The sequence below is a fragment of the Halalkalibacter okhensis genome, from assembly GCF_000787375.1.
Lineage (GTDB): Bacteria > Bacillota > Bacilli > Bacillales > Bacillaceae_D > Halalkalibacter > Halalkalibacter okhensis.
This window is the reverse complement of sequence record NZ_JRJU01000033.1, coordinates 1-45,757: the sequence shown is the minus strand read 5'-3', so window position 1 is coordinate 45,757 and position 45,757 is coordinate 1. Positions and strand designations below refer to the sequence as shown.

At 38.7% G+C, this 45,757-nt stretch carries 39 protein-coding genes and 3 pseudogenes; 40 read left to right on the top strand and 2 right to left on the bottom strand.

The window, feature by feature from the left end; all coding sequences use genetic code 11:
* The first annotated feature begins 292 nt into the window (after positions 1-292).
* The 38 genes and pseudogenes from dpaA to hfq all read left to right on the top strand — a co-directional run bounded on the left by dpaA (position 293) and on the right by hfq (position 43,182).
* Positions 293-1,177, top strand: a complete 885-nt coding sequence (dpaA, locus tag LQ50_RS18780) for a dipicolinic acid synthetase subunit A (RefSeq protein ID WP_034632212.1) — start codon at positions 293-295, stop codon at positions 1,175-1,177.
* A 14-nt stretch (positions 1,178-1,191) separates the two neighbouring features.
* Positions 1,192-1,785 carry a dipicolinate synthase subunit B gene (locus tag LQ50_RS18775; RefSeq protein WP_034632195.1) on the top strand — a complete coding sequence of 198 codons (594 nt, stop codon included), beginning with the start codon at positions 1,192-1,194 and terminating at the stop codon, positions 1,783-1,785.
* 153 nt (positions 1,786-1,938) lie between these two features.
* The gene (asd, locus tag LQ50_RS18770; RefSeq protein ID WP_034632193.1) at positions 1,939-2,979 is read left to right on the top strand and encodes an aspartate-semialdehyde dehydrogenase; all 1,041 of its coding nucleotides are present in this window, start codon (positions 1,939-1,941) and stop codon (positions 2,977-2,979) included.
* 16 nt (positions 2,980-2,995) lie between these two features.
* Positions 2,996-4,224: pseudogene (gene dapG / locus LQ50_RS18765) on the top strand (aspartate kinase).
* Positions 4,225-4,250: 26 nt separating this feature from the next.
* Complete coding sequence (dapA, locus tag LQ50_RS18760; protein WP_034632190.1) at positions 4,251-5,123, top strand: 4-hydroxy-tetrahydrodipicolinate synthase; 873 nt, start codon at positions 4,251-4,253, stop codon at positions 5,121-5,123.
* 307 nt (positions 5,124-5,430) lie between these two features.
* Entirely contained in the window at positions 5,431-7,098 is a 1,668-nt protein-coding gene (locus tag LQ50_RS18755; RefSeq protein ID WP_034632188.1) for a ribonuclease J, read from the top strand.
* 154 nt (positions 7,099-7,252) lie between these two features.
* Complete coding sequence (locus tag LQ50_RS18750; protein WP_052144858.1) at positions 7,253-8,002, top strand: ClpP family protease; 750 nt, start codon at positions 7,253-7,255, stop codon at positions 8,000-8,002.
* On the top strand, positions 7,999-8,220 hold the full coding sequence (locus tag LQ50_RS18745) for a YlzJ-like family protein (protein WP_034632187.1): 222 nt from the start codon (positions 7,999-8,001) through the stop codon (positions 8,218-8,220). The genes LQ50_RS18750 and LQ50_RS18745 overlap by 4 nt, the downstream gene beginning before the upstream one ends.
* A gap of 118 nt (positions 8,221-8,338) precedes the next feature.
* Positions 8,339-10,687 (top strand): FtsK/SpoIIIE family DNA translocase, encoded by a 2,349-nt coding sequence (locus tag LQ50_RS18740; protein WP_034632184.1) that lies wholly within the window; start codon positions 8,339-8,341, stop codon positions 10,685-10,687.
* 34 nt (positions 10,688-10,721) lie between these two features.
* Positions 10,722-11,441: a GntR family transcriptional regulator gene (locus LQ50_RS18735; RefSeq protein WP_034632208.1), complete on the top strand. Its 720-nt coding sequence runs from the start codon at positions 10,722-10,724 to the stop codon at positions 11,439-11,441.
* Positions 11,442-11,642: 201 nt separating this feature from the next.
* Positions 11,643-12,656 carry an LLM class flavin-dependent oxidoreductase gene (locus LQ50_RS18730; RefSeq protein ID WP_034632182.1) on the top strand — a complete coding sequence of 338 codons (1,014 nt, stop codon included), beginning with the start codon at positions 11,643-11,645 and terminating at the stop codon, positions 12,654-12,656.
* 139 nt (positions 12,657-12,795) lie between these two features.
* On the top strand, positions 12,796-14,079 hold the full coding sequence (gene yfmF / locus LQ50_RS18725) for an EF-P 5-aminopentanol modification-associated protein YfmF (RefSeq protein ID WP_373279222.1): 1,284 nt from the start codon (positions 12,796-12,798) through the stop codon (positions 14,077-14,079).
* The gene (gene yfmH, locus LQ50_RS18720; protein ID WP_034632178.1) at positions 14,076-15,371 is read left to right on the top strand and encodes an EF-P 5-aminopentanol modification-associated protein YfmH; all 1,296 of its coding nucleotides are present in this window, start codon (positions 14,076-14,078) and stop codon (positions 15,369-15,371) included. The genes yfmF and yfmH overlap by 4 nt, the downstream gene beginning before the upstream one ends.
* Position 15,372: 1 nt before the next feature.
* Complete coding sequence (ymfI, locus tag LQ50_RS18715; protein WP_034632205.1) at positions 15,373-16,101, top strand: elongation factor P 5-aminopentanone reductase; 729 nt, start codon at positions 15,373-15,375, stop codon at positions 16,099-16,101.
* A 123-nt stretch (positions 16,102-16,224) separates the two neighbouring features.
* Entirely contained in the window at positions 16,225-16,476 is a 252-nt protein-coding gene (locus LQ50_RS18710) for a DUF3243 domain-containing protein (RefSeq protein ID WP_034632176.1), read from the top strand.
* A gap of 254 nt (positions 16,477-16,730) precedes the next feature.
* Positions 16,731-17,504, top strand: coding sequence for a DUF3388 domain-containing protein (locus LQ50_RS18705; protein ID WP_034632173.1), 774 nt, complete (start codon positions 16,731-16,733; stop codon positions 17,502-17,504).
* A 10-nt stretch (positions 17,505-17,514) separates the two neighbouring features.
* Positions 17,515-18,420: a helix-turn-helix domain-containing protein gene (locus tag LQ50_RS18700; RefSeq protein ID WP_237563755.1), complete on the top strand. Its 906-nt coding sequence runs from the start codon at positions 17,515-17,517 to the stop codon at positions 18,418-18,420.
* Between the two features lie 204 nt (positions 18,421-18,624).
* Complete coding sequence (gene pgsA / locus LQ50_RS18695; protein WP_034632171.1) at positions 18,625-19,203, top strand: CDP-diacylglycerol--glycerol-3-phosphate 3-phosphatidyltransferase; 579 nt, start codon at positions 18,625-18,627, stop codon at positions 19,201-19,203.
* 16 nt (positions 19,204-19,219) lie between these two features.
* Positions 19,220-20,473: a competence/damage-inducible protein A gene (locus LQ50_RS18690; protein WP_034632168.1), complete on the top strand. Its 1,254-nt coding sequence runs from the start codon at positions 19,220-19,222 to the stop codon at positions 20,471-20,473.
* Positions 20,470-22,080: a DEAD/DEAH box helicase gene (locus LQ50_RS18685; protein WP_034632167.1), complete on the top strand. Its 1,611-nt coding sequence runs from the start codon at positions 20,470-20,472 to the stop codon at positions 22,078-22,080. The genes LQ50_RS18690 and LQ50_RS18685 overlap by 4 nt, the downstream gene beginning before the upstream one ends.
* A 241-nt stretch (positions 22,081-22,321) precedes the next feature.
* Positions 22,322-23,371 (top strand): recombinase RecA, encoded by a 1,050-nt coding sequence (gene recA, locus LQ50_RS18680; protein WP_034632166.1) that lies wholly within the window; start codon positions 22,322-22,324, stop codon positions 23,369-23,371.
* A 91-nt stretch (positions 23,372-23,462) separates the two neighbouring features.
* Entirely contained in the window at positions 23,463-24,452 is a 990-nt protein-coding gene (locus LQ50_RS18675) for a metallophosphoesterase (protein ID WP_034632163.1), read from the top strand.
* Positions 24,445-25,866 (top strand): AAA family ATPase, encoded by a 1,422-nt coding sequence (locus tag LQ50_RS24475; protein ID WP_052144856.1) that lies wholly within the window; start codon positions 24,445-24,447, stop codon positions 25,864-25,866. The genes LQ50_RS18675 and LQ50_RS24475 overlap by 8 nt, the downstream gene beginning before the upstream one ends.
* 23 nt (positions 25,867-25,889) lie before the next feature.
* Positions 25,890-26,138, top strand: coding sequence for a hypothetical protein (locus tag LQ50_RS18665; RefSeq protein ID WP_034632161.1), 249 nt, complete (start codon positions 25,890-25,892; stop codon positions 26,136-26,138).
* A complete protein-coding gene (locus tag LQ50_RS18660; protein WP_034632160.1) occupies positions 26,131-26,796 on the top strand; it encodes an AAA family ATPase in 666 nt (221 codons plus the stop codon). The genes LQ50_RS18665 and LQ50_RS18660 overlap by 8 nt, the downstream gene beginning before the upstream one ends.
* A gap of 165 nt (positions 26,797-26,961) precedes the next feature.
* Positions 26,962-28,524 (top strand): ribonuclease Y, encoded by a 1,563-nt coding sequence (rny, locus tag LQ50_RS18655; RefSeq protein WP_034632158.1) that lies wholly within the window; start codon positions 26,962-26,964, stop codon positions 28,522-28,524.
* Between the two features lie 86 nt (positions 28,525-28,610).
* Positions 28,611-29,405, top strand: coding sequence for a TIGR00282 family metallophosphoesterase (locus LQ50_RS18650; RefSeq protein WP_034632156.1), 795 nt, complete (start codon positions 28,611-28,613; stop codon positions 29,403-29,405).
* A gap of 171 nt (positions 29,406-29,576) precedes the next feature.
* A complete protein-coding gene (locus tag LQ50_RS18645; RefSeq protein ID WP_034632153.1) occupies positions 29,577-29,837 on the top strand; it encodes a stage V sporulation protein S in 261 nt (86 codons plus the stop codon).
* Between the two features lie 312 nt (positions 29,838-30,149).
* A complete protein-coding gene (locus LQ50_RS18640; RefSeq protein WP_034632152.1) occupies positions 30,150-31,913 on the top strand; it encodes a 2-oxoacid:acceptor oxidoreductase subunit alpha in 1,764 nt (587 codons plus the stop codon).
* On the top strand, positions 31,914-32,780 hold the full coding sequence (locus LQ50_RS18635) for a 2-oxoacid:ferredoxin oxidoreductase subunit beta (RefSeq protein WP_034632150.1): 867 nt from the start codon (positions 31,914-31,916) through the stop codon (positions 32,778-32,780). It abuts the gene before it with no gap.
* Positions 32,781-33,180: 400 nt separating this feature from the next.
* Positions 33,181-34,790 (top strand): annotated as a pseudogene (gene miaB, locus LQ50_RS18630) (tRNA (N6-isopentenyl adenosine(37)-C2)-methylthiotransferase MiaB).
* On the top strand, positions 34,790-35,218 hold the full coding sequence (locus tag LQ50_RS18625) for a YlbF/YmcA family competence regulator (protein WP_034632148.1): 429 nt from the start codon (positions 34,790-34,792) through the stop codon (positions 35,216-35,218). Before miaB ends, LQ50_RS18625 begins: the two are co-directional and overlap by 1 nt.
* Before the next feature lie 366 nt (positions 35,219-35,584).
* A complete protein-coding gene (locus LQ50_RS18620) occupies positions 35,585-36,148 on the top strand; it encodes an outer spore coat protein CotE (protein ID WP_034632146.1) in 564 nt (187 codons plus the stop codon).
* A gap of 136 nt (positions 36,149-36,284) precedes the next feature.
* Complete coding sequence (gene mutS, locus LQ50_RS18615) at positions 36,285-38,882, top strand: DNA mismatch repair protein MutS (protein ID WP_034632145.1); 2,598 nt, start codon at positions 36,285-36,287, stop codon at positions 38,880-38,882.
* Between the two features lie 20 nt (positions 38,883-38,902).
* Positions 38,903-40,810, top strand: a complete 1,908-nt coding sequence (mutL, locus tag LQ50_RS18610; RefSeq protein WP_034632143.1) for a DNA mismatch repair endonuclease MutL — start codon at positions 38,903-38,905, stop codon at positions 40,808-40,810.
* 340 nt (positions 40,811-41,150) lie between these two features.
* Positions 41,151-41,930: a class I SAM-dependent methyltransferase gene (locus LQ50_RS18605; RefSeq protein ID WP_034632142.1), complete on the top strand. Its 780-nt coding sequence runs from the start codon at positions 41,151-41,153 to the stop codon at positions 41,928-41,930.
* Between the two features lie 43 nt (positions 41,931-41,973).
* Positions 41,974-42,918 (top strand): tRNA (adenosine(37)-N6)-dimethylallyltransferase MiaA, encoded by a 945-nt coding sequence (gene miaA, locus LQ50_RS18600; RefSeq protein ID WP_034632140.1) that lies wholly within the window; start codon positions 41,974-41,976, stop codon positions 42,916-42,918.
* Positions 42,919-42,948: 30 nt separating this feature from the next.
* Complete coding sequence (gene hfq, locus LQ50_RS18595; RefSeq protein ID WP_034632138.1) at positions 42,949-43,182, top strand: RNA chaperone Hfq; 234 nt, start codon at positions 42,949-42,951, stop codon at positions 43,180-43,182.
* A 59-nt stretch (positions 43,183-43,241) separates the two neighbouring features.
* Here the strand turns inward: hfq and LQ50_RS18590 are convergent, their stop codons facing one another.
* Together LQ50_RS18590 and LQ50_RS18585 are read right to left on the bottom strand one after the other, a co-directional pair.
* Positions 43,242-44,234, bottom strand: coding sequence for a tyrosine-type recombinase/integrase (locus LQ50_RS18590; protein ID WP_034632136.1), 993 nt, complete (start codon positions 44,232-44,234; stop codon positions 43,242-43,244).
* Between the two features lie 64 nt (positions 44,235-44,298).
* On the bottom strand, positions 44,299-44,481 hold the full coding sequence (locus tag LQ50_RS18585) for a hypothetical protein (RefSeq protein WP_034632134.1): 183 nt from the start codon (positions 44,479-44,481) through the stop codon (positions 44,299-44,301).
* A 149-nt stretch (positions 44,482-44,630) separates the two neighbouring features.
* Between LQ50_RS18585 and LQ50_RS18580 the strand changes: the two genes are divergently transcribed.
* Together LQ50_RS18580 and LQ50_RS18575 are read left to right on the top strand one after the other, a co-directional pair.
* Complete coding sequence (locus tag LQ50_RS18580; protein WP_034632132.1) at positions 44,631-45,089, top strand: hypothetical protein; 459 nt, start codon at positions 44,631-44,633, stop codon at positions 45,087-45,089.
* Between the two features lie 63 nt (positions 45,090-45,152).
* Positions 45,153-45,757, top strand: a pseudogene (locus tag LQ50_RS18575) (MgtC/SapB family protein); the annotation flags it as partial.

The window sequence follows — 45,757 nt, the reverse complement described above, 5'->3', positions numbered from 1 at the left end:
ACAGCTTTTTCATTTAATGAAAAGGCTGTTTTTTTGATGATTGTCTTTTTAAAATGGTATTCACCTATTGAATAAACAGTACATATGCTATGGTGAATCGTTGCTGTTCATCCTTTGCCAGCAGGAACGGTGCATTTGGGAGGACACTTAAAAAGGGTTGTTTTCCTTTGTATGGTGCCCTCGCATTTGGTGTCGCTTCTGTAGGAGGTAATCGCATTATATGAGTAAAGCTTTCTTTTTTAAGCGACCTGCGATGATGAGATTCGCATGAATGAAAGGAGAACAAGAGCAGATGTTAACAGATAAGCATGTTGTCGTAATTGGAGGGGATGCACGACAATTGGAAATCATCAGGAAACTATCTACCCTAGATGCCAAAATTTCGATGGTAGGGTTTGATCAGTTAAATGATGGTTTTATTGGTGCATCGAAGCACACGTTGAAAGATATTGAATGGTCGACGGCTGATGCCATTTTATTACCAGTAAGCGGCACAAGTTCAGATGGGAAAATTGAAACAGTGTTTTCAAATGAGTCTCTTGCATTAAAGGTCGAACATATACAACAAACACCAGAACATTGCGTAATCTATTCAGGGATTAGCAATGATTACCTTGACAAATGCGTAAAAGACTCGAAGCGTTCATTAGTTAAGTTGATGGAACGTGATGATGTTGCAATCTACAATTCTATTCCTACAGCAGAAGGAACAGTGATGATGGCGATTCAACATACAGATATTACGATTCATCGTGCAAAAGTGGCTGTGTTAGGTTTAGGTCGAGTAGGCATGTCTGTAGCCAGGACTTTTAGTGCGTTAGGAGCAAATGTGAAAGTTGGTGCCAACGAATCACAACAGTTAGCTCGAATTACTGAAATGGGGTTAACTCCATTTCATACAGACCGTATGAAAGAAGAACTGAGAGATATTGACCTTTGTATTAATACAATACCAGCCCTTGTCATTACAGCAAACGTTTTAGCCGAAATGCCTCTTCATACGCTTATCATCGATTTAGCCTCCAAGCCAGGTGGGACTGATTTTCGTTATGCAGAAAAGCGGGGGATGAAGGCGCTCTTAGCTCCTGGGTTACCAGGGATTGTAGCACCAAAAACAGCTGGTCAAATCTTAGCTGACGTCCTAGCGGTGTTGTTAACGAGCGAAACGAAAAAGTAAAAGGGGGATGTATCATGTCATTAAAAGGGAAGCATATTGGATTTGGTATATCTGCATCACATTGTACGTACGAAGAGGTTATGCCTCAGATTGAAAAGTTAATTAAGCATGGTGCGAAGGTAACTCCTTTTGTCTCTGGGAATGTAAAAAGCACAGATACAAAATTCGGTACTAGTGCTTATTGGTTAAAACGCATCGAAGAAATAACAGAGGAAGAAATTGTCGATACGATCGTAAAAGCAGAGCCTTTTGGGCCGAAAACACCTTTAGATTGTATGGTGCTTGCTCCTATTACAGGGAATTCAACGAGTAAGCTTGCTAATGCGATGACAGATGGCCCGGTCTTAATGGGAGCAAAAGCGACATTACGTAGCGGAAATCCAGTAGTACTTGGAATCTCAACTAATGATGCGTTAGGTCTTAATGGAGTCAACATTATGAAATTAATGGCCACAAAAAACATTTATTTTATCCCATTTGGCCAGGATGATCCAGTTAAAAAGCCAAACTCGTTAGTGGCTAGAATGGAAGCATTAGTGGATACGGTTGAGTCTGCCATAGCTGGTAAGCAATATCAGCCTGTACTAGTAGAAAAATTCAGAGATTAAGCAATTCGCGTGGTTGCACAAATGAAATATTTCCCTTAAAGTTTAATAGAGAAATGCAACAGATACAAACTAAGCTGGATGTGCTATAATCATTCCATCTTAGTGAAAAAACTCTATTAAACATTGTAAGCAGATGAGGGGAGACGAACACAAATGTCAAATTATCATGTAGCTGTAGTGGGCGCAACAGGCGCAGTCGGGCAACAAATGTTAAAAACGTTAGAGGAAAGAGATTTTCCAATTGGTAGTTTAAAACTATTGTCTTCAAAACGTTCAGCGGGGAAAATAATCTCCTTTAAGGGGAAAGAATATACAGTAGAAGAAGCAACACCTGAAGCTTTTGAAGGAGTTCAGATTGCTTTGTTTTCTGCAGGAGGCTCTGTTTCAAAAGCGCTTGCACCTGAAGCGGTAAAACGTGGAGCAATCGTCGTTGACAACACAAGTGCATTTAGAATGGATTCAAATGTGCCACTTGTTGTTCCAGAAGTAAATGAGAAAGCTTTAACAAACCATAATGGTATCATTGCTAATCCAAATTGTTCTACGATTCAAATGGTAGTAGCTCTTGAGCCAATAAGAGAAAAATATGGTCTTAAAAAAGTAGTTGTTTCAACATATCAAGCTGTTTCTGGTGCAGGACTTGAAGCGATTGAAGAGATGAAACAACAAACAAAAGATATTTTAGAAGGAAATGAATTCACACCTGAAATTCTACCAGTAGGTGGGGACAAAAAGCATTATCAGATCGCATTTAATGCAATTCCACAGATTGATCTTTTCCAAGATAACGGGTATACGTTTGAAGAGATGAAAATGATTAATGAAACAAAAAAAATCATGGAAATGGCAGGACTTGAAGTAGCAGCTACTTGTGTACGTCTCCCAGTTGAGACTGGTCATTCTGAATCAGTTTATATTGAGACAGAAAAGGGTGGGGCAACAGTAGCTGAATTAAAAGAACTTCTTGCAACAGCTCCTGGAGTTACATTGCAAGATGACCCTGCAAATCAAGTATACCCACTAGCATCGGAATGTGTAGGCAAGAATGATGTGTTCGTTGGAAGAATCCGTCAAGATCTTGACCGTGATAATGGCTACCATATGTGGATTGTTTCAGATAACCTACTGAAAGGTGCAGCATGGAATTCAGTTCAAATCGCTGAAAGTCTCGTAAAATTAGATCTTTTATCGTAGTTAAAGTAGGTGTCATATGAAAATAATAGTTCAGAAATTTGGTGGTACGTCTGTACGAGATGACAAAAGTCGATCTATGGCAGCGAACCATGTAAAAAAAGCTGTTGAAGATGGATATAAAGTCATTGTCGTAGTATCAGCAATGGGTCGTGAAGGAGAACCTTACGCAACCGACACATTACTTGGTCTTATTAACCAAAAACATTACCTAAACGAGAACAAGATCTGCTTGTTTCTTGCGGAGAAGTTATTTCTTCCGTTGTGTTCACGGGTCTATTACAAAGCATGGATATTACAGCTACTGCACTTACTGGTGCTCAGGCGGGCTTTAGAACAAATAATGAATTCTCAAATGCAAAGATTGTCGATATGAAATGTGACGGTTTGAGAAAGCAATTTGAAACAAGTGATGTGGTAGTAGTAGCGGGCTTTCAAGGTCAGACATTTGATGGTCAAACGACGACACTTGGAAGAGGTGGTAGTGATACGTCAGCTACAGCGTTAGGTGCAGCTGTTCAAGCTGAATGGGTTGATATTTTTACAGATGTTGAAGGGGTTATGACAGCTGATCCAAGAATTGTGGAAGGCGCTAGGGCTCTTGATACGATGTCATATGAAGAAATTTGTAATATGGCATATCAAGGTGCGAAAGTCATTCATCCAAGAGCGGTTGAAGTAGCTATGCAAGCGAGGATTCCTATTCGGATTCGTTCCACTTATTCCAAAGGGCAAGGAACCCTTGTTACAGCTAAGATCGCTAAACCTACAACAGAAGTGAAAGACCGAGTGATTACCGGAATTGCGAATTTAGCCAACGTTGCTCAAATTAAGGTATTCGCAAAACAAGGGGAATATGATTTACAAGAGAAAGTATTTAAAGCAATGGCGACCGCAGAAATTAGTGTTGATTTTATCAATATCAATCTTCGAGGTGTCTGTTATACAGTTATGGAGGATGTAGCTGACAAAGCAATTGAAGTGTTGCATCAAATGGGTTATGAACCTGAAGTGACAAGAAATTGTGCAAAAGTGTCAGCTGTAGGAGCCGGAATGACCGGTGTCCCAGGTGTTACTGCCAAGATTGTAAGTGCATTGTCAAAGCAAAATATTCAAATACTTCAATCAGCTGATTCTCATACAACAATTTGGGTACTAGTTAAAGAAAAAGATATGGTTAAAGCAGTAAACGCACTTCATCATATGTTTCAACTCGAACAGTCAGGGCAACTAGAAGAACACTCTTAGAAAATTGAAACAAGGAGCTGAAGGTTATGCACTTTGGCCATATTGTTACTGCTATGGTAACCCCTTTTACCCAAAAAGGTTTAATAGATGTTGAGAAAACAAAGGATTTAATTGATTATCTGATTAACCATGGTACCGATGCCTTAGTGGTAGCAGGTACAACGGGAGAGTCTCCGACACTTTCAACAGATGAAAAGATAGAGCTCTTTAAAATCTGTGTGAAGCACGTTAATAACAGAATTCCTATTATTGCAGGAACAGGAAGCAACAATACGCAAGCTTCAATTGAATTAACAAGGAAGGCCCAAGACGTAGGTGTTGATGGCATCATGCTCGTCGCACCATATTATAATAAACCGTCTCAAGAGGGAATGTATGCTCACTTTAAAAAAATAGCTGAATCAACTGACCTTCCTGTAATGCTTTATAATGTTCCCGGGAGAACAGGCGTACAAATCGAGGCAGAAACGACCATCGCTTTATCTAAGATTCCTAATATCGTTTCTGTAAAGGAAGCAAGTGGAAATTTGGAACAAATGGCTGCGATTCTTTCTGCAGTCGATGAGGATTTTTCTCTCTACACGGGTGATGATGCGAACACGCTTCCAGCTATGGCTATTGGAGCACATGGCGTCGTTTCAGTAGCCGCTCATGTAATCGGTCGTGAGATGAAAGAAATGATAAACAACTTTCAAACTGGAAAAATGGAAGAGGCAGCTAAGAGCCATCGTGTGTTACTTCCTATAATGAAAGCTATGTTTTTAGCTCCTAACCCCACATGTGTAAAATACGCTCTGTCCTTGCAAGGGATTGAGGTTGGAGACGTTAGACTTCCGTTAATTCCTTTGAATCATGATCAAATAAGAGAAGTGAATAAAGTATTAAAGAAAAAGAGCTAATCCAAAAGGGTTAGCTTTTTTTGATATTTGTTGAATATGGAAGAATATGCCTCATCTGATTATGGATTCAAGTTTTTCTAACTATATAATGAGGTGCCGTGATATTCCAAGTTAGGAAGTTCAGTCTTGTTTTTCATTTCCTAATTAAGGTATACTAAATGTAATTGATTTGTTCGGGTTAGATTAGATCGTAATTACGATTATCTGTTATTTTAGCGAGTGATATCATCTACGCCAAGGATGAGAGACGGTATAAAAGCAAAAAACATTTCGGTTTTTTAGAGCATATATAGTAGGAGGAAGTCCATTGTCAAAAGAAAATATAGAAAAAGTACGTGTTTTTGCCTTAGGTGGAGTCGGTGAAATAGGCAAAAATATGTATGTTGTTGAAGTAGATGAAGACATCTTGGTCGTTGATGCGGGATTAATGTTTCCGGATGACGATATGTTAGGTGTTGATATTGTTATTCCAGATGTGTCATACCTTGTTGAAAATGCCGAGCGAGTGCAAGGGATCTTTTTAACACATGGTCATGAAGATCATATTGGAGGTTTGTCTTACGTTTTAAAGAAAATCAATGTTCCTGTCTATGGAACGAAATTAACCCTTGGCCTAGTTGAAGAAAAGTTAAAAGAAGCAGGAATCTTCCGTCATTGCACATTAAACCTAATTGATGCAAATTCCCGTTTAACAATTGGATCTACATCAGTGTCGTTTTTCCGTACAAATCATAGTATTCCTGATTCAGTTGGTATTTGTTTTGAAACACCACAAGGTGCAGTTGTTCATACAGGAGATTTTAAATTTGATCAAACGCCTGTAGATGGCAAGCATGCTGAAATTGGTAAGATGGCAGCAATAGGTGAACGAGGTGTGCTTTGTCTTCTGTCGGACAGTACGAATGCAGAGAGACCAGGAACAACGAAGTCAGAAATTGAAGTTGGACAAGGAATCGCTGAAGTTTTTGAAAAAACGGAAGGACGTATTATTGTAACCACTTTTGCTTCAAACGTCCATCGAATTCAACAAGTTATTCAAGCATCAATTAGAGCGAATAGAAAGCTTGCTGTTGTTGGGAAAAGTATGGTGAGAGTCATTACAATTGCGACGAAGTTAGGCTATATCGATGCACCAAAAGATCTGTTTATCGAAATAGACGAAATTGGAAAATACCGAGATGAGCAGCTTGCCATTTTAACAACAGGTAGTCAAGGTGAACCAATGTCAGCGTTAACAAGAATGGCTAAAGGGGCACATAGACAGATTACAATTACTGAAGAAGATACAGTCATTATCGCAGCATCTGCTATTCCTGGGAATGAGAAGTCAGTATCGGCCATTATCGATAAATTATATCGAATTGGTGCAGAGGTCGTTTATGGACAAGCGAAGGTTCATGCTTCCGGTCATGGAAGTCAAGAAGAATTAATGCTTATGCTTAATTTAATGAAGCCAAAGTATTTTGTTCCAATCCATGGTGAATTTAGAATGCAGCATGCCCACCGAGATCTTGCTCTAAAAACAGGAATGAAGTCAGAGAATATCTTTCTAGTTGACAAGGGAGAGGTTGTTGAATTCACGAATGCTCAAGCGAGAAAGACAGGAAAAGTACCTTCTGGAAATGTCTTAATTGATGGGTTAGGTGTTGGTGATGTTGGAAATATCGTCTTGCGAGATCGTCGTCTTCTTTCTAAAGATGGGATTTTAGTTGTAGTCGTTACGCTTAATAAAAAAACAGGTGAGTTCGTTTCAGGACCTAATATCATTTCTCGTGGGTTTGTGTATGTGCGTGAATCCGAAAAGTTGCTTGAAGATGCTAACGAATTAGTAGGTGCAATTTTGAAGAAATGTGTCAATGAGAATGTGAATGAATGGTCCTCTCTTAAAAGTAATGTAAGAGAAGGGTTAAGTCGTTTCTTATTTGAAAAAACAAAAAGACGACCAATGATATTACCAATTATAATGGAAGTTTAATACTTAAATGCTTATTAAGATGAATCCTATTGATTCATCTTTTTTGCTATTTAGATAAAGTGGATAAGAATCAAGAAAAACAAAATAATTTTGGATGATAAAGCCAGAACAAGATCATACTACACCTAGTAATCATATAAGGAGGGCTTTGTTGATGACGATGGAAAACCCAAATCTTGAACAGCAGCCAGCACCTGCAACACCACAGAAGGATCAAAAAAACTCAGGAATTATTGAGAAGATCCAAGAACTTGGCCAAACGAATGTACCTGATATGGGCCAATCTAATATTCATTGTATGACCGTAGTTGGGCAAATAGAGGGACATATGCAATTACCTCCTCAGAACAAAACGACTAAATATGAACACATTATTCCTCAGCTTGTCGCAATTGAACAAAATCCTAAAATTGAAGGCTTATTATTAATTCTTAATACAGTAGGTGGAGATGTTGAAGCCGGATTAGCGATTTCTGAAATGGTGGCATCTATGTCAAAACCGTCGGTAACACTTGTATTAGGCGGTGGCCACTCGATTGGGGTGCCGATTGCAGTGGCGGCTAATTACTCATTTATTGCGGAGACAGCTACGATGACGATTCATCCTGTGCGTCTGACCGGTCTTGTCATTGGTGTTCCTCAAACATTTGAATACTTAGATAAGATGCAAGAGCGTGTTATAAGTTTTGTAACAAAGAATTCTTCAATCAGTGAAGAGAAATTTAAAGAGTTAATGCTATCAAAAGGGAATCTTACTCGTGATATTGGTACAAATGTTGTTGGGACTGATGCAGTTCAATACGGGTTAATTAATGAAGTCGGAGGAATTGGTCAAGCACTGAAAAAGTTGAATGAATTAATAGAACAAGACAAGCCTGCGACGGGAGGAGATGTTGTTCAATGATTCTCTATACAATGATGCCACAAGAGATGATCTTTCCTGAAGATACACAAAATTACACGTCACAACAAGTCATCTCATGTGACGCTGGCCATTTAGTCGTTGAACAGATCAATCACAGCCAATACCGGGTTGTTCGCCTAATAAGTGGAAATGTCATGAATTATTTGGATGATAAATATGCACCTGGGGCGATCATTCAAGCAAAACCTCAACTTTAGCTCTGTAGCGAGTGTTTGTATTATGCTATAATTAATTTCATCCAAGCATGGTCGAAGCAGCCAATTTTGGCTGCTTCTTAATATTGTTGACTATTTATAGCGGTAAAGGGTGAAATGTATGGCAAGACGTAAGAAAAAAAGAAAAACCGAGTGGAAGTCACAGCTATCATTTGAATTAATTGGGCTCGGACTATTAGTCATTGCCGTCGTTACATTTGCACGACTGGGAAGTGTCGGGGAGACGTTTGTAAGACTTTTTCGTTTTTTCCTTGGTGAATGGTTTGTCGTGTTAGCAATCGGACTATTAGTCATCTCTCTTTATATCATGATAAAGCGTCAAAAACCAAAAATATGGTCAAGAAGGTTATCGGGAATTTATGTCATCATTCTTTCATTTGTATTGTTTAGTCATGTTGGCCTTTTTCATCAATTAAGTGGCAGGGAAGGCTTTGAAGATCAATCAGTTATTCGAAATACATGGAAATTATTTTGGATGGAAATGCAAGGCGAAACACCGCCAGCTGATTTAGGTGGTGGAATGATTGGTTCCCTTGCATTTGCTGTAAGTCACTTTTTATTCGCAGAAATGGGTACATATTTTCTCTGTTTTATTCTTTTTATTATTGGCTTTATTTTAATGACTGGAAAATCAGTTTCCGAGTTATTGGGAAAAGTTTTTAGAAGTTTCTACTTGTTTGTCGCTGATACATTTAGTAGCCTCTTCAGTGAGTTAAGACAATTACGTGAAAAAGCAAAAGAACGTATTCAAGAAGAAAGGGAAGTTAAACGAGAAAGAAAACAGAAAGCACTTGAGGAGGAGAAAAAGGACCAAGAAGGTGTAAAAGAGTCGAACCGGACTGGAGTACAAGAAGAGGAAGAAATAGAGCCAGAGATTGTTGATTTTACGCAAAAGGCTTACCGTAGGCCAAATCAAGAGAAACAGAAACAGCCAACTGTGTCATCAGAAACAAAGCAGGGAGATAAAACCGCAGAAGAAGAAGTTCAAGTGTCGCTTGTGACAGCTGAGGAGACGAATGAAGCTTATAAACTGCCTGATGTAGAAATGTTAAAGCTCCCGAACAATCCAAGTCAAACAAATGAAAAAAAACAATTAACAGCCAATGCTAGAAAATTGGAGCAGACTCTTGAAAGTTTTGGAGTAAAAGCACGTGTATCCAAGGTGCATTTAGGGCCAGCTGTAACAAAATATGAAGTAAACCCTAATGTTGGCGTTAAAGTTAGTAAAATCGTTAATTTGGCAGATGACTTAGCGTTAGCGCTTGCAGCTAAAGACATTAGAATTGAGGCTCCGATTCCAGGAAAGTCAGCAATTGGAATTGAAGTGCCAAACCATGAAGTGGCTATTGTTACGTTAAGAGAAGTACTTGATTCACCAGAGTCAACTTCTGAGAAAAATGTTCTAGCTGTAGGATTGGGTAGAGATATTTCTGGAGAACCTGTTCTTGCTCATTTAAATAAGATGCCCCATCTTCTTGTGGCAGGTGCAACAGGGAGCGGGAAGAGTGTTTGTATTAATGGGATTATTACGAGTATTTTACTTAAGGCTAAACCACATGAAGTAAAGCTGATGATGATCGATCCAAAAATGGTTGAGTTAACGGTATATAATGGGATTCCGCATTTGTTAACGCCGGTTGTAACTGAACCGAAAAAAGCATCTCAAGCCTTAAAAAAAGTCGTTGCTGAAATGGAGAGGCGCTATGATTTATTCTCGCATAGTGGAACAAGAAACATTGAGGGGTATAATGATCTTGTAGACCGACAAAATGAAGAAGGGGAGGCGAAGCAGCCAACCTTGCCGTACATCGTAGTTATTGTGGACGAGCTTGCTGACTTAATGATGGTTGCTTCCGGTGATGTGGAAGATTCAATTGCGAGGTTAGCGCAAATGGCTCGTGCTGCAGGAATTCATATGATCATTGCAACTCAGCGTCCTTCCGTTGATGTCATCACGGGGGTAATTAAAGCAAATATTCCTTCACGAATTGCATTTGGTGTATCGTCTCAAACCGATTCAAGGACCATTTTAGATTCTGGTGGAGCGGAGAAGCTTCTTGGTCGAGGTGATATGCTATACATGCCGGTAGGAGCAACGAAGCCAAAAAGAATTCAAGGGGCATTTCTGTCAGATGGTGAGGTAGAGGAAATTGTTGATTTTGTCATTTCCCAACAAAAAGCACAATATCAAGAAGAAATGACGCCAACTGAAGAGCAAGTCGTAACAGAAGAAGTAGCTGATGAGTTATATGAAGCAGCAGTGGATCTTATAACTGAAATGAATACAGCATCGGTTTCCATGCTCCAAAGAAGGTTCCGTATTGGTTATACAAGGGCGGCAAGACTTATAGACGAGATGGAAGTTCGAGGGATTGTTGGTCCGTATGAAGGAAGCAAACCACGTGAAGTGTTGATAGAGAAACCTAGAGAAGACGAGGCTTCGTCATAAAATGAGAAGGGGATCCGTAGAAGGGGTTGAGAATGTGATTAAAGCAGACCACAGACCATTATATTTACAAGTGATTGATCGCTTGAAAGAAGATATAGAGAAAAATGTATACGATGAAGGCCAGAAATTACCCTCAGAATTTGAACTTTCTAAATTGTTGGGAGTAAGTCGTGCTACGCTACGTGAAGCCTTACGATTATTAGAAGAAGAAGGGGTCGTTATTCGCAGACATGGTGTGGGAACGTTTGTCCATTCAAAACCTCTGTTTTCATCAGGAATCGAAGAATTGGATAGTGTTACAGATATGATTGTAAAAGCGAAGATGAAACCAGGAACGATTTTTTTGTCTTCAGCTGTTCAAGAAGCAACAGATGATGATCGGCGAAAGTTTATTAATGACGATTTAGAAGAAGTTATGGAGATAGAACGAGTGCGAACAGCGGATGATTCCCCTGTTGTGTACTGCTTAGATAGAATTCCAAACGAACTCTTAAAAAATCATTCCATTCATGAAACGAAATCGATCTTTCGGTATTTGGAAGACTTAGGAAAGACCATTACATATGCGATTACGTATATTGAACCAATTGGTTACCATGAACATGTATCTGAAATATTGGAATGTGAACCAGGTCATTCGTTATTGCTGCTAAAGCAAATGCACTATGATCAGTCTGAACAACCTTTATTGTATTCGCTAAATTATTTTAGAGCAGATAAGTTTAAGTTTCATGTTGTCAGAAAAAGAAGTTAATTAGTTGTAAATAGGAGCTGCCTAAAATAAAAGGCAGCTCCTATTATTTAAAAGGTATTTTAGACTAGACAAAAGATTTATGAAAATGATAACCCTTTCAAAAATGTAGGTTGAGTTAGTAGACAGGCGAAGGAAAGAAGAAGATAATTATATTAACAACTTTTACATAAAGAAGAGATTTTATGGGAGGAGTGTTTTATTTTGTTAAGGCTAAGTATTTTAGACCAATCCCCCGTTGCAAATGGGATCGATGCACGAACGGCTGTTAAGCAAACAGTCGAATTAGCGGAAATGGCTGAACAGTTGGGTTACCACCGCTTTTGGGTGTCGGAACACCATGATGCTAAAAGGGTAGCAGGATCAACACCTGAAGTACTGTTAGCTCATATTGGGGGAAGAACGAAGAAGATTCGAATTGGTTCAGGTGGGGTCATGCTTCCTCATTATAGTCCATACAAAGTAGCAGAAAATTTCAAAATGCTTGAGGCGCTTTATCCTAATCGTGTTGACCTTGGAATCGGTCGAGCAGCTGGTGGTAATCCAATTGCCACAATGGCTTTACAAGGAAGCTCAGCTCGGAAAAGAGATGCTTATCCTGACCAAATAGAAGAATTAAAAGGATATTTTACAGGACTTTCAAAAGATCATCACTATTATGGAATAACGGCAACTCCAATTGTGGACACTATGCCACAGCTATGGGTGCTAGGATCTAGTGGTGGGAGTGCGCAAATTGCGGCTGAAAAAGGGACAGCCTTTACATTCGCCCACTTTATAAATGGAGATGGAGGAGAAGAAGTCGTTAGGGCGTATCGAAAGCAATTTCGACCTTCTTCCTTTTACGGGGAGCCAGAGGCAAGTGTAGCTATTCATCTCATTTGTGCAGACAAGGACGAGGAAGCAAATAGAAGGGCTGCCAGTTTGGACCTGTCACTTCTGATGCTTCAAAAAGGTCAGCGCTCACTAGAAATACCAACGATTGAAGCGGCCGAAAGCTATCCCTATAATGCGGCTGATCTAGTCCAAGTAAGAGAAAATCGTAAACGAATGATTGTTGGTGGTCCAAATAAAGTAAAAGCAGAAGTGGAATCATTAGCTAAAAGATATGGAACAAATGAGGTAATGATTATTACAATTACACATGATTATAACCACCGTGTCCGGTCATTTGAGTTGTTAGCTGAATTGTTTCAATTGGTTGAGAGTAAAGGGTAAAACGTTAAGGTAAACAAGGTTATACCTGATGGATAAATGGGCAATAGTGATGATAAAGAATGGGATACTAATATCTGTGTAGTAAGAAAAAGACTCTAAGCATAACCTAAGCGTGATTGGTAAAAAGGAGATGATCGATTTGACTCAATTAGAGGAGCGTATTCATGAAGTAAAAGGCTTGACCGTGCATTCAATGAACACGAATAAATACAAGACCAATTCACTTATTCTCATGATGAAAGCGCCGTTGACCAAGGAAACAGTAGCGATGCGGGCGTTGTTGCCACATGTTTTGCAAAATGGCACGGCAAATAGTCCGTCAAGGAAACAGTTGCGTGAACGATTAGATGATATGTACGGGGCCATGCTTTCAACGGATGTTCAAAAGAAAGGGGAAGAACATGTCATTTCTATTCGTCTAGATGTGGCGAACGAACGCTATCTATCTGACACAACCCCATTATTTGATCATGCGATTTCCTTACTAGCAGAAGTAATCCTTCAACCACAACTAGAAGATGGTAGGTTTGTATCTTCGGTTGTAGAAAGCGAAAAACGTTCACTTAAACAAAGAATACAATCGGTTTACGATGATAAAATGCGTTATGCAAACGTTCGAGTAACGGAAGAAATGTGTAAAGGCGAGCCATTTGCACTGACGGCTTTTGGAACAGAAGATGAGGTAGACGCCATTACAGCAGGCTCTATTTATACCTATTATCAAGATGTTCTTAAAAATAATCAGTTTGATCTTTATATGGTTGGGGCTATTGAAGAGGAACAAGCGATTAAGAGTGTCACTGAAAAGTTTAGTGCGTTGCTAGAGCGTGATAAAAGCACATTTGAAACAACAGCTAGTCCTGAAGTAAAAGAGATTAATGTTGTAAATGATGAACAAGATGTAAAGCAAGGAAAGTTGCATATGGGTTTTCGAACATATACAACGTATGCTGATGACGACTATGTCGCCATGCAAGTATGTAATGGCCTCTATGGTGCCTTTTCTCATTCGAAACTCTTTATTAATGTACGTGAGAAAGAAAGTTTAGCTTATTACGCAGCATCAAGGTTTGAGAGTCACAAAGGGATTATGATGGTGATGTCGGGGATTGAGTTCGCTAAATATGACCGAGCTGTTGAAATTATTAAAGAACAATTTGAAGCAATGAAGCAAGGTGAGTTTACAGAGGCTGAAGTAGAACAAACAAAAGCGATGCTAAAAAATCAACTACTTGAAACGGCTGATGTGGCTAGAGGGCTTGTAGAATTGTCTTATCACCAAGTTGTAAGTGGCAAAAAACGTTCCATTGATGAATGGATGCATCAGATTGATCAAGTAACTAAAGAAGATATTGTTCGTGTCGCACAAAATGTAAAGCTTGATACGATCTATTTCTTAAAAGGCAAGGAGGAAAATCAATGAAGCCAGTTCAATTCCAACAAGTAGACGAAACTCTTTATCACGAAAAGCTAGATAACGGATTAGACGTCTATGTCTTGCCGAAAGCAGGTTTTAACAAAACGTTCGCGACATTCACAACAAAATATGGATCTATCGACCAAAAGTTTACTCCTTTAGGGAAAGAGGAGGCCATTACAGTTCCAGATGGAATTGCCCATTTTCTTGAACATAAAATGTTTGAAGACGAAGAAGGAGATGTATTCCAGGACTTTAGTAAGCAAGGGGCATCGGCAAATGCTTTTACGAGCTTTACACGGACAGCATACCTTTTCTCGAGTACAAATAATGTCGAGAAAAACTTAGAAACTTTACTGGATTTTGTTCAACATCCTTACTTTACAGAAGAAAGTGTGGAAAAGGAAAAAGGAATCATTAATCAAGAGATTACCATGTATGATGATAATCCAGATTGGCGAGCTTATTTTGGCGTGATTGAAAATATGTTCCACCATCATCCGGTAAAAATTGATATTGCTGGTACGATCAAGTCCATTTCCAATATTACCAAAGATTTACTATACACTTGTTATGAGACCTTTTATCACCCGGCAAATATGCTATTATTTATTATTGGCCCTGTTAATCCAGAGGAAATCATGGAACAGGTGAAAGCCAATCAAGCGAAAAAAGAATTTGCACCACCAAAAGAGATCCAGCGTTTCTTTGAAGAAGAACCAGATTCTGTCGCAAAAGAGAAAAATGTGATCACGATGCCAGTACAAACTCCAAAGTGCTTAGTAGGTTTTAAGGAAACAGGTGCAACACGCCAAGGTGATGATTTATTAAAGCGTGAACTTTCCTTGAATATTTTACTTGATTTGATGTTTGGCCAAAGCTCGGATAATTATCAGTCGCTTTTTGATGAAGGATTAATTGATGATTCCTTTTCATTTGATCATTCAGCAGAGGAAGGTTTTGGATTTACCATTATTGGTGGAGATACAAAATATCCTGATAAATTGGCTAATCGAATCAAACAAATGGTTGAAACGTTCAAGCAATCTAGTTTAACAGAAGAGCAAGTCAATCGGGCGATTAAAAAGAAAATTGGATCCTTTTTAAGGTCACTTAACTCGCCTGAATATATTGCGAATCAGTTTACGCGTTATAAGTTTAACGAAATGAATTTATTTGAAGTTGTTCCGATGCTTGAGAGCATTACGCCAAATGATCTTACAGAAGTATTACAAGAACATTTCCAATTTGACCGTTTCACGGTTTGTCAGGTAAAAGCAGAGGGGTTTAATGAATAACATGAAGGCTATATTAATTACTGGGGCATCAGGAGGAATTGGCGCTCAAATAGCAAGAGAGCTAGCATCTCCTGGCTGCTCTCTTTTTTTGCACTACAATCAAAATGAAACATCCGTTCAACGTATAGCTGCTGAGTGCGAGGAACTAGGAGCAGTCGTACAACTTATTCATGCTGATTTATCAAAAGATGATGGAGATGAGTGCTTGCTTGCCAATATCCCTAAAGACATTGCATTTCATACTGTTGTTCATAATGCTGGTTTAAGTCACTTTGGTTTATTTAGTGATGTGAAAAATGAAGAAATTTCGGAAATGTTAAACATTCATTTAGTGAATCCGATCAAAATTACTAGGAGTTTATTGCCAAACATGATTCAAGCTCGTCAAGGGAAAATTATTGTTATCTCCTCTATTTGGGGAGTAACCGGTGCATCGTGTGAGGTCATATATTCTGCTGCAAAAGGGGGGATCAATAGTTTTGTCAAAGGGTTGGCAAAAGAAGTGGCTCCAAGTCACATACAAGTAAATGCAATTGCTCCTGGGGCAATTGAAACAGAGATGCTCAAAAAAGAGGGCATTGAGCATCTAGAAGAGTTAAAAGAGGATATCCCTGCTCATACATTTGGAAAACCGGCTGATGTGGCCTATGCTGTGTCTTTTTTAAGTTCAAACAAGTCAGATTACATAAATGGACAAATTATATCTATTAATGGTGCGTGGTATTGTTAATACGTTTGGAAAAAAATGAATGTCAACAAGCTTGACCTCCTTAAAAAACATTTGAAGTGATGAATATTCTAATAAGAATGAGAAAAAATACTATCGAAGTACATTTTCAAGGAGGGTCTTAATATGTCTGTACTTGACAACTGGGAACAATGGAAAGATTTTTTAGGTAGCCGTTTGAATCAAGCGGAAACTGAAGGAATGAGTCAAAATGTTGTGTCGGATGTTGCTTATCAAGTTGGTGAGTATTTGGCGCAGCAAGTTGAGCCTAAAAACGAACAAGAGCGTGTTCTAGCAGAACTTTGGAATGTAGCAGATGAGCAAGAGCAGCACGCTATTGCGAACATGATGGTAAAACTTGTTCAAAACGAAGGCTAATTAATAATAGAACACACAACTGACGCCGCATTTTGCGGCGTTTTTTCATCCATCTGATGGGCAAGTATCGAATTCTTACATAATAAAAAGCAAATGATGCAAACTGACAATAGAAACTTTACCCATAATAACAAAGTCAAGAGACAATTATTTCCGACAAAGTTCTTTCAATTATTATTAAAATCAATTATCATGATAGATGAGATCTCAAATAGCCTCACATATGACTCAATTAGTACAAAAGGGTGAAGCAAATGGGTTTAAAAGAATGGTATTTAGAATATCAAATACATAAGAACAGACCGGGACTCCTTGGAGATATATCCTCTTTGCTTGGGATGTTGGCGATTAATATTGTCACGATAAACGGAGTAGACAACATGAGACGTGGGATGCTAATTCGAAGCTCTTCTGATGATCAAGTCGCTAGGTTTAAAGCTATTTTAGAAACAATCGAAGACATCTCAGTTATTAAAGTTAGAGAGCCTAGGCTGCGTGATCGACTTGCGATTCGTCATGGGCGTTATATTGAGCGTGATGCAGATGACAAAAAAACATTTCGATTTATTCGGAATGAGCTTGGACTTCTAGTTGATTTTATGGCTGAACAATTTAAGCGTGAAGGGCACTTCTTAGTTGGAATTCGCGGAATGCCACGTGTTGGAAAAACGGAATCCATTGTTGCTGCTAGTGTGTGTGCAAATAAAAGATGGGCTTTTATTTCATCTACTCTGTTAAGACAAACAGTCCGTAGTCAATTGGCTGATGATGAAATGAGTGAAGATCATATTTTTATTATTGATGGCATTGTGACAACCATGCGTTCAACTGAGAAGCATCGTACACTTGTTAGTGATATTATGAGGTTGCCTGCTGTGAAAGTGGTGGAGCATCCGGATATTTTTGTTCGTGAAACGGAATATGAATTGGAAGACTTTGATTGTATAATTGAACTTAGGAATGATGAGGGAGAAGAGATTACATACGAGGTAGTAGAATCAGGCTTTTCCTCTTTTGATATAAGTTAGAGGTAGGTAGGTGTTAGGATTGTCAGAATTAGGTCAGCATTTAAAGGAAGTGCGTGAAGAGAAGCAAATTTCATTAGATGACCTTCAACGTACCACGAAAATTCAAAAACGGTATTTGATTGCTATTGAAGAAGGTCGCTTTGATACATTACCTGGGATCTTTTATGCTAGAGCATTTGTTAAAACATATGCCGAAGCAATTGGACTCGACCCTGATCCATTGTTTGACCAGTATCGTCATGAGCTTCCTAATCCGCAACGTGAAGCTGTTACGCTTCCGTCACGGACTGAACGGAGTAAACCATCGTCCGTTCCAAAGAAACGAGCTAAAAAGGGGTCATTCCTATCCGCTTTGATTGCCATAGTTTTCATTGCCATTATAATAGTGGGAATTTGGTTAATGGCTCAAGGTGGCGGTACTGATGAGGATGGAGCGATTGCCCCTGATGATAGTGAGAATCTTGAAGCCGATTTTTCAGATGAAGTAGGTACTGCTCCTGAAGAAGAAGAAGATGAAGAAGTAGAAGAACAAGAAGTAGAAGAAACTCCAGTGGATGATGAAACGGAAGAAGAGGTAGAGTCTGAATCAGAAATGACGATTAGCTTTATTGAAAGCTCTGGCAATACTTCATTTTTTGAATTGGAAACTGGTCAACTGTCTGATGTTCGCATTGAAGTCACTGGTGAGAGGTCCTATATTGATGTGAAAAATGCTTTAGGAAAGACATTTTATACAGGTACACCAACAGAAGGAGACGTAATAACCCCTGAAGTTGAAGGGGAGGAACGAGTTATCTTTAATTTCGGTGCTTCTCAGTTTGTTGAACTGTATATTGATGATCAACTCTTGGAATTTCCTTTAGATATAACTCATCAAAAAATTGATATCACGGTCATATCTGAAGAGTCAGAGTAACACTTCGTTAATACAGAAAAAGGAGTTCGATTCATGTTGAATTGAGCTCCTTTCATTTCCGAACCAGACCTGTTAATTTGAAAAAGGTCTTTTTTTTATTTAGGAATAAGTTGGTTGCGTTTATTAATTTATAGGAACTATGGTACAATGGGTAATGGACTTTACTACATAAGTAATCACCGTTAGATGAAAGAAGGGAATTTTGTGAATTTACCAAATAAAATAACGATCTCTCGGATATTTCTAATCCCACTATTTATGATTTTTTTCTTAGTTCCTTTTTCAATTGGTGACATGTATCTTCTTGGCACGACCATCCCTGTTGCTCATTTTATTGGAGCGATTATTTTTATTATTGCTGCCGCAACGGATTGGTTGGACGGGTATTATGCTAGAAAATACCAACTTGTTACGAATTTAGGGAAATTTCTCGATCCACTTGCTGATAAGCTGTTAATTACTGCTGCTTTAATTGCCTTAGTTGAACTGCAGCTCTTACCGGCTTGGATCGCAATTGTCATTATCAGCCGCGAATTTGCTGTGACTGGTATTCGTTTAGTTGCGGCTGCTGATGGGGATGTTATTGCCGCAAGCCAACTTGGGAAGTTGAAAACTGTATCACAAATTGTTGCGATCTCTGCCCTCATGTTACATAACTGGCCGTTCCAAGCTATTTCACTGCCGTTTGATATGATCGCAATCTATGTAGCAACTTTTTTAACGATTGTTTCAGGAATTGAATATTTTCAAAAAAATCAACACATTCTTTTAAAGTCAAAATAGTAGGCAGGTAGATGCAATGAATGCTGAATTAATTTCTGTTGGATCAGAATTATTACTTGGACAAATTGTTAATACGAATGCGGCCTTTCTTTCTCAAGAATTAGCTCTGCTTGGAGTAAATGTTTTTTATCAGACAACCGTAGGTGATAATGGTCAAAGGCTTACTTCCGCATTAGAATTAGCCAATTCCCGTTCAGATTTGATTATTATTACGGGTGGCCTAGGTCCAACAAAGGACGATTTAACAAAAGAAACGGTCGCATCATTTGTTAATAGTAAGCTTGTTCATCATGAGGAATCATTACATAATATTGAGTCTTATTTTCAAAAGAGAAATCGTCCTATGTCAGAGAATAATCGTAAGCAAGCTCTAGTCATCGAAGGAAGCCATGTTCTCCATAATTACTTCGGAATGGCCCCAGGGATGATTGTTTCGTTAAATGACACGAAAATTGTTATGCTCCCTGGTCCGCCTCAAGAAATGAAGCCGATGTTCACTAATGAATTAGTACCGCAATTGGTTAATATGATGGGGGAACAAACGTCGATTACATCAAGAGTTCTCCGCTTCTTTGGAATTGGAGAATCACAACTAGAGACAGATTTGTTAGATTTGATCGAGTCGCAAACAAATCCTACGATTGCTCCATTAGCGAATGAAGGAGAAGTGACGCTACGATTAACTGTAAAGCATGCGGATCCAATGGAGCAAAAAAGACTTTTAGATGAAACGGAAGAACAGATTACCAAGCGTGTTGGACAATATTTATATGGCTATGGTGAGACGTCACTTATGGAGCAGCTCTTTTTGCAATTACAAGAGAAACACTGTACGATAGCTACAGCAGAAAGTTTTACAGGTGGGAAATTTTCCGGTATGTTGACAGCATTTCCTGGGTCTTCGGCGATTTATCGAGGTGGATTTGTTTCTTATGCAACAGACGTAAAGGAAAAGGTCTTAGGCGTGTCGAATGAACTGATTAGAACATATGGGGTGATCAGCCATCAATGTGCTATTGAAATGGCTCAGCGTACGAAGGAGCAGTGCGGATCAGATATAGCAATTAGTTTCACAGGCGTAGCAGGTCCCACGAAACAGGAAGGAAAGGAACCTGGTACAATCTTCATTGGTGTTTGTGGTCTTACCCCTGAGCCAATGGCCTATAAGTTAAATTTAGCCGGTAACCGTGCGGCTATAACAGACCGAGCGATTAAATATGGCTGTTTTTATTTATTGAACGAAATGAAAAGGTGGAATATGAAAGAATGACAACGTATTTTAATGATTTTCAGATTTCAGAACCGATTAAACGTGCAATTAAAGACATGGGCTTTGAAGAACCCTCTCCGATTCAAGCGAAAGCTATTCCAGTCATTTTGGAAGGCGGAGATGTAGTTGGTCAAGCGCAAACAGGAACAGGTAAGACGGCAGCGTTTGGAATTCCTGTTGTAGATAAGGTAACATCTGACCGTTATGTTCAAGCATTAATTTTGACACCGACAAGAGAGTTAGCGATCCAAGTGTCTGGGGAGCTACAAAAGCTATCTGTCCATAAATCGATCCGTACATTACCCATCTATGGAGGGCAATCGATTGGGCACCAAATTCGAGCTTTAAAACAAGGTGTTCAAGTCGTTATAGGTACACCAGGTCGAATTCTCGATCATTTACGTAGACAAACGCTTAAGCTTGATCAAGTTCATACGATTGTTCTTGATGAAGCGGATGAAATGTTAGATATGGGGTTTGTTGATGATATTGAATCGATTCTTCGTCAAGTAAATACAGAGCGTCAAACCTTGCTTTTCTCGGCAACGATGCCTCCGGCTATTAAGAAGCTATCTCGTAAATATATGACAGCACCAAAAACGGTTACCATTAACAAAGGTGAAGTGACAGCACCGTTAATTGACCAAATGTATTATAAAGTGTTAGAACGAAATAAAATTGAATCGCTTTGCCGCATTATTGATAGCGAAGAGATTGAATTAGGGATATTGTTCTGTCGGACGAAAAAAGGTGTTGCAGAGCTAGCTGAAGCCCTTCAAGCTCGTGGGTATTTAGCTGATGGCTTACATGGGGATTTAACGCAATCACAACGTGATGCCGTGATGAAGAAGTTTCGTGATTCATCAATTGAATTCCTAATTGCAACGGATGTAGCTGCTCGAGGAATTGATGTGGATAATGTTACACATGTTATTAACTACGATATTCCTCAAGACCCTGAGAGTTACGTACACCGGATTGGCCGGACAGGACGTGCTGGTCGAAAAGGCCTAGCACTTACTCTTGTTACTCCACGTGAAATGAAACACCTGCGCTCGATTGAACAAGAGATTAAAATGAGTATTCCTTCGCAAGATGTACCAACGATTGAAGAAGTAGTTGTAAAGCAACAAAGTTCATGGAAAAAGTTAATTTCTGATACAATTAACACAAGTGGAAAAGAAGCTGAATTGTTTGATCCACTTGTAGAGGAAGTCTTAGCTGAGTTCTCAGCACGTGATGTTGTATCCGCACTCTTAAAAATGAATTTCTCTCCTGCATCATCATCAGATGAAACAGGTTATAGCTTTGGAGATACTGGTGCTGCTAAAGGCATGGTTCGTTTCTTTATCAATGTAGGTAGAAACGTGAATATGACTCCTAAGATTTTAATTGAAGCGATCTCTGAACTAGTTGGTATCCCAGGAAAATCAGTTGGAAAGATTGATATATTTGAAAACTTTACATTTGTAGAAGTCCCTGAAGAAGCGGCGCCATTTGTCTATGAAGCCCTTCGTTATTCGAGAATAAGCGGGGCAAGAGTGAATTTAGAGCCTGCCAAACCACGCCCGAAACGCGAACCACGTCGTACCCCTACACGCAGCTAATAAAGAAGAGAGTTTTAAGTTCTCAACTTAAAGAGGCAACTGGTTTCAGTTGTCTCCTCTTAAATGGGACAAACTTTTGATATCCTCTGTTATCTTGTTTCCGTATAATCATTAACCGAATAAATGTTCGTAAAACTATTGGCAAAAGCGAAAAAAGAATGTATGATAGTAAAGAACGAAACATAGATTCGCTTTTTCCAATTTAAAATACATTATTATAATAATAGAGGAGAGATTCATAATGAGTGATCGTAAGGCTGCCCTTGATATGGCACTACGTCAAATCGAAAAACAATTTGGTAAAGGGTCAATTATGAAGCTTGGTGAACAAGCAGAGCAACGTGTATCAACCGTCTCAAGTGGCGCACTAGCACTTGATATTGCGCTTGGAGTAGGAGGCTATCCTAAGGGGCGTGTCATTGAAGTTTACGGTCCGGAATCTTCAGGTAAAACAACGGTATCGTTACATGCGATTGCAGAAGTGCAGAGACAAGGTGGTCAAGCTGCCTTTATCGATGCTGAGCATGCGCTAGATCCTGTTTATGCTCAAAAATTAGGTGTTAACATTGATGAGTTATTGCTGTCACAGCCGGATACAGGAGAGCAAGCATTAGAAATTGCTGAAGCGTTAGTGCGTAGTGGTGCGGTTGATATGATTGTAATTGATAGTGTGGCGGCTCTGGTACCAAAAGCTGAGATTGAAGGGGACATGGGAGATAGTCATGTTGGTCTGCAAGCTCGTCTTATGTCACAAGCATTACGTAAGTTATCAGGAGCAATTAATAAGTCGAAGACCATTGCCATTTTCATTAACCAAATTCGTGAAAAAGTAGGAGTAATGTTTGGAAATCCAGAAACAACACCTGGTGGTCGAGCGTTAAAGTTCTATTCTTCCGTTCGTTTAGAGGTTCGTCGAGCGGAAACATTAAAGCAAGGCAATGACATGGTAGGGAACAAAACAAAGATTAAAATTGTGAAAAATAAAGTTGCTCCTCCGTTTAAAGTAGCAGAAGTAGACATTATGTATGGAGAAGGAATTTCCCGTGAAGGATCGATTTTAGATATTGCTTCAGATTTAGATATCGTTCAAAAAAGTGGAGCTTGGTACTCATTTAACGAGGAACGTCTTGGGCAAGGACGTGAAAATTCTAAGCAGTTCTTGAAAGAAAACTCGCACATTGCAGAGCAAATTGAGACATTGATACGTGAGCACCACGGATTAAATGGTGAGATTGAAGTGGCGGCAGCGACAGAAGAGGAATTTGATGAAGTTCCTTTTGATTTAAAATAATATGGAATGACGGGGTGTTCTAAAGGTCAACATGTACCTTTGGAACACCTCATTCTTTTAAGATTTGAGGAGATTTGAGGAGGAGGCAAGGATGAAATTTCTGTATGTCACAGACACTCATATACGTGGAACGACCCCAAAAAATCGATTGGACGTGTATGTCGATACGCTTAAAGAGAAGTTAGAAGAAGTGATTGAACTGGCAAATAAGGAAGAAGTCGATGTGCTTTTACATGGAGGGGATGTGTTTGATCGCCCAGACCTCTCTCCAAATGTGGTGGGGCAATTTGCTAAAATTTTTATGAAAGCACAAATGCCTATTTATGTCGTTGCCGGAAATCATGATACTTTTGGTCATAATCCAGAAACCATATCACGAACGATGCTAGGATTGATGGATTCATTTGGTGTGATGACAGTCATTAATCCGAAAACGCCTGTTGTGATAGAAAAAAATGGACAGCGTGTACAAGTTAGTGGACAGCCCTATCATTATGACTTAGATCAACGTGACCCGAAATTAGACTATTATCCAACCAATGAAACGAACGCAGATGTCCTTATTCATATTGTTCATAGTATGCTTGTTGAGAAAGCATTACCTGAAGGAGTGCCTCATACAATTATTGATCATATATGGGGAACGACGGCTGATATTATTTTAACAGGGCATTTTCACGGTGGTTTTGGAATTAAAGAACGAAATGGCAAATTTATTTGTAACCCAGGCGCTTTGGCTCGTGTTAATAACCATTGGTCAGAAATAAGCAGAATGCCTAAAGTTATTGTAGGTTCAATTATTAATGGAGCCATTTCTTTAGAAGAAAAGGTTATTAGAAGAGCGCAAAAAGGGGACGACGTATTAGATCGATCATTTCTAGAGAAAGCGGTCCATCAAGAAGAAAAATTACATAGCTTTGTTCAACAAGTGAAAGAAACATCTCAATTTCAAACATTGAACATGAGCGATATTATCTTAGAAATCGCCTCGCTAAAAAATGTCGAAGAAAAAGTTAAACAAGAGGCACTACGTAGAATGACAGTTATAGAAGAGGTATGGAAGGACGGAGAGTATGAATAATATTCGGGCAGTTCGTTTAGAAAATTTCCAATCTCACTTAGATACGTATGTTGAATTTTGTAATGGATTAAATGTCATTGTAGGACAGTCCGATAGTGGAAAGACCGCAATTTTAAGAGGGATTCGCTGGGCGTTATATAATCAACCAAGAGGAACGGATTTTATTCGAGTTTCTTCTGACTTTGTTAGAGTATCGGTTACGTTTGAAAATGAAACGACGATTACGCGAGAACGTACGGGTTCTAAAAATCGTTATAAGATTCAGAAAAAAGGTGAGGAAGAGCTTGTTTTAGAGGGATTTGGTTTCCATGTTCCTGAGGAAGTTATGAAAGCGCATGGAATGGATCACTTGCGTATTGACCATGATAATGAGTTAATGATTCATTTATCACAGCAGCTAGATGGGCCGTTTTTGCTAGAAAACACAAGTTCAATACGGGCAAAAGCGCTTGGAAGAATAAGTGGTGCTCACTTTTTAGATATGGCGATCCGAGACACAACAAAAGATGTATCTCAGTTAAATGTTAGAATGAAGCAAGAACAGCAAATTATTGATCGACTAAAAGATGATATTGAACCATTCGCTCATTTAGGTGAATTGAAATCAAAATTAGTTGATGCAGATACAAATATTCAACATATAAGAGGCTTACTTGATCGGAAAGGCAAGCTTAAGAGGCTAAGAGAAAAGCTAAATCAAGTAAGGGTTGAAGAAGGTATGGCATTAAAGCGATTTGCTCTTGTCAAAGATGTCGATCTTTGGGAAAGCAAAAGAGAGCAGTTGCATGACATGGTTTATCGGTATACTGTATATGAACAAAAGCGAAAATTAGGACAAGAAGTAAACAAGACGATGGCAATTTGTCATACATGGTTGAAAAAAACCGAGCAGGCAGACCAAGCAAATAGCCAGTATGAAAAGCTCCATCAGCAACTGCATCTGCTAAAACAATTAAAAACCAAGTTTCAACACTTACAGATGGTAGAGAGATCTGAGAAGGAAGAAAAGGAAAGAACAAAAAAAACAAAGTTTATCGATGCCGTTAGTGCACAATCGCTAGAGTACATTTCAGCAAATCAATTTAAGCAGAAAAAGTTGCAGCAAATTCAAGAACAATTACAAGGGAATCTTACTCAAACAAGAAAGATTCACCTTATAAGAGAAAGGTTACCAAATGTCTCTGAAGTGAAAAACAAACAAGAGATAATAGCTGAAAAAACAGAAAAATGTTTGAGGTTAAAGGAGATCCAGTCTGAGTTAAATGGATTTCAGCGGAGATCAGAAGAAGGCAGACGCTATATTACAGCACAAAAGGCTGAGCAAGCCAAGGCTGAAGCGGCTTTACAAGAACGGCTTTTAGCTGAAGGGACCTGCCCAACTTGTGGACAAGCTATTTGCGCTCATGATGAATAAAAAATAGGAAGGTGAATGCTAGAATGTCAGTAGAGAAACAATTAGGACAAATTAAACAAGCGATCGATAAAGCAAGAGATATGCGCTACCGAGCTGAGGCAAAGCTTGAAGAACTAGAAAATCAGAAAAATAGACTTTTATCTGAACTAGAAGAACTTGGGGTGAAACCTGAAGAGTTAGACCTAGAAATTGAGAAGCTTGAGAAAGAAATTGAAGTATCATTAAAAGAAACGTGGGAGTTGATTCCAAAGGAATTGATTGAGGATGAATAATGCATCGAATGAGTTAAATCAATTAGAAGAGCGTTTTAAAAGAGCTCAAGAAAAGTGGACGAGACTTGATGCAAAAAAAACCTTACTAGAAGAACAGCTAACTGAAAAAATAAAAGAGCTTGATTCCTACTTTGAAACGATCGATACGTATGAAAAGGCTAGAGTGCTTCTTCAACAATCAGCAGAGTATGCCAGAGAACAAGCGAAGCAACAAATCGAGACATTAGTAACAAATGCATTGCAATATGTATTTGGTCCGCTTTTTTCGTTTCAAATTGAGCTTGAAGAGCATGGAAACAAGGCTGTTGCAGAGTTCTATGTTGTTTCGGAATACGAAGGCGTGAAAGTAAAAACTAGACCTCAAGATTCTCGTGGGGGAGGAGTCGTTGATATTGTTACGTTAGCCCTTCGAGTTGCTTTAATTGAAACGGTTCAGCCAAGAAGAGAGGGTCCTCTTTTGCTTGATGAGCCTGGAAAGCATGTGTCAGGTGATTATGTTCTTTATTTATACGAATTTTTGAAATCTCTGAGTACAATGTTTAATCGACAAATTCTTATGATCACTCATAACTATCATTTAGCTCAATCTGGAGACTTGTCATATGAGGTTTCAATCAATGATGGCATAAGTGAAGTTACGAAAATTGACAACACTTGACATTGACTAGAACGAGCTATAAAATTAAGTAGAATGCGGTTAAGTTTTTATGTGTTATCTATTTTTTCCGCGATCAAATGTAATATGCGTTTGTTTTTAATAATGATGAAACGTATGAAAAAAAGTTTAAACCAACAATTAGATAGCAAGAGGAGGTGAAAGAGTATGGAAATATTGATCATCTCCATTTTGCTTGTTGTCTCTGCAGGTATTGGTGCAGTTGTTGGATATCTTGTTCGAAAATCCATTGCAGAAGCGAAAATTTCCAGTGCGGAACATGCAGCGAAACAAATTGTTGAAGATGCGAAGCGTGATGCAGAAGCGAGTAAGAAAGAAGCAGTCCTTGAAATGAAGGATGAGGCGCATAAAATTCGCACAGAAGCAGAGCGTGAAGTTCGTGAACGAAGAAATGAGATTCAAAAACAAGAGAATCGTTTGGTACAGAAAGAAGAGATTCTTGACCGAAAGAGTGAAACCTTAGATAAGAAAGAAGAGTCTTTGGATAAAAGGGAGGAATCTCTCACCAAAAAACAACGACAAATTGAAGAGATGGATAGCAAAGTGGAGGAAATCTTGAACAAGCAGCAAGCTGAGCTTGAACGTATTTCTGGATTTTCTCGCGAAGAAGCTCGTGAAACCATTCGCAGTGAGGTTGAGCAAGAAATTGCTCATGAAACAGCTCTTATTGTTAAGGAGCGAATGGCACAAGCGAAAGAAGAAGCTGATAAAAAGGCGAAAGAAGTATTGTCGCTTGCGATTCAACGTTGCTCTGCAGACCACGTAGCAGAAACAACGGTATCGGTAGTCACGCTGCCAAACGATGAGATGAAAGGAAGAATCATTGGTCGTGAAGGGCGTAATATCCGTGCCTTAGAAACGTTAACAGGAATCGACTTAATTATTGATGATACGCCTGAAGCAGTCATTCTATCTGGTTTCGATCCAATTCGTCGTGAAATTGCTCGTACAGCACTTGAGAAGCTTGTTCAAGATGGTCGTATCCATCCTGCTCGTATTGAAGAAATGGTCGACAAGTCTCGTCGCGAGGTTGATGAAGCCATCAGGGAGTACGGGGAACAAACAACGTTTGAGATGGGAATTCATGGGTTGCACCCAGATTTAATTAAAATTCTCGGTCGTTTGAAGTTTAGAACAAGTTACGGTCAAAATGTGTTGAAACACTCTATGGAAGTAGCTCATTTAGCTGGATTAATGGCATCGGAATTAGGTGAAGATGTAAAACTAGCAAAACGTGCAGGGTTGCTTCACGATATTGGAAAGGCCATTGACCATGAAGTAGAAGGCAGTCATGTGGAAATTGGGGTAGAACTTGCAACGAAGTATAAAGAACACCCAGTTGTCATTAATGCCATTGCATCGCATCATGGTGACACAGAATCAACATCCATTATCGCAACACTTGTTGCAGCAGCAGATGCCCTTTCGGCTGCAAGACCAGGTGCGCGTAGGGAAACGCTGGAAACCTATATTCGTCGTCTAGAAAAATTAGAGGAAATCTCTGAATCATTTGAAGGCGTCGAAAAGACGTATGCGATCCAAGCTGGTCGTGAAGTACGTATTATGGTTAGACCAGATGTCGTTGATGATGCACTTGCTCATAAGCTTGCTCGTGATATTACGAAGAGAATTGAAGAAGAACTAGATTATCCAGGGCATATACGTGTGACGGTTATCCGTGAAACACGTGCCGTTGAGTATGCAAAGTAAAGTGGCGATTCTCGCCACTTTATTTGTTTTTACAAAGGAATAATAGCTAATAATATAGGCAAAGTACATAAAGTGAAGGAGTTATTATGAGAATTTTATTTATTGGTGATGTCGTTGGAGCGCCCGGCCGGAAGATGATTAAAGAGTATACAATGAAACTAAAACAAACGTACAAACCGACCATTACGATCATTAATGGTGAAAATGCGGCTTCTGGTAAAGGTATTACAGAAAAGATATACAAAGGTTTTTTAGATGCAGGAGCACAAGTCGTTACACTTGGAAATCACTCGTGGGATAATCGAGAAATTTTTGAATTTATAGATCGTGCAAAAGCATTAATCAGACCGGCTAATTATCCTACAGGAGTTCCAGGAAAAGGCTATACTCTTGTGAAAATAAACGATATTGAAATTGCTGTTGTTAATGTTATGGGTAGAACCTTTTTACAGCCGATTGATTGTCCATTTACAAAAATGGATGAGATCTTAGAGGAGATTAAAGAGAGAACGCCATATATTTTTGTTGATTTTCATGCTGAAGCAACTAGTGAAAAGCAAGCAATGGGGTGGTATTTAGATGGACGTGTCTCTGCTGTAGTAGGCACTCACACGCACGTTCAGACCTCAGATGAACGAGTATTGCCGAAAGGGACAGCTTTTTTAACGGATGTTGGTATGACTGGTCCATATGATGGAATCCTTGGTGTTGAAAAAGAACCAGTACTGCATAAATTTTTAACGAATTTACCGGCACGTTTTGAGGTAGCGGAGGGACGTGCGCAGTTAAGTGGTGTCGTGATTGACTTGGATCCAAAAACTGGCCTTGCTAAGTCAGTGAAACGAATCCTAATTAATGATGATCACCCATTTTATACGTAATCTTGTAAGAAATTTTTTAGTTTTAGGAATAAGGATAGGTTTTCTGAAATAAGATTAATTAGATTCACATCTTGTACGATTAGCAATCGTTTGCTAATTGCACTGTTGAATGCATGAAAACGATCGTAATCATGGACAGCCCACTTTTCACATAAAGAGGAGGTACAAGAAATGGAAGTCTTAAAAGTTTCAGCAAAATCTACCCCCAACTCTGTTGCTGGCGCGTTAGCTGGAGTCATTCGTGAACGGGGAGCGGCAGAAATTCAAGCAATAGGAGCAGGAGCGCTTAATCAATCAATAAAAGCGATTGCGATTGCGAGGGGATTTGTTGCCCCCAGTGGTATTGATCTAGTTTGTATCCCGGCTTTTACTGATATTCAAATTGAGGGAGAAGAACGAACAGCGATGAAGATAATCGTTGAACCAAGATAGCAAAGCTCCTACAAAAAACCTGCTTACATTTGATGTGAGTAGGTTTTTTTAATTGTTCTAAATACGAGCGTAAAGGTGGATTTACAAAAAATATCATTATTACATAATCCAAATTTACTAAGACTCGATTCTTGTATTTGTCTTTAAAAAGTCTTGCTTTTTAGCTGATTTGGGACTATTATAAGAACGTTTAAGATAATATAACTATCGTAATAGCAGAGTAAGTCTAGCAACTTACTCGGGAATGTGATATTATAAGAATAATTTGATATTTCGGTTTCTAGTCTAATAGACAAGCAAGGGGTGGAGAGTGTGAGAGAGCAATTATCATGGAAAGTTGGCGGTCAGCAAGGGGAAGGAATTGAAAGTACAGGTGAAATTTTTGCTTCTGCATTGAATCGTCATGGATATTATTTATTTGGATATCGACATTTTTCTTCGCGTATTAAAGGGGGACATACGAACAATAAGATTCGTGTAAGTACAACTCCATTAAATTCAATTTCAGATGATTTAAACATTTTAGTGGCATTTGATCAAGAAACAATTGATGTGAATATTCATGAATTACGTGAAGATGGCATTATCATTGCCGATGCTAAATTTAATCCAGTTGTCACTGAAGGTTATGATGTTCGTCTTTATGCGGTACCTTTTACAGAGATCGCTACAGAGCTAGGCACATCTTTAATGAAGAATATGGTTGCTGTTGGTGCTTCAAGTGCGATTCTTGGTTTAGCTCCTGATACGTATCAGGATGTTGTTGAAGATCTTTTCTTGAAAAAGGGAGCAAGTGTTGTTGAGAAGAACATGGAGGCAATACGTGCAGGAGCAGCTTGTTTCCGCAAAGAAGCAGGAGCAAACATGCCTGAATTGCAACTGGCTCCGGCTGATGGGAAGAAGCGAATGTTTATGATCGGAAATGATGCAATTGGAATGGGCGCAATCGCAGCGGGAAGCCGTTTCATGGCAGCGTATCCAATTACACCTGCATCTGAAATTATGGAATATATGATTGAAAAGTTGCCAGAGTTTGGTGGTACGGTTATTCAAACAGAAGATGAAATCGCTGCATGTACAATGGCCATCGGTGCGAACTATGCTGGGGTACGTTCGTTTACAGCTTCAGCTGGTCCAGGTTTATCATTAATGGCTGAGGCGATTGGGTTATCTGGCATGACAGAACAACCTCTTGTGATTATGGATACTCAACGCGGAGGTCCAAGTACAGGATTACCTACGAAACAAGAACAATCAGATTTAATGGCAATGATTTATAGTACACATGGAGATATCCCTAAAATAGTTATCACACCAAGTACTGTAGAGGAAGCTTTCTATGATACTGTTGAAGCTTTTAATCTAGCAGAAGAATATCAGTGTCCTGTTATTTTAGTAACAGACCTTGCCTTGTCATTAGGCAAACAAACGGTTGAACCACTTGATTATAGTAAAGTGGAAATTCGTCGAGGTGCGTTGCAAGTAGGAGAAGAAATTCCTGAGCGTGAGGACAAAGCATATTACAAGCGCTATGAATTAACAGAAACAGGTGTTTCAAATCGTGTCATTCCAGGAATGAAAAATGGAATTCATCATGTAACGGGTGTTGAGCATGACGAAACAGGAAAACCGTCAGAAAGTCCTGAAAACCGTAAGAGTCAAATGGATAAACGGCTGAGAAAAGTAGCTAACTTACCAAAACAGTTTAAAGATCCTCTTTTTGTAGATGCAAAACATGCTGAGGCTGATTTATTGGTGATTGGAGTCAATTCCACCCGTGGAACGATTGCAGAGGCCATGCCAAGACTCGAAGAAGATGGAATTAAAGTAAATCATGCACAAATCCGGTTACTACATCCATTCCCAACAGATGAATTAAAGCCGTTAATTGATCGTGCAAAAAAAGTAGTTGTAGTTGAAAACAATGCGACAGCTCAATTAGCCAACATTATAAAAATGAATGTCGGGAATGTGAAAATTGAAAATGTGTTGAAATATGACGGAAATCCATTTTTACCTGGTGAATTACATGAAACCTGTAAGGAACTACATGACATAAGCAAGGAGTTGGTTTAGATGGCAACATTTAAAGATTTTAGAAACAAAGTAAAGCCAAACTGGTGCCCTGGTTGTGGGGACTTCTCTGTCCAAGCTGCAATCCAGCGAGCTGCTGGAAATGTTGGTCTAGAACCAGACGACCTTGCTGTCATTTCAGGGATTGGTTGTTCTGGTCGTATATCAGGCTACATTAATTCATATGGGTTTCACGGTGTTCATGGACGAGCTCTACCAATTGCCCAAGGTGTGAAAATGGCTAACCGTGACTTAACGGTTATTGCATCTGGTGGAGATGGAGATGGATTTGCGATTGGAATGGGCCATACGATTCACGCGATTCGCCGCAACATTGACGTTACGTATATCGTGATGGACAATCAAATTTACGGTTTGACGAAAGGCCAAACATCACCACGAAGTGACATGGGCTTTAAAACAAAGAGTACACCAGGAGGCTCCATTGAATCCGCTCTGAATGTAATGGAAATGTCATTAACAGCTGGGGCAACGTTTGTAGCACAAAGCTTCTCAAGTGATTTAAAAGAGTTAACATCATTAATTGAACAAGGGATCAATCATAAAGGATTCTCTCTCATTAATGTATTTAGCCCGTGTGTTACCTTTAACAAAGTGAACACGTATGACTGGTTTAAAAATAATATAACGAAGCTCGCAGATGTAGAAAACTACGACCCATCCAACCGGATGACAGCTATGCAAACACTTATGGAACATAACGGTCTAGTAACAGGTCTCATCTATCAAAACACAGAACAAAAATCATACCAAGAGTTAATCGATACCTACGACGAAAAACCACTAGCTCACCAAAATATAGAAATAAACGAAGAAAAGTTCAATGAACTAATGACAGAATTTATGTAAGCAGAAAGACCCAAAGGACGCTTTTCCCTTTGGGTCTTTCTGCGAAGCGATGAGCGAAGCCGCCGTAAACGGTTTTAAGCCTTTTGAGCGGGTTTCTCAAAAGGCGCACGGCGAGTGAAGCCATCGCACCAATGATCGCACTAGTATCGCAGGGTCGCTTCGCCTTTTGTTTTTTTCATCGAAGAGATGAACAAAGCCGCCAATCTTATACAATGATGGTGGCTTTTTGTCAATTTCCCACTAAGCAACGACTTGTTAAAAGATAGACAAACAAGATTCATTGAGTTTCTTGAAAGTTCCACGTATAATGTATGAAGGAAACTATGCAAAATTTCGCTCACTAAAATTGTGAGCTTTCTATTTGTTTGCTTTTAGAAGCTTGATGGAAGGAGTTTTATCTATGAATGAAGATCAGCGTCTAGGACGTTTAGGGAATACAAATGAACCTATAGATAAAGAAAAAAGAAAAAAGACTATAGCAAGTATTTTGATTTCTCAAATGCTAAAGTGGTTTCAGAGGAAGATAATAAAAAGGTGATCCGCATTGAAGGGCGAGATATCTCTATATATGATCAACCTGACTATAAGCAAGGAAAGCGCCGTGGAAAAGAGGATGTACAAGTTATACGACCTGACAGTCTCATCCCTGAAGAAATGAAGGGAATTGGAAAGGGCAAGAAGTTCCTGATTCGTACGTATGGCTGCCAGATGAATACACATGATTCTGAGAACATGGCTGGTTTGCTATTAGAAATGGGCTTTGAATCAACAGAGGAAACAATGGAAGCGGATGTTATTTTATTAAATACTTGTGCGATTCGTGAAAATGCTGAAAACAAAGTGTTTGGTGAAATTGGTCATTTAAAAGCATTAAAAGTTGAACGACCAGAGTTGATTGTTGGTGTGTGTGGCTGTATGTCTCAGGAAGAATCAGTTGTAAACCGCATCATGCAAAAGCATCAGCACATTGATTTAATTTTCGGCACGCATAACATTCATCGCTTGCCGGAACTTTTAAGAAATGCAATTTATGGGAAAGAAATGGTTGTTGAAGTTTGGTCTAAAGAAGGCGATATTGTAGAAAATATGCCCCGAGCTCGTCAAGGGAAAACGCAAGCTTGGGTAAATATTATGTATGGCTGTGATAAGTTCTGTACGTACTGTATTGTTCCTTATACACGTGGGAAAGAGCGTAGCCGTCTTCCTGAAGATATTATTGCAGAGGTACGTGATTTGGCAAGACAAGGTTATAAGGAAATAACATTGCTCGGACAAAATGTAAATGCATACGGAAAAGATCTAGAAGGAAAGAATTATGGCCTTGGCCACTTGATGGATGAAATTCATAAAATTGATATTCCTCGTGTTCGTTTTACAACGAGTCATCCAAGAGATTTTGATGACCACTTAATTTCTGTGCTTTCAAAAGGTGGAAATTTAGTTGAGCATATTCATTTGCCTGTGCAGCACGGAAACTCTGAGATTTTGAAGCTGATGGCTAGAAAATATACTCGTGAGCAATATGTAGAGCTTGCTCATAAAATAAAAATGGCGATTCCTAACGCATCATTTACTACAGACTTAATTGTTGGATTCCCGAATGAGACAGAAGAACAATTTGAAGAGACTCTTTCTCTTGTAAGAGAGATTGAATTTGATAGTGCGTATACGTATATTTATTCTCCTCGTGAAGGAACACCAGCGGCAAAAATGAAAGACAATGTTCCAATGGAAGTAAAACGTGAGCGTCTAGGCAGGTTAAATGCGCTAGTGAATGAAATTTCAGCGAAGAAAAACCTTGATTACCAAGACCAAATTGTTGAAGTTTTAGTAGAAGGTGAAAGCAAAAAAAATCCAGACGTTTTAGCTGGTCGTACAAGAACCAATCGTTTAGTGAATTTTGTCGCTCCTAAATCGGTGATTGGTAAAATTGTTTATGTTAAAGTTACAGAAGCAAAAACATGGTCTTTAAATGGTGAAATGGTCGAAATGGCGGAGGTAAAACAGTGATGACAACAACATACACAAGAGAAGATATTCGTAATAAAGCTAAAGAATTAGCAAAGATGATGGCAGAAACAGAAGAAGTAGATTTCTTTAAACGAGCTGAAAAACAAATCAATGAGCATTTAAAAGTACAAGAGTTAATTGCTCAAATTAAAAAGCTTCAAAAAGAAGCAGTGAACCTTCAACATTATGGAAAAACAGAAGCATTAAAAGAAGTGGAAGCAAAAATTGATGCTTTGCACGAAGAGGTTGATTCGATTCCGTTAGTACAAGAGTTCAAATCGAGTCAAATCGAAGTTAATGAATTGTTACAGATGGTTTCAAATACGATTTCCAAAACGGTGACAGAAGAGATTATTACTTCAATGGGGGGAGATGTGTTGAAAGGAACCACAACAAAAAATCCTTATTTTGATGGTGGTTGTCAATAATTAAAGTTTTTATAAAAAGAACTATTCAACTCAATGAATAGTTCTTTTTTCAATTTTTCCAAATAAATATAAGAAAAGGCGAAAGGTTTAAATAATAAGTAGCTTATAGGAAATACCTTGTCAGTTGGAAGGCGCCTTAATATTTTTCAGAACTTTTCTCGATAGATGTACTAAACTTTGTAACCTCAACATAACGTGATATAGATAACGCTTTGCTATCATCTTTCATTCTTTTTTTCGCACATTGGTTATTCGCCCTGCATAGGATGACAGTGAAGCATTTGGCGGAGCGAATTTGGCATGCGAGGAGCCGACACAAGCGACCGACAACTCGATATGATATGAGAAAGAGGAGGGTTTTGTTTCATGTCTCAAAAATTTAACTATCGTGAAATTATTACAAAAGCGGTATGTGGAAAAGGTCGTAAGTTCTCAGAAGCAACTCATACGATTAGCCCTTCACACAGACCGTCAAGCATTCTAGGCTGCTGGATTATTAATCATAAGTATTCAGCAGATAAGAAGGGCGACTCTGTAGTGGTGCAAGGAAGCTACGATATCAACGTTTGGTTCTCGTATAATAAAAATACGAAGACAGATGTTGCAACACAAACCGTTACTTACTCTGATGTTATTCCACTTTCTATGCAGGATGAAAATATCCTCTCTGATGAAATGGATGTGATTGCAAGAGCTGTACAGCAACCAAATACGTTAGAAGCAACAATCTCAGAAAATGGTGCAAATGTTGATGTGCAGGTAGAGCGTGAGTTCCTTGTAGAATGCATTGGGGAAACAAAGGTTGCTGTAGCAGTCAATTCTGATGGTCTATTAGAAGATTTTCCTAGTTCACAAGCGGCAGATGATGTAAGTGATGAGGAGTATGAGCGTCTTGATCCAAATTTCTTACACAGTGAATTTGATAAATAAGACGGGAGAGCAAGCCGTGGAGGTTTGCTCTCATTTTTTTTGAAGAGCCATCGATACAGTAAAAGACTCCCTAATGCGAGATTAATAGAAGCTATGATATAATAAACCGTAATAATTATGTACGGTGGAGGATATGATGGCACAGATTACCCCAATGATGAAACAATACTTAGAAATAAAGGCACAGCATCAAGATGCCTTTTTATTTTTTCGTCTCGGAGATTTTTACGAGTTGTTTTTTGAAGATGCTAAGCTTGCAGCCCAAGAATTAGAAATAACGTTAACTGGTAGAGGACAAGGTGAAGATAGAATACCGATGTGTGGTGTGCCTTATCATTCTGCTGATCAATACATGTCACGTTTAATTGAAAAAGGCTATAAAATTGCCTTGTGTGAACAAGTAGAGGATCCAAAAGAGGCAAAGGGTGTTGTAAAACGAGAAGTAGTTAAGATGCTTACACCTGGGACGATGATGAATGGAAATGTCATTAAGGAAAAAGAAAACAATTATTTAGTAGCATTGACGGCATTTGAAGATCAATCATTTGGCCTTGCTAGAACGGACCTAACAACGGGTGAATGTGCTGCAACGCTAATTGGTGATGCTCTTGAAGATGTCATTCATGATATTGCAAGTTCAGGCACAAAGGAGTTAGTGGTTGCCTCTGATTTAGATGAGACGACTTTGAAACGAATTATCGAAAAGTGTCCGGTTACGGTTTCTTATGAAGATAAGGTAGAACTAGATCAAGATTACATGAACCTTTGCGAAGATTTACAGTCTGAAAAATTAAAAATGAGTTTTGCTAGGTTGCTTCAGTACTTAATCCGAACTCAAAAACGGTCATTAAACCATTTACAAAGAGTAACCTACTATCACTTTGATTCTTTTATGAAAATGGATACTCATACGAAGAGAAACTTAGAGTTGACGGAATCTCTTAGAGAAAAGAAGAAGGCAGGATCTTTGCTTGCAATTGTCGATCAGACGGTAACATCAATGGGTGGTAGACTTGTGAAAAATTGGTTGGAGAGACCTCTCATAGATCAATCTGGCATAGAGGAACGACTGAAGATCGTCACTTCTTTTCTTGAATTCTATTTTGAGCGCGAAGAATTGCGTGATGAGTTACGACATGTGTATGACCTTGAAAGACTAGCAGGGAGAATTGCTTATGGTAGCGTGAATGCGCGAGAACTCGTGCAATTAAAACGTTCCTTAGAAAAGATACCATTAATAAAAGAACTAGTTGGAAAAATGGTACCATCTTTACTTAGTAAGTGGTTTCACGAAGAAGATCAAGTTTTTGAATTAATTGAACTTCTAGATCGTAGCTTAGTAGAGGACCCGCCTATCTCTGTGACAGAAGGTGGAATGATCCGACCTGGTTATCATGAAGAATTAGATACGTATCGTGATGCAAGTAAAAATGGAAAGCAGTGGATTGCTGAACTCGAGCAAAAAGAGAGACAAGAAACCGGGATTCGTACTTTGAAAATCGGCTTTAACAAAGTATTTGGTTATTATATTGAAGTGACAAGAGCCAATACTCATTTATTACACGAAGGTCGTTATGAGCGAAAGCAAACATTAACGAATGCAGAACGCTATATCACACCTGAACTTAAAGAAAAAGAAGCGTTAATTTTAGAAGCTGAAGAAAAAATGGAACAACTTGAATATGATTTGTTTGTTTCGGTAAGAGAAGAGGCCAAACAATTTTTACCATTCATTCAAACATTGGCACATTCCATCAGTGAAATTGATGTACTTGCGGGATTTGCGACAGTAAGTGAACAACGCCATTATGTAAAACCAACCTTTTCAAAAAAGAGAGACATTGCGATTGTCGATGGGCGTCATCCTGTAGTTGAAACCGTGATTGAAAAAGGACAGTATGTTGCAAACGACGTTCACATGACAAAAGGGCGAGAAATGTTATTAATAACTGGGCCGAATATGGCAGGGAAAAGTACTTATATGCGTCAGTTAGCCTTGCTTGCCGTCATGGCACAAATTGGTTGTTACGTTCCAGCAACATCATGTGAATTACCAATTTTCGATCAAGTATTTACAAGAATTGGAGCAGCAGATGACCTTGCTAGTGGGCAGAGTACATTTATGGTTGAAATGCTAGAGACTCGTTATGCACTAACAAAAGCTACACAAAATAGCTTAATTTTGCTTGATGAAATTGGCCGAGGAACATCTACGTATGATGGGATGGCATTAGCACAAGCCATTATTGAATACATTCATGACACTGTTCGTGCGAAGACTCTTTTTTCAACACATTATCATGAATTAACACAATTGGATAAAGAATTAGCCGATTTACAAAATGTTCACGTATCAGCGGTGGAAGAAAACGGAACGGTTGTGTTCTTGCATAAAGTGATCGATGGACAAGCTGATCGAAGTTACGGGATCTATGTTGCAGAACTAGCAGAGTTGCCATCACAGGTAACGGAGCGTGCTGAAACATTATTAAAGCAATTTGAAGAAGGCACGCAAGCTCAATGGACTAATCAAGCACAACATCCTCCTTTTTCTGAGCAACAATTAACACTTTTTGCTGCTGAAGAAGAGGCAAAGGTAGAAAAGAGTGTTTCTGATACACTTACTGGGCAAGAAGAAAAAGTATTGAAGAAGCTTGTGAAAAAAGACGTTCTTCACATGACACCAATTGAAGCTATTCAATTTATCAATGAACTGCAACGATTATTAAAATAAAACGAAGTAGGAGGGGTTCGATGACAAAAATCATAAAGCTTGATGATGCGTTATCCAATAAAATTGCTGCGGGTGAAGTTGTCGAACGCCCTGCATCAATTGTCAAAGAATTAGTGGAAAATGCTCTTGATGCCAATAGTACTCACATTGTTGTTGAGATTGAAGAAGGTGGGTTAGCGTCAATTCGTATTGTAGATAATGGGGATGGAATTGATGAGGATGATGTGGAAACAGCCTTTTATCGTCATGCAACTAGTAAGATTCGAACGGATCGCGATTTGTTTCAAATCGGGACATTAGGATTCCGGGGGGAAGCATTGCCGAGTATAGCTTCTGTAGCCCATGTGTCTTTAACTAGGAGCACCGGTGTTGGGCCAGGTACAGAAATTGTGTTAGAAGGCGGTGTGATTAAGCATAAGAAGGTTGCGAAGGCGCGAAAAGGAACAGAGATTACGGTGACGAATCTCTTTTATAATACGCCAGCAAGATTAAAATATTTAAAAACGGTCCATACAGAAGCTGGGAATGTGAGTGATATTATTAATCGACTTGCCCTAGCGCATCCTCATGTAGCTTTTGAGTATTCTCATCATGGAAAAGAAGTATTAAAAACCTCAGGTAATGGTGACATTCGGCAAGTAATTGCTTCAATTTATGGAAGAAACGTCGCCAAAAAGGTAAAACCTATTGAAGGTGAGTCACTAGATTATGAACTCAGTGGTTTTGTAGCTTTGCCAGAATTAACAAGAGCGTCTAGACAGTATATGTCTATTTTCGTTAATGGCAGGTATATTCGTAATTATGCACTTGCTAGAGCGATACAAGATGGTTATCATACATTATTACCTATTGGTCGTTATCCTCTTGTCGTACTTTCTATAGAAATGGATCCCAAATTAATTGATGTCAATGTTCATCCATCGAAACTGGAAGTACGTTTAAGTAAAGAAGAGGAATTAGGTCAATTGATTACTCAATCGATCAAACAAATATTTGAATCCGAAACATTGATTCCTGAAGCAGATACGAGAAAGCGAACAAATTTTTCAAGCTTAAAAAGTGAACAAGTATCGTTTGATTTTGAAAAGCCAGCCCAAGTTGAATCCGTAAATGTAGGACTACAAGTAAAAGAAAATAAAACGTGGCAAGATAAAACTTCTTCCTATTTTGAAGTAAATGATGATGTGAACCAAGATAGCAAAGTGGATCAGCAAAGGCCTCAAGATTATGAGCAGACTGCTGCAAGTCAGCATGAGAGCACTGCAACAGCTATTGAGCAAGAAGAAGAATCAATGGAGGTAATGGAAGAAACAGTCGGACAAGAAACGGTAACAGAGGTAACAGAGAGAGTACCGGTTCTTTATCCTGTCGGTCAAATGCATGGGACGTATATAATTGCACAAAATGAGACAGGAATGTATTTAATAGATCAACACGCAGCTCAGGAACGTGTGAAGTATGAGTTTTTTAGAGACAAAGTCGCGGAAGTGAGTCCGCACGTTCAAGAATTGCTTGTTCCAATTACACTAGAATGTACGGCACAGGAGTTTGCAACGATAAACGAACATATCGATGATCTTCACGCTGTTGGCGTTTTTCCAGAGCGATTTGGTACTCAAGCGTTTGTCATTCGTTCACACCCAACTTGGCTTCCAAAGGGGCAGGAGGAAGAGACAATTCGTGAAATTATCGACTACTTGCTAGAACATCGAAAAGTAAACCTGGCAAAACTTCGGGAGGAAGCAGCAATTTTAATGTCCTGCAAGGCAGCAATCAAAGCAAATCGTCATCTCCGTCAAGACGAGATGTTTGCCCTGCTTGAATCGCTCCGAAAAAGCAGCGACCCATTCACCTGCCCACACGGCCGCCCAATCCTAGTCCACTTCTCAACCTACGCCCTAGAAAAAATGTTCAAACGAGTGATGTAGAGTTCAAAGAAAAAGGTCGGTTTTTACCTTTTTCTTTGAACTCGAAGCGTTGAGCGGAGCCGCCGTAATGTTTTAAGCCTTTTGAGTGAACTTTCTCAAAAGGCGCACGGCGAGAGAAGCCAACGCACACGTTCTACGCACATGTAAAGAAAAAGGTCGGTTTTTACCTTTTTCTTTGAACTCGAAGCGTTGAGCGGAGCCGCCGTAATGTTTTAAGCCTTTTGAGTGAACTTTCTAAAAAAGGCGCACGGCGAGAGAAGCCAACGCACTATTCGCTCTCAAAAAGCTCTAGGTTTTAAGTTTTAACTAACTCAATAACAACTACATAGGGGATATAGATATGATCATTACTACAGCAAGAAAAGGTGTAGACGTATTAGAGGAAAAAGCACAGCAATTTAGCTTGGAATTAGCTAGTCGATATATTCGTCGAAATGAAGCTTCTGTTCAAGACTTACTTCAGCTCTACAAAGAGGATGTCCTTGTTGTGGGGAAGGGGAAAGTAGTACTTTATTCACAAGATGGCGGAGAGCCCTTTTTTTATCACCCAAATTCTGCTATGTTTCGAGTAAAGCAATTTCAAAAAACAAACTATGATCCGTTGGTTGCTGCAGCTGATCTTTCTAAAGGAATGTCATTTCTTGATTGCACATTAGGATTAGCCTCTGATAGTTTAGTTGCCCAAGTGGTAGTAGGAGAAACTGGAAGAGTGACCGGTTTAGAGGCCAATCAGGCGCTTGCTAGTATTGTCCGGCAAGGCCTTCGTACCTGGCAAGATGGTGGAGATTTTATGCTTAAAGCCATGAGAAGGATTGAAGTGATACATGCCCATCATAAAGACTATCTTCAAAATCTAGCTGATCATTCGTATGATGTTGTTTATTTTGATCCTATGTTCGAGCAACATTTATCTACTTCAACTGGTATAAAGGGATTAAAACAGTTTGCATGTCATGACGATTTATCAAATGAGATAATAGATGAGGCGATACGTGTAAGCAGATCCCGAGTTGTTCTTAAAGATCATTACGAGAGTAAACGTTTTAATCGCTACGGATTTCAAGTTATGAAGAGACAACACTCAACGTTTCATTACGGGTTTATAACGATTTCAAATTAATCATTGTACGAACGTTTGAATTCCAAGGAATAGGGAGAAGATGATGAAAGAACAGTTAATTGTAATTGTCGGTCCAACAGCAGTTGGAAAAACAGCATTGAGTATTAACTTAGCAAAGAAATATAAAGGCGAAGTTATTAGTGGAGATTCGATGCAAGTATATAAAGGTATGGATATTGGTACGGCGAAGGTGACCGCGGAGGAACAAGAGGGTGTTCGCCACCATTTAATTGATATATTGGATCCAATTGAGCCATTTTCCGTTGCCGAGTTTCAAGATAGATGCATTCCTCTTATTTCAGAGATCAATGATAACGGTCATACCCCACTTTTAGTAGGTGGAACAGGTCTCTATGTAAATGCGATTACAAAACAATATCAGTTTGAATCGATACCGACTGATGAACGATATCGAAAAGAACTAGAGCAATTAGTAACCAAGATTGGAAATGAACAATTACATAACCGTCTCAAACAAGTCGATCCAAATGCTGCACAACTCATTCACCCTAATAATGTACGGCGCGTCATTCGAGCACTTGAAGTCACACACGTTACAGGGAGGCCTTTCTCTGACCAACAATTGGAAGAGAAAGAAGAAGAATCCCCGTATTCGTTAGCGTTGATTGGTTTAACGATGGAACGCGAAATGCTTTACGAACGGATTAATAAACGTGTTGACTTAATGATGGAAGAAGGATTGTTAGAAGAGGCAAGGTCGTTATATGACCGTGGCATACGAGATTGTCAATCAGTGCAAGCAATTGGTTATAAAGAGCTTTATACTTATTTTGATGGGCTTATGTCATTAGAAGGCGCTGTGGAATCTTTAAAGCAAAACTCAAGACGATACGCTAAAAGGCAATTAACATGGTTTCGTAATAAAACAGATGCGACATGGTTTGACATGTCTAATGGATTAACCGACCAAAATTTCCAGGAAATTTGTTCATTTATTGAAGGAAAATTGACATTCATATCGAAATAAAGAGAGAGTCAATTAGAGGAGGACACCCCGATGAAGCAACCTATTAATATTCAAGATCAATTTTTAAACCAATTACGTAAAGATAATATTTCTGTTACGGTCTTTTTAACAAACGGGTTTCAAATTCGTGGATTAATTAAAGGCTTTGACAACTTTACGGTCATTTTAGAAACCGAAGGGAAACAGCAGCTTGTGTATAAGCATGCTATTTCTACATTTGCACCACAGCGTAATGTCCAATTGAAGTCAGAAGAACAAGAATAAGCGCCTAAATGGCGCTTTTTCTTGTTCTTGTGGGTATATTTAAAATTAATAATGAAAGGTCAAACTGATGCCGCTAGTAAACGTTGCTTTTGTTCATCTGTGATAGATTGAATGGTACTGAGATAACGATTCATTGATAAAGGTGTTGTATAGCCAATCCTCTGAACCAATTCTTCTGATGTTTTTCCGTTTAATAGTGTAGCTAAAATAAAGGTGTTTCTAAGGGTTTGAGCACTAATGCCTTTACGTAATTGTGCGCGCTTTACTTCCATACGAACCATTTTTTGAATGGCGATCATAGACATCCTTTTAGGTTGGTCTTCCTCATAAGACCAATGAAACGTTTTACGCTTAAAATCAAAAGAAACAATCAATGGATCTTCACTATAAAAGCGAGGCCTAACTGGTTCTGGAATGGTCTTAAAATAACTGTAAGCTAATTGTTTATGTTTTTCGTCCAAAACAATAACTCTGTTGTCATCTTGAATGTAGAGTTCGTTCCGTTCAAATTTAATATCTTTCATGGACAGTTGCTGGACTTCATGTAATGTAAGACCATAATTTAGAAATAACCGAACGATGAATTCATTTCGTTCTTTATAAAAATGAAATACATCGAGTTGTTGATTTGATAATCCATTTGTTGATGATAAACAAGTAAGTAACTGTGATTGCTCCTGATAGCGTAACCAGTCTGATTCTACTAGTGGCCCTGAGGAAAGTTCTGGCGGCTCAATTTCAGACATCGGACTTAATTCACTTTGTCCCAATGTTTTTCGGTACTGATATACTTGTCGTAAAACACTATGGATACGCCTAATCGTTCGTACATTGTACTTTCTCACTTCCATCAAATCATGAAAGAAAAGCTCGAGCTCCTCTTTTGTGATGGACTTCCAATTAATTTCTTCTGTAGTTGAACGGGCTTTATGGAGCCAGTATGAAAAATCATTCAAATCATACATATAGCGTCGTATTGTTGAATCTTTTCTACCTTTTGCTGCTAATTCATCAATATAGCTGTCAATAAATGAAGGAAACAAATATTCCATTGTAACACCCCTTCCTTATTGATACTATTTGATGTATTTATTAATATTCCTGCACAACAAGCTATTATGATGGGAAGTTTTTATCATGCTCTTTTTCCTCGAATACGTGGGAATGAAAAATGTAATGATAAGGTTCATTTTTCTTAACATTTAACTTCTCAGGGTTTGAAGACGTAATCCCCCCTGCAAATAATAAAATGATGAAACACAAACTTAATAAACTAGCGAATCCACTCAACATTTCCATGAAATAGCCCTCCTTTAAGTAACTACCATAATGGTAAAGCGTGGAACGCGTTTCAGAACAAGAAATTATTTTTTTGTGAAAAAATTAGTCAGAAACTAATAAATGTTTACGATAAATGGGATTATAAAGGAAAAAGGAAGGAAATTCGTATGAAATACCCTAAAATTTTCAATCTTCTTATGATCATCTTACCTTGGCTTACGGTCCCATTTTTAGTAAAACATGACTTTAAGAAATTTTTGCCTGGTACAATATTTATGTCCATTTACTTATTGTTTGAAGCGTCGATTGCTGAAAAAAGAAGATGGTGGACATTTTATGCAAAAATTCATCCAAAAGTATGGGGGATTATCCCGTTAATAATCGGTCCCTTTTTTATTGGATCCATTTGGATATTGAAATTTACTTATGGTAAATTTTTTCGTTACTTAGTTTTAAATTTAGTTGTGGATGGTTTTTTCACATACCTTCTCATTCCTTGGCTTACCAAAATTAAGTATGTGTCATTAGTACGCTTGAAAAGGTATCAATTATCGTTACTTTTCTTATTAAAATCCGTTCTTATGTATGGGTTTCAATACTATTTTGAAAATAAGGTAAGTGATTAGGGAAATGGATTGTGTAGCTAATAGCAATTAGAACAAGGCTGTGTTGGAGGAAAGGGGAAGGAAATGTCTTTTGATTTTGTGATTGTTGGAAAATTGAGCCTAGCATTGTTTCTTGGAATGTTAATAGGGATAGACCGGCAATTAAAACATAAACCTCTTGGACTGAAGACGTGTATGGTCATTAGTGTGGCTAGTTGTCTAGTTACAATTGTGTCGATCGAGGCATTTCATCTTTTTGCAACCCCTACTTTCAGCGCTATGGATCCAATGCGTTTAACGGCTCAAATTGTTAGCGGAGTCGGTTTTTTAGGAGCGGGAGTGATATTAAGGAGGAGCAATGATGTCATTTCCGGTTTAACAAGTGCGGCGATGATTTGGTCAGCATCAGGGCTTGGTATTGCTGTAGGAGTAGGGCTCTATTTTGCCTCTTTAGTTGCGGTTGTTCTCTTTATTATTGCCGTCAATATTGTTCCTGTTATCATCAAGTTGATTGGTCCGAGCGCCTTAAGAGAACGAGATGTTTTTGCAAAAATTGTTATGGAGCCGAATTATATAATGACTGATCTACTACAAGCAATAGAAAAGAGAGAAGGACTAAATGGAAAAATAAAAGGGGTAGATTAAAATTCGGAATATAAAAATACGAGATCTAGATAGTGGCAATCAAC

What these genes read in the sequence shown, in the direction of transcription:
- LQ50_RS18660 (WP_034632160.1), top strand. Translation starts at nt 26,131, where the DNA reads ATGAATAATGCATCGAATGAGTTAAATCAATTAGAAGAGCGTTTTAAA.
- mutL (WP_034632143.1), top strand. Translation starts at nt 38,903, where the DNA reads ATGACAAAAATCATAAAGCTTGATGATGCGTTATCCAATAAAATTGCT.
- LQ50_RS18580 (WP_034632132.1), top strand. Translation starts at nt 44,631, where the DNA reads ATGAAATACCCTAAAATTTTCAATCTTCTTATGATCATCTTACCTTGG.
- LQ50_RS18625 (WP_034632148.1), top strand. Translation starts at nt 34,790, where the DNA reads ATGACAACAACATACACAAGAGAAGATATTCGTAATAAAGCTAAAGAA.
- LQ50_RS18645 (WP_034632153.1), top strand. Translation starts at nt 29,577, where the DNA reads ATGGAAGTCTTAAAAGTTTCAGCAAAATCTACCCCCAACTCTGTTGCT.
- LQ50_RS18685 (WP_034632167.1), top strand. Translation starts at nt 20,470, where the DNA reads ATGACAACGTATTTTAATGATTTTCAGATTTCAGAACCGATTAAACGT.
- rny (WP_034632158.1), top strand. Translation starts at nt 26,962, where the DNA reads ATGGAAATATTGATCATCTCCATTTTGCTTGTTGTCTCTGCAGGTATT.
- dapA (WP_034632190.1), top strand. Translation starts at nt 4,251, where the DNA reads ATGCACTTTGGCCATATTGTTACTGCTATGGTAACCCCTTTTACCCAA.
- ymfI (WP_034632205.1), top strand. Translation starts at nt 15,373, where the DNA reads ATGAAGGCTATATTAATTACTGGGGCATCAGGAGGAATTGGCGCTCAA.
- mutS (WP_034632145.1), top strand. Translation starts at nt 36,285, where the DNA reads ATGGCACAGATTACCCCAATGATGAAACAATACTTAGAAATAAAGGCA.
- LQ50_RS18665 (WP_034632161.1), top strand. Translation starts at nt 25,890, where the DNA reads ATGTCAGTAGAGAAACAATTAGGACAAATTAAACAAGCGATCGATAAA.
- LQ50_RS18585 (WP_034632134.1), bottom strand. Translation starts at nt 44,481, where the DNA reads ATGGAAATGTTGAGTGGATTCGCTAGTTTATTAAGTTTGTGTTTCATC.
- LQ50_RS18635 (WP_034632150.1), top strand. Translation starts at nt 31,914, where the DNA reads ATGGCAACATTTAAAGATTTTAGAAACAAAGTAAAGCCAAACTGGTGC.
- recA (WP_034632166.1), top strand. Translation starts at nt 22,322, where the DNA reads ATGAGTGATCGTAAGGCTGCCCTTGATATGGCACTACGTCAAATCGAA.
- LQ50_RS18750 (WP_052144858.1), top strand. Translation starts at nt 7,253, where the DNA reads ATGACGATGGAAAACCCAAATCTTGAACAGCAGCCAGCACCTGCAACA.
- LQ50_RS18675 (WP_034632163.1), top strand. Translation starts at nt 23,463, where the DNA reads ATGAAATTTCTGTATGTCACAGACACTCATATACGTGGAACGACCCCA.
- LQ50_RS18740 (WP_034632184.1), top strand. Translation starts at nt 8,339, where the DNA reads ATGGCAAGACGTAAGAAAAAAAGAAAAACCGAGTGGAAGTCACAGCTA.
- LQ50_RS18710 (WP_034632176.1), top strand. Translation starts at nt 16,225, where the DNA reads ATGTCTGTACTTGACAACTGGGAACAATGGAAAGATTTTTTAGGTAGC.
- LQ50_RS18705 (WP_034632173.1), top strand. Translation starts at nt 16,731, where the DNA reads ATGGGTTTAAAAGAATGGTATTTAGAATATCAAATACATAAGAACAGA.
- LQ50_RS18620 (WP_034632146.1), top strand. Translation starts at nt 35,585, where the DNA reads ATGTCTCAAAAATTTAACTATCGTGAAATTATTACAAAAGCGGTATGT.
- LQ50_RS18745 (WP_034632187.1), top strand. Translation starts at nt 7,999, where the DNA reads ATGATTCTCTATACAATGATGCCACAAGAGATGATCTTTCCTGAAGAT.
- LQ50_RS18590 (WP_034632136.1), bottom strand. Translation starts at nt 44,234, where the DNA reads ATGGAATATTTGTTTCCTTCATTTATTGACAGCTATATTGATGAATTA.
- LQ50_RS18650 (WP_034632156.1), top strand. Translation starts at nt 28,611, where the DNA reads ATGAGAATTTTATTTATTGGTGATGTCGTTGGAGCGCCCGGCCGGAAG.
- yfmH (WP_034632178.1), top strand. Translation starts at nt 14,076, where the DNA reads ATGAAGCCAGTTCAATTCCAACAAGTAGACGAAACTCTTTATCACGAA.
- LQ50_RS24475 (WP_052144856.1), top strand. Translation starts at nt 24,445, where the DNA reads ATGAATAATATTCGGGCAGTTCGTTTAGAAAATTTCCAATCTCACTTA.
- hfq (WP_034632138.1), top strand. Translation starts at nt 42,949, where the DNA reads ATGAAGCAACCTATTAATATTCAAGATCAATTTTTAAACCAATTACGT.
- LQ50_RS18605 (WP_034632142.1), top strand. Translation starts at nt 41,151, where the DNA reads ATGATCATTACTACAGCAAGAAAAGGTGTAGACGTATTAGAGGAAAAA.
- miaA (WP_034632140.1), top strand. Translation starts at nt 41,974, where the DNA reads ATGAAAGAACAGTTAATTGTAATTGTCGGTCCAACAGCAGTTGGAAAA.
- asd (WP_034632193.1), top strand. Translation starts at nt 1,939, where the DNA reads ATGTCAAATTATCATGTAGCTGTAGTGGGCGCAACAGGCGCAGTCGGG.
- LQ50_RS18690 (WP_034632168.1), top strand. Translation starts at nt 19,220, where the DNA reads ATGAATGCTGAATTAATTTCTGTTGGATCAGAATTATTACTTGGACAA.
- LQ50_RS18775 (WP_034632195.1), top strand. Translation starts at nt 1,192, where the DNA reads ATGTCATTAAAAGGGAAGCATATTGGATTTGGTATATCTGCATCACAT.
- dpaA (WP_034632212.1), top strand. Translation starts at nt 293, where the DNA reads ATGTTAACAGATAAGCATGTTGTCGTAATTGGAGGGGATGCACGACAA.